52 protein-coding genes and 1 pseudogene (1 of these 53 cut by a window edge) are annotated in these 56266 nt (G+C 64.6%); 31 read left to right on the forward strand and 22 right to left on the reverse strand.

Translation table 11 applies throughout. The features are described 5' to 3' along the window. Together AC1DD3_RS06955 and AC1DD3_RS06960 are read right to left on the reverse strand one after the other, a co-directional pair. Nucleotides 1-472, reverse strand: the 5' portion of a protein-coding gene (locus tag AC1DD3_RS06955) for a glycosyltransferase family 2 protein (protein WP_476881287.1). Its footprint begins 518 nt before the window's first position; 472 of the gene's 990 nt are visible here — the first part of the coding sequence; its start codon is at nucleotides 470-472; the stop codon falls past the left edge of the window. 282 nt (nucleotides 473-754) lie between these two features. Beyond that, a complete protein-coding gene (locus AC1DD3_RS06960; RefSeq protein WP_476881354.1) occupies nucleotides 755-1621 on the reverse strand; it encodes a nucleotidyltransferase family protein in 867 nt (288 codons plus the stop codon). A 387-nt stretch (nucleotides 1622-2008) separates the two neighbouring features. Between AC1DD3_RS06960 and AC1DD3_RS06965 the strand changes: the two genes are divergently transcribed. The 10 genes from AC1DD3_RS06965 (at nucleotide 2009) to AC1DD3_RS07010 (ending at nucleotide 13824) form a co-directional block, all read left to right on the forward strand. After that, the gene (locus tag AC1DD3_RS06965) at nucleotides 2009-3277 is read left to right on the forward strand and encodes a nucleotide sugar dehydrogenase (protein ID WP_476881288.1); all 1269 of its coding nucleotides are present in this window, start codon (nucleotides 2009-2011) and stop codon (nucleotides 3275-3277) included. Between the two features lie 761 nt (nucleotides 3278-4038). Next, nucleotides 4039-4854, forward strand: coding sequence for an MBL fold metallo-hydrolase (locus AC1DD3_RS06970; protein ID WP_476881289.1), 816 nt, complete (start codon nucleotides 4039-4041; stop codon nucleotides 4852-4854). Nucleotides 4855-4965: 111 nt separating this feature from the next. Further along, nucleotides 4966-5274 (forward strand): hypothetical protein, encoded by a 309-nt coding sequence (locus AC1DD3_RS06975; protein ID WP_476881290.1) that lies wholly within the window; start codon nucleotides 4966-4968, stop codon nucleotides 5272-5274. Nucleotides 5275-5323: 49 nt separating this feature from the next. Next, a complete protein-coding gene (locus tag AC1DD3_RS06980; protein ID WP_476881291.1) occupies nucleotides 5324-5467 on the forward strand; it encodes a hypothetical protein in 144 nt (47 codons plus the stop codon). Nucleotides 5468-5646: 179 nt separating this feature from the next. Beyond that, nucleotides 5647-5781 carry a hypothetical protein gene (locus tag AC1DD3_RS06985; RefSeq protein WP_476881292.1) on the forward strand — a complete coding sequence of 45 codons (135 nt, stop codon included), beginning with the start codon at nucleotides 5647-5649 and terminating at the stop codon, nucleotides 5779-5781. A gap of 217 nt (nucleotides 5782-5998) precedes the next feature. Continuing rightward, nucleotides 5999-7237 carry a MinD/ParA family ATP-binding protein gene (locus AC1DD3_RS06990; RefSeq protein WP_476881293.1) on the forward strand — a complete coding sequence of 413 codons (1239 nt, stop codon included), beginning with the start codon at nucleotides 5999-6001 and terminating at the stop codon, nucleotides 7235-7237. Nucleotides 7238-7879: 642 nt separating this feature from the next. Then, the gene (locus AC1DD3_RS06995; RefSeq protein WP_476881294.1) at nucleotides 7880-8941 is read left to right on the forward strand and encodes an acyltransferase family protein; all 1062 of its coding nucleotides are present in this window, start codon (nucleotides 7880-7882) and stop codon (nucleotides 8939-8941) included. Between the two features lie 785 nt (nucleotides 8942-9726). Further along, the gene (locus AC1DD3_RS07000) at nucleotides 9727-11304 is read left to right on the forward strand and encodes a CAP domain-containing protein (protein WP_476881295.1); all 1578 of its coding nucleotides are present in this window, start codon (nucleotides 9727-9729) and stop codon (nucleotides 11302-11304) included. A gap of 45 nt (nucleotides 11305-11349) precedes the next feature. Then, nucleotides 11350-11529, forward strand: a complete 180-nt coding sequence (locus AC1DD3_RS07005) for a hypothetical protein (RefSeq protein WP_476881296.1) — start codon at nucleotides 11350-11352, stop codon at nucleotides 11527-11529. Nucleotides 11530-12723: 1194 nt separating this feature from the next. Continuing rightward, on the forward strand, nucleotides 12724-13824 hold the full coding sequence (locus AC1DD3_RS07010) for an acyltransferase family protein (protein ID WP_476881297.1): 1101 nt from the start codon (nucleotides 12724-12726) through the stop codon (nucleotides 13822-13824). A gap of 53 nt (nucleotides 13825-13877) precedes the next feature. On the opposite strand, the gene AC1DD3_RS07015 is transcribed toward AC1DD3_RS07010, so the two are convergent. Beyond that, nucleotides 13878-14027 (reverse strand): hypothetical protein, encoded by a 150-nt coding sequence (locus AC1DD3_RS07015; RefSeq protein ID WP_476881298.1) that lies wholly within the window; start codon nucleotides 14025-14027, stop codon nucleotides 13878-13880. Nucleotides 14028-14330: 303 nt separating this feature from the next. Here AC1DD3_RS07015 and AC1DD3_RS07020 point away from each other — a divergent pair, with 303 nt between their 5' ends. Further along, nucleotides 14331-15455, forward strand: coding sequence for an EAL domain-containing protein (locus AC1DD3_RS07020; RefSeq protein ID WP_476881299.1), 1125 nt, complete (start codon nucleotides 14331-14333; stop codon nucleotides 15453-15455). A gap of 157 nt (nucleotides 15456-15612) precedes the next feature. Here the strand turns inward: AC1DD3_RS07020 and AC1DD3_RS07025 are convergent, their stop codons facing one another. After that, nucleotides 15613-16422 carry a glycoside hydrolase family 25 domain-containing protein gene (locus AC1DD3_RS07025; protein ID WP_476881300.1) on the reverse strand — a complete coding sequence of 270 codons (810 nt, stop codon included), beginning with the start codon at nucleotides 16420-16422 and terminating at the stop codon, nucleotides 15613-15615. Between the two features lie 346 nt (nucleotides 16423-16768). On the opposite strand from AC1DD3_RS07025, the gene AC1DD3_RS07030 reads away from it, so the two are divergent. Genes AC1DD3_RS07030 through AC1DD3_RS07045 form a run of 4 tightly spaced genes read left to right on the forward strand, consistent with a single transcriptional unit; the run spans nucleotide 16769 to nucleotide 20435 of the window. Beyond that, nucleotides 16769-17464, forward strand: a complete 696-nt coding sequence (locus AC1DD3_RS07030; protein WP_476881301.1) for a SipW-dependent-type signal peptide-containing protein — start codon at nucleotides 16769-16771, stop codon at nucleotides 17462-17464. Between the two features lie 9 nt (nucleotides 17465-17473). Beyond that, entirely contained in the window at nucleotides 17474-18025 is a 552-nt protein-coding gene (locus AC1DD3_RS07035; RefSeq protein ID WP_476881302.1) for a signal peptidase I, read from the forward strand. A 5-nt stretch (nucleotides 18026-18030) separates the two neighbouring features. Further along, entirely contained in the window at nucleotides 18031-18711 is a 681-nt protein-coding gene (locus AC1DD3_RS07040; RefSeq protein WP_476881303.1) for a hypothetical protein, read from the forward strand. After that, a complete protein-coding gene (locus AC1DD3_RS07045) occupies nucleotides 18708-20435 on the forward strand; it encodes a choice-of-anchor G family protein (protein ID WP_476881304.1) in 1728 nt (575 codons plus the stop codon). The genes AC1DD3_RS07040 and AC1DD3_RS07045 overlap by 4 nt, the downstream gene beginning before the upstream one ends. A 64-nt stretch (nucleotides 20436-20499) precedes the next feature. On the opposite strand, the gene AC1DD3_RS07050 is transcribed toward AC1DD3_RS07045, so the two are convergent. The 4 genes from AC1DD3_RS07050 to AC1DD3_RS07065 all read right to left on the reverse strand — a co-directional run bounded on the left by AC1DD3_RS07050 (nucleotide 20500) and on the right by AC1DD3_RS07065 (nucleotide 22832). Next, complete coding sequence (locus AC1DD3_RS07050; RefSeq protein ID WP_476881305.1) at nucleotides 20500-20898, reverse strand: hypothetical protein; 399 nt, start codon at nucleotides 20896-20898, stop codon at nucleotides 20500-20502. Between the two features lie 68 nt (nucleotides 20899-20966). After that, nucleotides 20967-21542 (reverse strand): hypothetical protein, encoded by a 576-nt coding sequence (locus AC1DD3_RS07055; protein ID WP_476881306.1) that lies wholly within the window; start codon nucleotides 21540-21542, stop codon nucleotides 20967-20969. 5 nt (nucleotides 21543-21547) lie between these two features. Then, entirely contained in the window at nucleotides 21548-22204 is a 657-nt protein-coding gene (locus AC1DD3_RS07060; protein ID WP_476881307.1) for a TasA family protein, read from the reverse strand. A 34-nt stretch (nucleotides 22205-22238) separates the two neighbouring features. Then, nucleotides 22239-22832, reverse strand: coding sequence for a signal peptidase I (locus tag AC1DD3_RS07065; protein WP_476881308.1), 594 nt, complete (start codon nucleotides 22830-22832; stop codon nucleotides 22239-22241). Nucleotides 22833-23294: 462 nt separating this feature from the next. Here AC1DD3_RS07065 and AC1DD3_RS07070 point away from each other — a divergent pair. Then, nucleotides 23295-23396, forward strand: a pseudogene (locus AC1DD3_RS07070) (patatin-like phospholipase family protein); the annotation flags it as partial. Between the two features lie 211 nt (nucleotides 23397-23607). Here AC1DD3_RS07070 and AC1DD3_RS07075 read toward each other — a convergent pair. Next, a complete protein-coding gene (locus AC1DD3_RS07075) occupies nucleotides 23608-24057 on the reverse strand; it encodes a hypothetical protein (RefSeq protein WP_476881309.1) in 450 nt (149 codons plus the stop codon). A gap of 800 nt (nucleotides 24058-24857) precedes the next feature. Further along, complete coding sequence (locus AC1DD3_RS07080) at nucleotides 24858-25610, reverse strand: phosphatase PAP2 family protein (protein WP_476881310.1); 753 nt, start codon at nucleotides 25608-25610, stop codon at nucleotides 24858-24860. A 445-nt stretch (nucleotides 25611-26055) separates the two neighbouring features. On the opposite strand from AC1DD3_RS07080, the gene AC1DD3_RS07085 reads away from it, so the two are divergent. The 3 genes from AC1DD3_RS07085 to AC1DD3_RS07095 all read left to right on the forward strand — a co-directional run bounded on the left by AC1DD3_RS07085 (nucleotide 26056) and on the right by AC1DD3_RS07095 (nucleotide 28422). Further along, nucleotides 26056-27093, forward strand: coding sequence for an alkaline phosphatase family protein (locus AC1DD3_RS07085; RefSeq protein ID WP_476876910.1), 1038 nt, complete (start codon nucleotides 26056-26058; stop codon nucleotides 27091-27093). 17 nt (nucleotides 27094-27110) lie between these two features. Further along, nucleotides 27111-27647 (forward strand): hypothetical protein, encoded by a 537-nt coding sequence (locus AC1DD3_RS07090; RefSeq protein WP_476876909.1) that lies wholly within the window; start codon nucleotides 27111-27113, stop codon nucleotides 27645-27647. Nucleotides 27648-27753: 106 nt separating this feature from the next. Next, on the forward strand, nucleotides 27754-28422 hold the full coding sequence (locus tag AC1DD3_RS07095; protein WP_476881311.1) for a signal peptidase I: 669 nt from the start codon (nucleotides 27754-27756) through the stop codon (nucleotides 28420-28422). Nucleotides 28423-28442: 20 nt separating this feature from the next. Here the strand turns inward: AC1DD3_RS07095 and AC1DD3_RS07100 are convergent, their stop codons facing one another. Together AC1DD3_RS07100 and AC1DD3_RS07105 are read right to left on the reverse strand one after the other, a co-directional pair. Further along, entirely contained in the window at nucleotides 28443-28895 is a 453-nt protein-coding gene (locus AC1DD3_RS07100) for a hypothetical protein (RefSeq protein WP_476881312.1), read from the reverse strand. A gap of 44 nt (nucleotides 28896-28939) precedes the next feature. Beyond that, entirely contained in the window at nucleotides 28940-29497 is a 558-nt protein-coding gene (locus AC1DD3_RS07105) for an AAA family ATPase (RefSeq protein ID WP_476881313.1), read from the reverse strand. A 141-nt stretch (nucleotides 29498-29638) separates the two neighbouring features. Here AC1DD3_RS07105 and AC1DD3_RS07110 point away from each other — a divergent pair, with 141 nt between their 5' ends. Next, nucleotides 29639-30997 (forward strand): S1C family serine protease, encoded by a 1359-nt coding sequence (locus AC1DD3_RS07110; RefSeq protein WP_476881314.1) that lies wholly within the window; start codon nucleotides 29639-29641, stop codon nucleotides 30995-30997. Between the two features lie 33 nt (nucleotides 30998-31030). Here AC1DD3_RS07110 and AC1DD3_RS07115 read toward each other — a convergent pair whose 3' ends face one another. Further along, nucleotides 31031-31540, reverse strand: coding sequence for a GNAT family N-acetyltransferase (locus AC1DD3_RS07115; RefSeq protein ID WP_476881315.1), 510 nt, complete (start codon nucleotides 31538-31540; stop codon nucleotides 31031-31033). Nucleotides 31541-31813: 273 nt separating this feature from the next. On the opposite strand from AC1DD3_RS07115, the gene AC1DD3_RS07120 reads away from it, so the two are divergent. The 6 genes from AC1DD3_RS07120 (at nucleotide 31814) to AC1DD3_RS07145 (ending at nucleotide 37709) form a co-directional block, all read left to right on the forward strand. Then, nucleotides 31814-34036, forward strand: coding sequence for a S8 family serine peptidase (locus AC1DD3_RS07120; RefSeq protein WP_476881316.1), 2223 nt, complete (start codon nucleotides 31814-31816; stop codon nucleotides 34034-34036). 179 nt (nucleotides 34037-34215) lie between these two features. Beyond that, on the forward strand, nucleotides 34216-34422 hold the full coding sequence (locus AC1DD3_RS07125; protein ID WP_476881317.1) for a hypothetical protein: 207 nt from the start codon (nucleotides 34216-34218) through the stop codon (nucleotides 34420-34422). A gap of 99 nt (nucleotides 34423-34521) precedes the next feature. After that, complete coding sequence (locus AC1DD3_RS07130) at nucleotides 34522-35226, forward strand: DedA family protein (RefSeq protein WP_476881318.1); 705 nt, start codon at nucleotides 34522-34524, stop codon at nucleotides 35224-35226. After that, a complete protein-coding gene (locus AC1DD3_RS07135) occupies nucleotides 35223-36104 on the forward strand; it encodes a COG4705 family protein (protein ID WP_476881319.1) in 882 nt (293 codons plus the stop codon). The genes AC1DD3_RS07130 and AC1DD3_RS07135 overlap by 4 nt, the downstream gene beginning before the upstream one ends. A 2-nt stretch (nucleotides 36105-36106) precedes the next feature. Next, on the forward strand, nucleotides 36107-37027 hold the full coding sequence (locus AC1DD3_RS07140; protein ID WP_476881320.1) for a cytochrome c oxidase assembly protein: 921 nt from the start codon (nucleotides 36107-36109) through the stop codon (nucleotides 37025-37027). 7 nt (nucleotides 37028-37034) lie between these two features. Continuing rightward, nucleotides 37035-37709, forward strand: a complete 675-nt coding sequence (locus AC1DD3_RS07145) for a DUF1345 domain-containing protein (RefSeq protein WP_476881321.1) — start codon at nucleotides 37035-37037, stop codon at nucleotides 37707-37709. A 34-nt stretch (nucleotides 37710-37743) separates the two neighbouring features. Here AC1DD3_RS07145 and AC1DD3_RS07150 read toward each other — a convergent pair whose 3' ends face one another. After that, nucleotides 37744-38118, reverse strand: a complete 375-nt coding sequence (locus tag AC1DD3_RS07150) for a response regulator transcription factor (RefSeq protein WP_476881322.1) — start codon at nucleotides 38116-38118, stop codon at nucleotides 37744-37746. A 290-nt stretch (nucleotides 38119-38408) separates the two neighbouring features. Between AC1DD3_RS07150 and AC1DD3_RS07155 the strand changes: the two genes are divergently transcribed. Further along, nucleotides 38409-38798, forward strand: a complete 390-nt coding sequence (locus tag AC1DD3_RS07155) for an Hpt domain-containing protein (protein WP_230118942.1) — start codon at nucleotides 38409-38411, stop codon at nucleotides 38796-38798. Nucleotides 38799-38925: 127 nt separating this feature from the next. Here AC1DD3_RS07155 and AC1DD3_RS07160 read toward each other — a convergent pair whose 3' ends face one another. Next, nucleotides 38926-40125 carry a glycoside hydrolase family 3 N-terminal domain-containing protein gene (locus tag AC1DD3_RS07160; RefSeq protein ID WP_476881323.1) on the reverse strand — a complete coding sequence of 400 codons (1200 nt, stop codon included), beginning with the start codon at nucleotides 40123-40125 and terminating at the stop codon, nucleotides 38926-38928. Nucleotides 40126-40324: 199 nt separating this feature from the next. Between AC1DD3_RS07160 and AC1DD3_RS07165 the strand changes: the two genes are divergently transcribed. Continuing rightward, the gene (locus AC1DD3_RS07165; protein WP_476881324.1) at nucleotides 40325-41188 is read left to right on the forward strand and encodes a sulfurtransferase; all 864 of its coding nucleotides are present in this window, start codon (nucleotides 40325-40327) and stop codon (nucleotides 41186-41188) included. 33 nt (nucleotides 41189-41221) lie between these two features. Here AC1DD3_RS07165 and AC1DD3_RS07170 read toward each other — a convergent pair whose 3' ends face one another. From AC1DD3_RS07170 to AC1DD3_RS07190, 5 genes are all read right to left on the reverse strand, one after another. Further along, the gene (locus AC1DD3_RS07170; RefSeq protein ID WP_476881325.1) at nucleotides 41222-41953 is read right to left on the reverse strand and encodes a sortase domain-containing protein; all 732 of its coding nucleotides are present in this window, start codon (nucleotides 41951-41953) and stop codon (nucleotides 41222-41224) included. 3 nt (nucleotides 41954-41956) lie between these two features. Beyond that, nucleotides 41957-42595 (reverse strand): hypothetical protein, encoded by a 639-nt coding sequence (locus AC1DD3_RS07175; protein ID WP_476881326.1) that lies wholly within the window; start codon nucleotides 42593-42595, stop codon nucleotides 41957-41959. A gap of 146 nt (nucleotides 42596-42741) precedes the next feature. Next, nucleotides 42742-43551 carry a hypothetical protein gene (locus AC1DD3_RS07180; RefSeq protein WP_476876892.1) on the reverse strand — a complete coding sequence of 270 codons (810 nt, stop codon included), beginning with the start codon at nucleotides 43549-43551 and terminating at the stop codon, nucleotides 42742-42744. A 223-nt stretch (nucleotides 43552-43774) separates the two neighbouring features. After that, the gene (locus AC1DD3_RS07185; protein ID WP_476876891.1) at nucleotides 43775-43951 is read right to left on the reverse strand and encodes a CsbD family protein; all 177 of its coding nucleotides are present in this window, start codon (nucleotides 43949-43951) and stop codon (nucleotides 43775-43777) included. Between the two features lie 233 nt (nucleotides 43952-44184). Then, nucleotides 44185-48882, reverse strand: a complete 4698-nt coding sequence (locus AC1DD3_RS07190; RefSeq protein ID WP_476881327.1) for a beta strand repeat-containing protein — start codon at nucleotides 48880-48882, stop codon at nucleotides 44185-44187. Between the two features lie 232 nt (nucleotides 48883-49114). On the opposite strand from AC1DD3_RS07190, the gene AC1DD3_RS07195 reads away from it, so the two are divergent. After that, nucleotides 49115-51013, forward strand: coding sequence for an O-antigen ligase family protein (locus AC1DD3_RS07195; RefSeq protein WP_476881328.1), 1899 nt, complete (start codon nucleotides 49115-49117; stop codon nucleotides 51011-51013). Nucleotides 51014-51139: 126 nt separating this feature from the next. After that, nucleotides 51140-51700: a hypothetical protein gene (locus AC1DD3_RS07200; protein WP_476881329.1), complete on the forward strand. Its 561-nt coding sequence runs from the start codon at nucleotides 51140-51142 to the stop codon at nucleotides 51698-51700. 6 nt (nucleotides 51701-51706) lie between these two features. Here AC1DD3_RS07200 and AC1DD3_RS07205 read toward each other — a convergent pair whose 3' ends face one another. Together AC1DD3_RS07205 and AC1DD3_RS07210 are read right to left on the reverse strand one after the other, a co-directional pair. Further along, on the reverse strand, nucleotides 51707-52399 hold the full coding sequence (locus AC1DD3_RS07205) for a potassium channel family protein (protein ID WP_230118951.1): 693 nt from the start codon (nucleotides 52397-52399) through the stop codon (nucleotides 51707-51709). After that, nucleotides 52392-53822 (reverse strand): TrkH family potassium uptake protein, encoded by a 1431-nt coding sequence (locus AC1DD3_RS07210; protein WP_476881330.1) that lies wholly within the window; start codon nucleotides 53820-53822, stop codon nucleotides 52392-52394. The genes AC1DD3_RS07205 and AC1DD3_RS07210 overlap by 8 nt, the downstream gene beginning before the upstream one ends. A 354-nt stretch (nucleotides 53823-54176) precedes the next feature. Between AC1DD3_RS07210 and AC1DD3_RS07215 the strand changes: the two genes are divergently transcribed. Beyond that, on the forward strand, nucleotides 54177-56159 hold the full coding sequence (locus AC1DD3_RS07215; RefSeq protein ID WP_476881331.1) for an APC family permease: 1983 nt from the start codon (nucleotides 54177-54179) through the stop codon (nucleotides 56157-56159). Nucleotides 56160-56266 lie beyond the last annotated feature (107 nt).

Genomic DNA, 56266 nt, shown 5'->3' on the forward strand with positions numbered 1-56266 from the left:
GAGCAGACACATTTGCGGCCCATCCAATCCAAGCCAACGACGCGGGCCGAGCATAAGCTGCCGCAAGCGAGCGCTGATTTGCGGGGATGCCGTACACCCGCGCATATGCCGAGTCAGGGAAAACATCACGCGTCGGTCCGATTACACCAACGGCTTGTGGACCGTTATGGTGCCGCATGTGCAGGCCCACGAATTGTGGCACGGGCGTCAGGTCGTCGTCGCAGCGAACGACGATTCGCCCCTTCGCTTCCTCAATGCCGGTGTTAAGCGCCTTGACAACACCCGACTGGTTTCCCAAAACAATTGGCCTCAGAGGCAGTCGTCCCCTAAAGGATTCAAGCACCTCCATAGTTGCATCGAAGATACCGTCGACGACGACAATGAGTTCCCACTCGCCGTCGTAGTCCTGGGAAACAAACGCCTCGAGTAGCTCGGGCAGCCGATGGGCGCCACGGTGTGTGGGGACGACCACGGAACAATCAACCAAGTGCTGGCCTTCCTAATATTGGAGCCCAAACGCATTCGCCCGAAGGACCAAACTGCGGGGCCGTCCGGGCCAGAGAGGTCCCGAACTATTGCAATGATAATGTGCCCGCGTTGAATTCCAGCTCAGGTCTCGGGGAGGTCACTGCGGCACATCACGCCAAAACGCAAAATGCCGTCTAACTGTTGGCGGCGAACTCCTGGTCTCAACCGGGTGAGCGAACGGTTTGCCGCCGGAACTCAAACGTGTCCGCTTTAGGCCTACTGGCCTTCAAGAGGATCTGCGACAAAGAGCCGAGAGCAGTTCGCGCGCACGGTCAAAGACTTCTTTCGAAAAGTCTGCTGCAGTCGGTTCGCGCTGTAGCCTCATACGTAAATGGTCGCCATTGGCAGACAAGGCGGAAAACAGGACACCAATGCCACTGCGGCATGAACTGGCCGCTCGAAAACGGGCGAGCAACAACTCCGTACGCGAGCCGCCGCTTGACAAAATGGCCCAAATATCGTGTTGCGGATGGCCCTCAAATTTAGCTAGCGTCCCAGTGGCTGCGGCGAACGCAAGAAGAGCCCCGACACGTTCAGCCTCGCCCCGTAGATCTTCCCACTGCTCCTCGTCAAGGACCGAGCGGATGTGTTGCATATCGGTCTTGCCCCTGAACTGGTCCCGACCGGCGTGTAAGGCAATGACTAGCGCCTGATGCCCACGTGACGGGATCGTGCAGGGTGTGTCTGCGATGAGCCGAATACCTCTGCATTCCCACAAATCCGAAAAAAAGACTTCCGGAGACAGTTGGATACCGGGAAACGACCGATGGACATCTAGATGGCCCCACGAGTCGTGCCATAGGGTCGATGCATGTCGAAATAAGGAACCCGTCTCAAACTCGGTAACGGTCTTCCATCCGCGGGCGTGAAGGGCTGCGATGAACTCGTCGACCGCCTCCGGACGGACCAAGACATCAACGTCCGAGCTTGTCCTACCGGGAGCATATAGCCCGACGTCCACTGCATATCCTTTGATGTGCAATATAGGTATGCCTCGTTGGTTGGCAATTCTCTCAACGAGGGCATGCGCCAAGAGGATGCGCGTTTTGAGGGGTAGACAGACGGATTCCTGCGTGTCGATTCCGGGGAGCATGCTCAAGTCTAAATGTATAGGCGCGCCACGGGCTCCCAAAAGGCTGCCATAGGACAAAGTTTCCACCGGCGGTGCCCTATCTCCCTAGATTCATATCAACATGTGTCTAAACAAGGTCCTTCAATTGAACCCGAGGCCCACATCTCGACACACTTGCCTCTACCCGCGGCGGAACTTCACCAATAATCCATTACGGGCTGTTGGACGCTACACTCTGGAGGGCACTGATCTCGAGACGTCCAATTTGGTATTGCTCTGCAGTTTCTACCCCCTTGTGGCGGCGGACCAGATGCGTCTCGCCTCTCGTGCCAATGTGGACGTGAAGTCGACGGCTTTCGAGCAGGTCTCGAGGACCGGCTTGGTTTGAATCTGCTTTGAAAATCAGGAATGGACAATCGATTGAAAAACCTTGTAGTAATCGGTCAAGGGTATGTCGGGCTGCCGCTCGCCCGAGAAGCTGTCACAGCCGGGCTGGACGTTGTGGGACTCGAAGTTAATCCAAGTGTCGTGGACAAGCTGAACAGCGGAATCTCGCACGTTGATGATGTGACCGATTCCGACATTCAAACGATGAACGATGCTGGCTATAGGGCGACTCATGACGCGTCGGTCATCCGCAATGCGGACGTGGTTGTTATCTGTGTGCCTACTCCTCTTGGCGACGGGGGCAGCCCGGATTTGGCGGCTGTGACTGCGTCGACTGAGGTTATCGCGGCCAATATGTCACCAGATACCCTCGTGATCCTTGAATCGACAACGTACCCGGGAACTACCGACGAATTGTGCCTGCCCATCCTCGAGCGCAGCGGCCGTCAGCTCGATGTCGACTTCTCCCTTGCATTTTCACCCGAGCGGATTGACCCGGGAAATCCGATCTACGGACTCAAGAACACACCGAAGATCGTGGGCGGCGTTTCCACAAAATCCACGGACCTGGCTGTCAGGTTCTACCGTCAGTTCGTCGACACTGTCGTTCCTGTAAAGGGAGCCAAGGAGGCAGAGACGGCAAAACTGCTGGAAAACACCTACCGGCATATCAACATTGCTCTCGTCAATGAGATGTCCAAGTTTTGCCACGAGCTAGACATTGATCTTTGGAACGTGATTGATGCGGCGAAGACGAAGCCCTTTGGATTTCAGGCCTTCTACCCAGGCCCCGGTGTAGGCGGCCACTGCATCCCCATCGATCCGAACTACCTCAGCTTTCAAGTTCGGAAGTCACTGGGCTATCCATTCCGCTTCGTCGAACTAGCGGAGGAAATCAATAACTCGATGCCCCGATATGTTGTGGATCGCATTCAATCCCTTTTGAATAATGTTTCTAAGCCGCTGCGCGGTTCGAGGGTCCTGCTTCTCGGTATTACTTACAAACCAAATATCGCTGATCAACGCGAATCGCCCGCCGTGCCGGTGGCTGAGATCCTGGCCGAACGCGGCGCCATTATCAGCTTCCACGATCCCAAGGTTAAGTCGTGGCGTGCCGCTGATCGGGATTTTACAGTCGTACCGGATCTCTACGCTGCCGCCGCCGAGGTGGACGTCGTGGTCCTGCTCCAGAACCATGCGAGCTATGATGCTGAAGACCTGAGTCAGCATGCGTCGATGTTCTTCGACTTAAGGGGTGCTACAAAGGGCGAAACTGCATTCCGGTTGTGATTTAGGTCGAGAATCCCGGAATTGCGCTGGTAGTCACAGACTCCCGTTGGCGCACATCTCCGGATATCCGCCGATCCACCCCGCGTAACGCCACGTAACGTAGCTTGCTAGAAATGGTGCACAGGTAAAGTCGGCCCATGGGGAGTAGATCATCAAAATTCAGTCGTGGGCGCCGAACCAGAAAGCTAATGCTCATGGCGGGTAACGTCACGTTGGGAATAGGGGTTGCACTAGTCATTGCGATACTAGCCTGGGTGTTTTTGATCCGCTGAACACAGCAAGCTCTGAAACGCGTTGTTTTTCATGCCTCAGGCGCGGATTCGTCTCGGGGCCCGTGGGTCCCATAATGGCGGTCTTTGGTGCGGTGAATTCTTCCATGTGTCCCGGCTCTGGCGAAGATGGTCAGCATTTCGCTAAGGCGGCTAGCTCGGTGGGGATGTTACGGGCACATTAGGGATGCATCGACGGCATGGTCGCCCCGTGGGCGTACAAACGTGGTTTACGCGTCAACAACGGGTGAAAAAACTCTCGCTCGTGCCGATGAGACGGGACATTTCACTCATCGGGCGCATCCCTGGCTGGCCTCCAACAGAGTCACTCGTCAAGACACTTGGGATCCTAGGGCAGCCGGAACCCTAAACCTCCGCAGTCCTGGAACTTGGTGCCTGCTCCGGCCTATCAACGCTCATTGAACAGGCAACAACCATGGGTAGAATCGAGGCCTCAAGACCGCAGATGCTCCCCAGATATACGGAGAAACAATGTCACGATGGCTCGACGTCGGCACGGACAACTACGTGCTCGTAACTGAAGGTTCCCACCTCAATACCGGCCTCATCATAGGGACGGAACGGGCAATGGTCATCGACACGGGATGCGGACCTAGGCAGGGACGGGAAATCCTGGATGCGGTCCGGGAGAGGACCCCGCTGCCCTTGGTCGTAGTTAACACGCACGCGCACTACGACCACTTCTTCGGCAACGCAGTGTTCGCAGAGGAAGGATCCACCGAGTTCTGGGCGCACGAAAACTGCGCCGAGGAAATCCGCGAAAACGGGGATGCACAGCGCGCCGCAGTGACCGGTCTGGAGCCCGAGATGGGTGCCGGCGAAGGCGAGAACGTGGAACTCGTGGTACCCAACGCCATCGTCCGGGACCAGCCGGTCCTGGTGGACCTCGGTGGCCAGACCGTGACGCTCTTCTACCTGGGCCGCGGCCACACCGACGGCGACCTCCTGGTCGGCACGACCTCCACGCTTTACGCCGGCGACCTCGTGGAGCAGGGGTCCCACCCGTCCTTCGAAGACTCCTACCCGGAGGAATGGGCGGATGCCCTGCGTCACCTCTCCGCCCTGCGCCACCGCTACGAGTTCCTGGTCCCAGGCCACGGGGAGCCGTGCAGCGACCGCTTCGTCAAGACGATGGCTGACACCATGACCACCGCGGTCCGGCAGGCCAGGCAGTCCATCCGGGACACACCCAGTGACGCGACGAAGGCCATCCCGGTCCTGCCCTACGGGCCCGAGCAATCCCGCTGGTTCATCAAGCGCCTGCAGGAGACCCGGCCGCAGCACTGAATCCAAGTAGTCCTGCGGTATCACTGAATCCAAGTAGTCCTGCGGTATGCCGTACAAAAACAGGTAGTGACTACTCTGGGGAGGCAGATGGCTCACCCCTAGATTTGGGTCATGAAGACCGGTATCAGCGCAGCTATCCGCCGTTTCATCGAGAAGCACATCGTCGCCGACGACCCCTACCCGGAGCGGTCCTGGCTGGATGCGCAGGACATGCCCCGGGTGGCGCTGGCGGTTCCCGAGACGGTGTCAGGCCTGCCCGTGGCTCCTCTGCTTCCTCTGCCCGGCAGGCACTTCGGGCACCGCCGAGCCCACCCCTTTAACCGGCTTCGCGGCCGACACATGATGCCTGCGCATCACGACGACGGTGAGCTTGCCGACCGTCGCACGGATGAGCTGTTCAGGGGACGCTGGCCGTCATAAAGCACATGACTTGATCCTGCTCCAAGTTTGTGTGTGTAGCATCACCGCCATGGGGAACTATTCAGGTAGTCAAGTCGCCAGGGAGTCGCGCCGGGAACTTCGGCGCCGCAGACTTCGGATCGTGGCCTATGCGGGGCTGGCTGCGCTGGCCGTCGCCACGGCATTGGTGGTGGTGATGGCCCTCCGGCGTTGAGTTGATTGAACCAAGGGGCGGACACGCCGTGCTTTGACAGCATTTGTCGAATGCGTGACGTCTGGATAGTGTCGTGGGAATTCCGAATGGGGGATTTTACCGCTAGATACTGACGACGTGGCCAAGCCTTAAAGCTCCGCATCGCGCCGACAGTGTCGCCGCTTCCTGGAGGTTCAATCGTGGCTCTCACCGACTTTGTGCTTTCGCTGTCCGGCCTGCTGGGCAGCCTGCTCATTCCCTTCGCCGGGCTCTACTGGATGCTCCGCCTCAAGCGCCGCGCCGTCACTCCGGCCGCTGCGGTCCGCGTGAAATAGCCGTGCCCTACGTTGACATTAACCCCCACCGCAACCGCCCCAAATGGTGGAGCTACGCTCTATTGGCTGCGATGTTGGTGGTCACGACAGCAGTGGTAGCCGCTGCGCTCTTCTGGGGCTGAAATCGGCCGAAGTATCCGCAGCGCCTAGAATGGCTGTTTGAACCAATCCAATCGAGAAGCGCAGCTCACCTGCTGTGAGTCCTGGGGGACCAAACATGCCCAAACCAGCGGATAACCAATTGGCTGAAGCAGACACCGGTACGGAGCAGCCCGAGCTCCGGCGCCGCCGCTCCCGCCGTCGCGACGGCGGTTCCTCCGACGACTGGACAGGATCCTTCGACGCCGTGACTCCCGACACCACCACCGCGCCCGCGCTCCCGGTCCGCAGCTCGTCCTGGGCCGAAGCGGCAGCCGTTGCGGACTCCCTCGCCGACACAACCCCTGCTCCGCCAGCCCCGGCCCGCAAACCGGCGGGCGCACCGCCGTCGTACGCTCCGGAACCTGCGCAGAAAACCGAGGCACCGGCGTCGGACGTCACTGCCATGCCGACGTCGTTTGTCCGCGAGCAGAAGCCCCGCCCCAAAGTAGGGTTCCGCGGTTTCCTGTACCGGGTGACCGGCGGCTCCTGGAACATGGGCCCCAGCGCGCAGGAACGCGAGGAGGACGAGCTGGCCCGGCGTATCTCCCGCCAGCTGCAGGGCAGCTTCAACACCGCCGTGCTCAGCCTGAAGGGCGGCATCGGCAAGACCTCCACCACCGTCGGCGTGGGTCTCACCCTCGCCGAATTCCGTGGCGACCCGCCCTGCGCCATCGACGCGAACCCGGACTCCGGAGACCTCGTGGAACGCGCCCTGGGGGAGGGCATCTACCAGCAGGCCACCCCGCGGACCATCACGGACCTGCTCAAGAACATCGACTCGATCGATTCGCTGACCGGACTGTCCCGCTACATGCACCACTCCGGACGGCTGCACCTCATCGCGGGCGAGCAGGACCCCGAGGTCTCCGACTCGCTTACCGCCGAGGAGTACCTGCGGATCCGCAAGCTGATCTCCAGCTACTACTCTGTGGCGCTGACCGACTGCGGCACCGGCGTCACGCACAACGCGATGAAGGGGATCCTGCAGTCGGCGGACAACCTGATCATTGCCGCCGGTTACGCGGTGAGCGGCGCCAAGCGCGCCCGCAGCACGCTGCAGTGGCTGGCCAGCCACGGCTACGAGGACCTGGCCCGCAACGCGATCGTGGTGATAACGGACAAGGACGAGGTATCCACACGCGTGGACAAGGACGCGATCGAGGAGCACCTCGCCGGCATGTGCCGCCAGCTCATCGCCGTGCCGCACGACAGGGGAGTGGCCGACGGTGACCTGGTGACACTGGACCATCTGAAGCCAGAGACACGCCGGGCCTACAAGGAGATTGCTGCGGCGATTGTGGACGGGTACCGGTAGGTTCTTCATATGCATGGGTGGCAGGCTTGAACGCCTTCTAGTTGTCCGGAGCCAGTAGTCCCCCGGTCCGGCATAACTACGAGCCTATGTCGCTGTGGCGGCTCAAACTTCAACCTCTCCTGTTCGCAAGGCATTGTGCCGGTCTCATGGAGCACTTGCCCCCAACAGGCGGGACCCGCACACAGGATCTTGAGCTAATCTTGATCGAACTTAAGGGGCGGGTTCACACTGCATGTGTATCGTCTGCAGCATGGGGAACGATCTAGATAGCTTTCAGCGAGACATCAGAGCGGCCAAGCGCCGTAGGGTCGCCGGCAACGTTGGACTAGCAATGCTGGGGGTAGCTGCGGCCGTAGCCCTGCTCTGGACCTTCGTGCTCGGTTCGCCCCTGTAACCGGACTAATGCCGCCGTGGGTAGCTGTTCTTTCTAGGATTTTCTCAAGGATCAGCGCGTAGCTTGTGCCGTATGGGGAATAAGTTGGACAGCTATCAATTACAAGCAGAGCGACTAAGCGCCCGCGGAATGCCGGGAACATAGGGCTGGGCGCGCTCACGATGGCTACGGCAGCCATCATAAATTGGGTCTGCTTGCTCGGCTCGCCCGTGTAGCACGTGTTCTTAGGGACCCTCTATGCTTGGGGAATGTCTCTGGGGGAAAACACACTCGCATCTGTTTTGGACCGCAAGCGGAACGGGCTCAATGCAATTCGGCTAGTTCTGGCACTTGGCGTTATCGTCTGGCATTCATTCCCCCTTACAGGTCGAACCATCGAATGGAGCCCAGCCAGGCACTTCATGGAGCTCGCGTTTGTCGACGGGTTCTTCGCTATCTCAGGTTTCCTGATCGTCGGCAGCTGGGTGAACAACCCCAGCGTCTTCCGCTTCTTAAGTGCACGGACGCTTCGCATATTTCCGGCCTTCTGGGTTTGCCTGCTGGTGACCGCAGGTGTTCTGGCCCCACTGGGTATCGTCTTGTCCGGCTCAGGGGCGCCGCTGTGGGCAGCAGAGTCTGTCTCGTACGTCATCAAAAACTCCCTGCTATGGATCTTCCAGGGGGACATAGCTGGCGTAACCTCGGGAAACCCATTCCCGAACTCCTTGAATGGCTCGCTGTGGACGCTGCCATGGGAGTTCCTCTGCTATCTGTCCGTCTTGGCGCTTGGTTTGGTGGGGCTACTTAAGTTCAAGGTAACGATTCCCTTATGCTTTGCCACAGCGTGGGTCGTTCTCTTGGCCACGGACCTAGGCGTCTTCGATACGAATTTCATCCACTACGCGGCACGGCTGGGCATAGCCTTTACCTCGGGTGCCTTGGTCTACGTTTTCGCTGATCGGCTGCCAGTCTCTAGACGGAACGTCTGCATCGCTGCTGCGGTGGTAGTCGTCTGCATGGCACTGCCCGAGTACATCCTGTTCGGTGGCCCTTTTCTTGCCTACGCTGTTATAGCGTCCGGTGCGTTGATCAAGGATGAACGGATTGTTCTCGGGAACGATTTGTCGTATGGAACGTACATATACGCGTTTCCGGTGCAGCAGTTGCTGGTACTGGGTGGGCTTGCAACGCTACCGGCAGTAGTCTTCGCGGCGGTTTCGGTCGCACTCACGCTTCCGTTGGCGGCGTTGAGCTGGTTCTTGGTTGAGAAGCCAGCTCAACGCCTCAAGCCTGGACGAAAACGGCGTGCAGTTGTTCTGGCTAGGCCGTGATACTCGCTGTCCAGGTCCGAACCGGACCGACGTTGCCGCATAGCCAGTGGTGATTGAGGGCCGTCATCGGCCGCTATACCGACCGTCCATTTGCCGCGGTTGGTTTCCTTATTTCGACCGTAGCGGCGGTGTCCACAGTGCCGCTCAGCGGATGCCGAACGCACAGGCCCCGGATCCGACTGTTGGTGATGGTGCCGAACGGCCGTGGTTGGGCCCTTATCATCGCCGGAGGCCACACGTTGAGCGGCGCCGAGGGCCTGCAGCACTCTGCAGTGGCTGGCCGGCCAAGGCTCCCAGGATCTGCCCCGCACTGCGTAGTGGTGATCACGGACAAGGACGAGGTGTCTCGAGGAGCACCTCGGCGGGATGTGCCGCCAGCTCATCGCAGTGCCGCACGACAGGGAGTGGCCGCCGGTGACCTGGTGACCCTGGATGTGCTGAAGCCGGAGACGCGGCGCGCTTACAAGGAGATTGCTGCGGCAATTGTGGACGGGTACCGGTAGTAAAGGAACAATTTGGCGTCGAACACCGACCAGTCATCCTTTACCATCTAAAGGGTGCCGTTGAAAGTCTGGCACCACGTCTGCTGAACCTCGATGACAGCGGACCCAATTCTCTCCGGGGGGACAGAATGAGCAAATCGGTTACAGCCAGGACTCTGGCGGCGCTTGTTATCTCAATGTGGATGGTCTCAGGCTTGATTGTTCCTGCACACTCAGCAGAGACGACCAATCCAATCAATACGCAATCCCGCGACGCAGTCGTCAATGCCTACAAAACGATGTATGCGCCGGCAACGACTGTCAAGGCCAACTGGACGGGCGCCGTCGCAGGGTGCAAAGCCCGGGACGCAATCTGCCGATTCCCTAGCCAAGGGCACATCGGCGATCAATTTCTTTCGTGGACTGGCTGGCCTGGACAGTATTGCGCTGTCCTCCGGCCAGAACTCAACGGCGCAGGCGACGGCTCTGATGATGGAGGCTAACCGAACCCTCAGTCACAATCCGACGAACGGATGGCCCTGCTACACCGAGCTGGGCAGAGTCGGTGCAGCATCATCCAATTTGTACTACTCCGATCCGCAAATTGAAACTGTTTCCGAACCGGTTTTGGCTTACATGACGGAAAAAACCTCCGGTAGCACTGAAGTGGGCCACCGTCGATGGCTGCTCAACCCAGAAACTACCACGATGGGATTTGGAACCACGAAAATGGCAAATGCCATCCACGTTATCGGTGGAGGTACAAGTTCGACCCGAGCCAATCCGGATCTCATTGCCTTTCCCAATGCGGGTTATTTCCCGCACCAGCTGGAACCATCCGGGTTGTGGTCTCTGTCCTCCGACCGCGGGATTGACTTCACGAATGCGACGGTCAAAGTCACAGATGCAAGTGGCGCAGACATGGCAGCCGTTGTGAAGCCTTCGTCATCTGGCTACGGTCCCAACAGCGTGGTATTCGCCGTACCTGGCCTGAAGTTCTCCCAAAGCGGAGGCGAATTCAATTACACAGTCAAGGTTGCTGGCATGGTCAAGGCAGGACAACTGCTGGATCACTCCTACACTGTCAGGTTCGTTGACGGTCTAGTGAGTGGACCAAGCACGCCCGATCCAACGCCCCCCGCACCTCCGGCAAGCCCTTCAATCAAGTCGCCCGGCAGTGTGGTATGCATTGACGCAGCCGGCAATCTCTGGAATTACGGGACGATGAAGTCCGCCCGCGTGAAGATTGGTACGGGGTGGGGAAACTTCGACGATATCCACGTGATCGACTGGAACAGAGATGGCTACTTCGACGTCGTGGGCAAGACCCGCGCTGGTCAGCTGTATCTGTATAAGGGTGTTCGCACGGGAGGCTTTTCCAGGGAATTGATAGGTGCTGGCGGTTGGCAGAACTTCACTGTTGACATTGGCGTCTGGAAGAACACCGACAAATACCCGTCCATCATTGCCAAACACAAGACGACCGGCCAGCTTTACCGCTATGCAAACACGTCCGTTGGCGCCCCGACTGCTGGGGTCCAGATCGGCAGTGGCTGGCAGCAACTTGAAATCAACCTGCTTGATTGGAATCGTGACGGCAACATGGACGTGGTGGGAAGGCACGCCGGTGGCCAGCTACTTCTCTACCGCACGAACGGCAACGGCTCGTTCCTGAATGAAAAGCGAGCCACCATAGGAAGCGGATGGCAGAATTTCACATCGGTTACTGTGGCGCGCGAATTCAATGGTCTAGGAACACGCGGACTTCTGGCCAGGTCAAAGGCAGGGGCATTGCTCTACTATCAGGCCAACAATTCCGCATGGGCCGCGCCGCGGACTATCGGCAGCGGTTGGAACTCTTATGTGATCGCGAACCACTGAGATTAGCCGCAACTGGAGCCCCCGGCGGTACGCATCCGGGGCTTCATGGCTTATGGAAGAGAGCAGTGCCCGAGATGCCGTGGCCCGCCAGCCCTGGCTACGAGCCTTGGCCCGAACGCGATCGTGGTGATCACGGACAAGGGCGCGGTGTCCACCCGGGTGGAAAAGAACGCCATCGAGGAGCACCTCGCCGGAATGTGCCGCCAACATCGCCGTGCCGCATGACAGGGGAGTGGCCGACGGGACCTTTTGACGCTGGAGGTGCGGAAGCTGGAAACGCGGCGGGCGTACAAGGAGATTGCCGTTGATCCGATTACGAACCCCTACTCTTTGCGTCCTCCAGGTCCTGCCAGCCCTGAAGGAATTGCTCGAGGCCCGGGTTAGCGGCAGGCAGTCCTTGGCCACCTCTCCGGCGGACCGGGCTGCGGCCTCGAAATCTCCACTGCATAAATTCTCTTCCAGGGCGCGGCAGGCCCTTTCCATCGCTACGCCGCCCACCATGTTGGCCCGGACTATAAGGCTCAGCACCGCAGCGAGCCGAAGCAGCCGGGAGGCGGAGAACACGGCTCCGCTGCCTTGAAGTGCCATTGTCTTTCCGTTCAATGTGTCTTGTAGCTTCGGGTCCCTTAAACGGGGTGAGTGCGGCCGGCCTGCGAGGTCAGCTTCCTGTGACGGTGGCCGCGCGGACCTGGGCCCGGCTGACCGTCAAGCCGATGGTCAGCGTGGTGTTCTTAGGGGCTGAACTGGAGAGGCGAGCCCGATGGCGTATGGTCCCGCCGGGAAGTGACGGCACGATGGTAGAGCTCGCAGAGGCGCTGGTAGTCACCACGGTGAGCGTCCCGGGGCACGAGTCGGCCAACTCATCCCACTGGTTGGTGTACGCGTCAATACTAAGAGCCCCGGAGTTAGACGCAGCCACGCGAACGTGGCTGAACTAATGACCAGCGCTCCTGTGTTTATGTTTTGCGAAAGTGAAGAACTGGGCCGGTTCTTCAGCCCGTTACCGTGGCCCGTTGCTCCACCGTCCGCATACGTCAAGACCAGTGGGGCCAAGGTATACGGTGACGCGGCGTTTGTGGTCGCCACGGCCCCCAGCTGGTGCTGCTGACGGTTCTGGTGGGCGACGCCGCCTATGCGGCGTCCGCTGCATCTGCCGGTGCAAGTGAGGTGCACAGCAGCAGGGCGGTGACCGCCGCAGCGGCCCCCACTCTGCCGTCAGGAGTGGGCACGCTCACTGCACTCAGCTTCCGGCGGTGGGGGCAGTGCCCTGGGTTTCGCCGAAGGTCCAGGTCAGTGCGGAGGACAGGCCCTGGACCGTGCCGGCCGGGCGGACACCGTTCACCGTTGGACGCGTACCGGTAGGTGAAATCCACTGACATTGTATGATGGGCGTTCGTCGCCGCCTCACGTGGAGCAAGCATGATCGATACGCGCACTCGGCTGGATTCGCTGACAGGATTGCGGTTTCTGGCCGCCATGCTGGTGGTCTTGTATCACGCGTCTGTGACGCTGGTGCCGGAGATGTTCCCGCTCGTGTCCATGGGACAGACCGGCGTCACTTTCTTTTTCGTACTCTCCGGATTCGTGCTCGCCTGGTCCATGAAGTCAACCACTCCCAAAGGGCAGTTCTACTGGCGCCGGTTCGCCAGGGTCTGGCCGCTGCATGCGCTCACCACGGCTGCTGCGTTCGTGCTGATCCTGGCCACCCAGCGGGAGCCGTCCGTTCCCCAGCTCATCGCCTCGGTTCTCCTCGTGCAGTCCTGGCACGCGGATCAGAGCTGGGTCTATGCCTACAACGGGGTGTCGTGGTCGCTTTCCTGCGAAGCGTTCTTCTATGCGGTTTTCCCGTTCCTGGCCGTATGGCTTTCGCGTTTGCGGGCGAAACGACTCCTTCCTATTGGCGTGCTAGTTTTCGCTGCCGCGGCTCTCTTGTCGGCACTGCTCGGGTTGGTCCCGGGCTTCGATTGGGGAGCCCTGCTATACACATACCCGGCGTACCGGGTGTCAGAGTTCGTCGTGGGTGTCTGCCTGGCCATCGCGTTCAGGAAAGGCTGGAAGCCCAAGTTGGGTGTGGGCGTCGGAGCAGCCGCAGCCGTCGGTTCTGTCCTCCTGCTCGAAGTCGTCGCCGCCAACGTCCCGTGGCACATCACCCCGGCGCTGGCGAGCACGCTCTGCATCCCCGGCTTCGCCCTCCTGATCTCGGCCTTCGCCAACCGCGACTGCGCCGGTGGCCGCCCCACCTTCATCAGTTCTCCCGCGATGGTGAGGCTGGGCGAATGGTCATTCGCCCTGTACCTGGTTCACGAGCTCGTTCTGCGGACAGCCCTGGAACTCGGCCCGGTGACCCTTGCTCAACGCGCCGTTTTTGCCGCCGTCGGCATTGCAGTAGCGATCCCGATTTCCGCGGCCCTCTTCACGCTGTTTGAACGCCCCGTGGAGGCGCGGTTGAGGAGCATGTTCGTCCGTAGTGGTCCCGTGGCGGACAGCCGTGAGCCCGAGGAAAGTCTCGCCGCGAAGTAGCGCAGACAGGGCCTGCTTCGGGACTACCGTTGCGGGCCTTCGGCGTTCGTGCCTTATGCGACAGGGGCGTTGCGGTGGCTGATCGAAACGCAGCCGTCCCCCTCGCCGTCATCAATGGAAATGTATGCGGTGAAGTCCGCCAGTGACATAAAGCAGTAAAAGTCACCGTAGCGGTAGTTGGATTTTTCTGCCCTCGTTGCCATTTTGACTGCCTTCACTTTCACTGTCGATTGGTGTGTCGGTGTTTGCTGAGTCAAGGATGCGCGGCTTTGATCAAGAGTCGCGACGGATGACTGCACAGTTTCCGCAGGACTCCGGCAAGCTCTGCGCACGATATAGCCCCGGGCCATTACCGAGCACGTTACCGGGAATGTAATTTAGTCGGAACGGCCACGATGCGGACTTCGCGTTGTAGTCTTTTCGCAGGTCAGAGCCCTATACAGCAAAGAAAGGTGTTCTTGGCCAGCACCGGGCTCAGCCGGTGCGCCGACATAAAGGAATAGCCGATGTCCAAGGACGAGTCCTCTCTTCCGGCAGTCACCGGCGCAGAACAAAGTTCGGAGCCGGGGGGCACGGACTCACCGCCACAGGACGTGGACGGGATGACGCTGCGCCGCCAAGTGCTGGAGCTTATCAACGACGTCCTGACGGATACGGCGCCGGAAGGGGAGTGGGCCAGGACGCAGCTGCGGGATCTGTTGGCTGCGAACCCGGACGAGCCCGAGCGCGCGCTGCTGCAGCACCTCATCACGGTCACGACCGCGGATCACACAGATCCCCCAGCTGAGAGCCCAACACCCCACCAGCGGCTGGAACCGGGTCAGCACGGGTCGGTGCCCCGGGTCGTGCCCGGGCCCCTCGACCGGAGGGGCAGAAAACGAATCAGGGCCGTCTTGGGGAACAGGATGCTGCTGACTGCTTTCCAACCCATCCGGGAATTGCCGGCAGGAAACGTGGCCGGCTTCGAGGCGCTGGCACGCTTCGTCAGCCGTGACGGGGCCAGCGCCGACACCTGGTTCCGGGAAGCCGCCGCCCTCGGGTTGGGCCCGGACCTGGAAATCGCCGCCCTGCATTGTGCCCTGTCGGCTGCGCGGGAGATTCCCGCTCACCTGTTCGTTGCCTTCAACCTCAGCCCGGCATCCTGCACGGACCCGCGGGTCCTGGCGCTGCTGGAGAGCGGAGATGTGGCCCTGGACAGAGTCGTCATCGATTTGGTGGGTCAGCTTGCGAGCCAGGAGCTGGATGATCTGATGCGTGTGTTGGGCAGGCTGCGGCAGCTGGGTGTTCGCATTGCGGTTGACGGCTCCGGCCCCGATGCTGCCTCCCCGGACCAAATCCTGCAGCTGGTCCCCGACATCATCAAACTCGACCGCAGCTTTATTGAAGGAATTATTCATCCCAACCTGGCACAGTCCCTGGGGGCGGACATGGTCGAGCTCGCGAAGCAAACAGGAGCAGTGCTGTCCGCCAAAGCCATCGAAAGCCAGGAGGAACTTGCCGCGGTCACGAGGGCCGGTATGACCGCCGCGCAAGGCTACTTACTGGGACGGCCTTCCGTGCACCCCCTGGATTGGTCCGCCTGGATCATCGAGGCAGCAACCGCCGACGCCGCCGCTGCCGAAGAAGGGTAACCCGCGCCAGGTTCAGGTGTGTTCCTGACTGGGTGAGCGGGGCGGAGTCAAACAGAGTTGACACTTCAGCACGGCCAGCAGCCCGGCCTCCGGCGCCTTACTGCGGAAGGCCGGCTGCCGCCGTCGGACTCCCAAGGCGGGCGGCCGCCGTTACCATCTAGATGCAGGAGTGGTCGTAGTCGAATCCGCCTGAGACGTACTGGGTGAGCGTGACCTTGCCGCCGGCGGTCAGCGGGGCGTCGGCGCACTTGCGCTTGGCCACGGCGAGGGAGTTGGCGCCGGCGAGCCAGCTGGGCAGTCTGTAGAGGTTGCTGGACGACGGCACCGTACCGGCAATTTGTCGCCACTGCGTAGGGGTGGAGTAGATGCCTGTCCGCGCTCCGATGCTGGCGTAATAGGCGGTCATGCCCTCCAGATCGGCACGGTTCGCCGTGGCGTCCGCTGACCAGCTGTTCCCGGTCTCCACGTCAAGCCACCACATGTAGGAAGACGGGTTGCTGACTCCCCGGATGTTCGCATTGTCGTAGGCCTTGGCGTATCCGTACATGTAGGAGCAGGCAGCTCCGTAGGAGCCCTGGGTGCATTGGCCGTAGGGGTTACTCACGGTGGTGCCGCCGTAGGTGTTGCTGGTGGGCCACCATGACCCCGCTGCACCGGGATTTGCGGTGTTGGCGTACAGGGCCACCAACGGCTGGCCGGTTCCGCCCGCCGATGTGCCCGCCCACGTCAGCTGCGTGCTGAGGCACGGGTTCGTGGTGTTGGCCAGGCCGTTGTTCACGCCGACGATGCCGAAGGTCTGGCCTTTCGGCAAGGCTTTGCCGCACTGGGGCCACGACACGTCGTTGCCGGGCCCGGGAGCTGCGGCCGCCTGGGCGGGTAGGGCAGCAAACGTAAGAAGGGCTGCTGCGGCGGCAGCCAGGACCAATCGGAAGCGGCGTGTGGGGGCAGCTGGGCTTTGAGGTGACATCGTCGTCCTTACGGTCGTGACTCGGCAAAACAGAAACCCAGCATGAGCGGCACCGACGTTCAAGGTCAAGGATGTGACGGCCGCCGAGCGGAACGCTACTCTTCCGGCCGATTCGGTCCTGAACAGCGGGTCCCTTCGTTATCCCCGTAATTCCTGCGCAAATCCTTCGCCTACGTTGATCAAAAGCGCCTCAAGTCGCAAATAGGAAGTAATAGGCTAATTACAGTTTCTGCACTGGAAATTCAAAGTCGTCTATCCGCTGCCCTGCGTGGGCGGACCTGCCTGAGCGCGGTGTCCCACGCACCGCGCGCTGGCGCCCGGGCAGCGGACTGTCCTTGGGGGATAAATGTCTGCTCGCAATACCTCTGTCAAAAAATCAGCCCAGCGTCCCGGGAAGGTCCGCGCCGTTTTGGCGGCAGGCCTGGTTCTGGGAGTTGGCGCCGCCTTCACGCTCGCTGCGTGGACGGACAACGAATGGGTGTTCGGCGGCGCCGGGCCTACGAACAACCCGGGTACCAAAACCTACGCCATGGAACAGAACACCGTGGCCCCGTTCGCTGACGGCTCCTGGACTGACCAGCCGAACGCGAACGGCGGCCGGCTGGATTTCACCATGGAGGCAGCTGACCTGCTGCCGGGGGAAACGGTCTACGCACCCTTCCAACTCCGTGCCAAGGCCGGGTCGGAAGGTCTTGACGTGTCGCTGGCCGAGGCAGGGCAGGCCACGAATCCTGCCGTCGGCAATGCCAATAGCACGGACCTCTACGCCGCCATGCGCTACCAGGCCTGGGTCGGTCTGGACGCCGCGGACTGCAGTGCTTTGGGAGACAAAACCGCGGGAACGGTTCTGGTCCCGGCAGGGTCCGAGCTGGATACCCTCGGCCTGAACGAATTCTCGCTCGCCGCCGGCGCATCGGGCGCAGCCGGTGCCCCGGTGAACATCTGCTTCGCCATGACCCTGCCGGCCACCACCGTCGACGTCTCGCTGCAGGGTAAGAACGTGGTTCCACTCTGGCGCTTCACCAGCATCAACGGGTCCTAGCGCGTTCCGGTGAACCGCTTCTTCGGCAGGGTGTCCTCCTGGGGACTGACGCTGCTGGCGGTGCTGGGTGCCGGTTGCATCGCCAGCATCGCTGCCGCGGCGATCTTCAGCGTCACCTTCGTGGTTTTCCGTACCGGTTCGATGGAACCTGTGTATCCCGTTGGTGCGATGGCAGCGGTGCAGGAGGTCCCGGCGTCGTCCTTAAAGCCTGGGGACGTCGCAACCGTGCAGCGGACGGCGGGCTCCATGCCGGTCACGCACCGCGTCGTGTCGGTGACGCCTGACCCGGCGTCGAAAGACGGCGCAGTCCTGATCCTGAAGGGCGACGCCAACAGCTCCGAGGACCCGGTGGAATACCGGGTCCAGTCAGCACGGAGGGTGCTCTTTTCCCTTCCGTCGGTCGGTTCCTGGGTCATGGGACTGCGCTCACCCTGGGCCATCGGGGCCAGCACAGTGCTGCTGGCCGCGCTGGTGGGCTGGGTTTTTTGGCCGCGGCAGGAGGCCGCGGACTACGACGTCGATCCGCCCCTTGAGAGTCAAGCGGCACCACGGGAAGGGTGAAGGTGATGGGACGGGCACCCTGTCGCAGTGCGGTGCTGGCCGCCGCGGTCCTGCTCCTGCTCCAAGTCCTGCTTCAGGCAGGGGCGGGCACGGCCACCGCCGACTCCGTGGTGCCCGTGCCCGAGACGGGCGGGGAGGGCATGCTGCGGCTCACGTCGTCGGTCTACCCGCTGGACATTCCGCCCCTTTCGGCCGGCGAATCATTCAGCTGGCAGGTGGGCGTGATGCTGGACGGTCCAACGAGCGCCTCCGCCACCATCCAGGTGCAGGCTGCCGGCTCCCTGGCGGACGGGCCCGGCGCCTACCGGATCACGGCCCGCTCCTGCCCCCTACAATGGCTGGGAACCAGCGGCAGGAACGCCGCCATGAGCTGTCCCGCTGCCGAACGCCGGATCCTGGCGGCCGAGAACTTTTCGGCGGCCGGCACGTTGAGCTATCCCCTCGGCAACTTCACCGCCCGCGACGCGCCCTGGGTGCTGTTCAGCCTGGAACGCCCGCCTACCGCCGCCCCGGAGACCGGCACACTGAGCTTCGGCATCGGGGTGGTGGCCGGCGGCGGGGACGAGCCTGCGGGTAAGCCACTCGCCTACACAGGCGCCGATCTCCTCGGTTACGTCGCGGGCGGCCTCGCGCTGGTTGCCGCCGGCGCAGGCACACTCTTGGTCCGCCGTCGGAGGCCGACGTGAAACGCTTCGGGCCGCGGCTCCGGATACTGGCACCGGTGGCTGCGCTCACCGCCGCATCAATAGCCTTGCTCACCTCAACCGCAGGCACGCTCGCCGCATGGACCGACGATGAATACGTCAGCGCGTCCGCCGGGGTGATGGTGGCCGGCGACTGCAGCACCTCCACCCTGTTCCAGACAGAGTCTGCTGCGCGGCAGGTGTCCGGCTCCGTGAGCGGGCAGGACCTGGACACCCTGGCGGCCGTTCAGGGCCTGACTGTCCGCAATACCGGCGGCACCGTGGCGGTGGAACCGGCAACCGCCACGCAGGTGGACCCGGTAACCTACACGGCGGCTGTGGAGGCAGGAGCCCTCGGCAGCCCGCTGCTCTCGGCGGCGTTGGGCCTGAACCAACCGGCCGGAACCGCCGGTGCCTACACCCAGTGGGCGCGGGCAACGGCCAGCGGCCAGGCCAAAGGGGCGGCCGGCCTGGTCAGTGACCAGTCCGGCGCCATCGACGGCACGGGGACGGCCAATGGGTCCACTACCTCGCCGACTGCAGCCAGCATCAACCTGGCCTCTGTTGTGCCTTCCTCGAATGCTGCGATGACCCTGGACGTCGGAGCTGTGGCCAGCTCCTCCGCGGTGGACGCCTGCACGCTCCGCAACGGCTGGCCGACGCTGAGCGCAAGCCCTGTTGTGGCCCGAAGCTACGGGATTGCCGGGCTGCGGCTGAACATGTCCGCGGACTCGGTGCGGACCATGACATCCGGTGTGGGTGCCACAGTGGACGGCATCACTGGGGACCTGGCCGCGATCGTCACGCCGGCAGGTTCACTCACCACAGCGGTCACCGGCGGGGTCACCGATCTGGTCTCGAAAGCGACTACCGGCCTGCTCGTCGGTCCGGTCACCACCACAATCACCCTCGGCACGCCCGACCTTTCCGCAGTGAAGCCGCTGCTCACCGCACCCCTGACGGACGGCGTGGTCACGGTTGACCTTGCCAACGCACGGATCCTGTTCGACCTGGCCAAGCTCACCTCCGGACCTGCGGGCCTTAACAACCTGCCCCCGAACACCCCCGTTATCCTCGACGCCGGAACGGTTCAAAGTCTCACGCAACGGACGGCGGCCCTGCTGGATACCTGGCGCAACGCCGTCATCGCCGAGGTCGACAAGGCGCTCGCCGCCACGTCCTTCACCATGGAGACGAAGGTGACGCTGCAGGCTGTTGTCCCTCTCCTCGGAAAAATCGATGTGGCTGAAGTAGCCGTCAGCTACGACACCACCGTCGGAGCCTTCCGGTCGACGACGCCGCCGTCGCCGTCGGTCTCCCCCTCGGTGCTGGGCAACGGGCTTCCCGGCCTGCAGGCACTGCTCAGTCCCATCACCGGAGCCCTGCTCTCTGGAACAGGAAAGATTGTGGCTGGTGCGCTCGATGGCGCACTCTTTGGCCCCGGGGCGTTGTTGCCCACAGCGTCCACCTCCATCCAGTCCGCTGTCCTTCCGGTGGTGGGCGCCGCGACGGCGTCGCTGACTCCTTTGGCGGACACCTTATCGCTGACCGTCAACGTTCAACCCGATCAGCCCGGCGCGCCCGTCAGTGCTGCAGTTGCGGGGAGCTCGGCTGCCGGGCAATTCAAGGTATCAGCCCTGCGGGTGGCCGCAGTCGGCAGCACAGCGGAAATCTACCTCGCGACATCGTCGGCCGGTCCGGTCGTGTTCCGGCCCCGTACAGGGTAAGGACAGATCCACCGAGCCGAAATGGCGGTCTTCCCGTGAAGGACTCGGACAGCGCAGCCTGCAGTCACGGCTGCTTGCTCTTGGAGTCCTCCAGGTCCTGCCAGCCCTGCAGGAATTGCTCCAGGGCCCGGGTCAGCGGCAGGCAGTCCTTGGCCACCTCGCCGGCGGACCGGGCGGCGGCCTCGAAATCTCCGCTGCGCAAATTCCCTTCCAGGGTGCGGCAATCCCGTTCCATCGCCATCCCGCCTACCATGTGGGCTCTGACTTTGAGGCTGAGCGCTGCGTCAAGGGCCGCGGGGATGTCCTCCTCGCGGACTGTGGAAAGGATGCTCCCGACCCGTCCCGGCAGCATGCGCAGGAACATGGCGGCGTAGCTGATGGCGACGGCATCGCTCTCGACGTCCTCGGCGAGCCGGAGCAGCCGGGCGGCGGAGAACACGGCTTCATTGCCTTGGAGTGCCATTGTCTTTCCGTTCGATGAGAATGGTGCGTCCGGTTCCTTGGAGTGTGCGAAGTCCGGCAGGCATGGGATCAGCTTCCAGTGACGGTGGCCGCGCGGACCTGGGTCCGGGGAACGTACACGTCCACGGTCAGTGTCGGGTCGGGCTGGTGTTTCGTAATGGCTATAGCGCCGGCCCGTAGCCGGATGCTGGAGTCGGCGGCCGCGGGGACCGTGGAGGAAAGAAGAAGATTTGCCGGAGTGTCCAGGACGGTGGTGCGGCCCGCCGCGCAGGTGTCGGCTGCCTCGTTCCATCCGCCGGCGCAGGCCTCAATCCTGAACGTGAAACCGGTTGGCGCCGTTGCCGAGTAGCTCGCACCCGTGATGCCCAGGGTGCCCGTGTTCGCGACCGTGAAGTACTTGGCCGGGTAAACCGGGTTTCCGTTGTTGCCGGTGTTAGAGAATGTCAGCACCAGCTGGCCGGTGCCGAAGGGAGCCGCCACACTGCTTGTAGCCACCGCTCCCCAGTGGGCGCTGCTGACGGTCCTGGCGGGCGACGCCGCGTGTGCGGCGCCCGCCGCCTCTGCCGGTGCAAGTGAGGTGCACAGCAGCAGGGCGGTGGCCGCCGCAGCGGCCCCCGCTCTGCCGCCTGGAGCGTGCACGCTCACTGCACTCAGCTTCCGGTGGTGGTGGCGGTGCGCTGGGTTTCGCCGAAGGTCCAGGTCAGGGACGAAGACAGGCCCTGGACAGTACCGACTGGCGCTGCCCCGTTGACCGTGGTCTCAGCTTGGTCCGGCAGGCTCAGGGAAATCTGCAGGTTCACGGTGCTGTTCACCGCGTTGGCGCCTGCCTTGACCGATACCGGCGCCGTGCTGAGTGCGCTCAGTGTCGTGTTGGTGAGCAGCGGGGTGGCGGTGCCGCTGCAGGAGCCGGCTCCGGTTCCGGGCGTCCAGGCGCCAGAGCACTGGGTGACCGTAACGCGCAGTCCCTTGGTGGCGCTGGTGGTGAGGAGCGTCGGCGTCGCGTCGGCGACGGCGAGGGTCAGGTCCTTGCCGTCCAGGTCCGCTCCCTGGGTCAGGTTGACGTACCGGTTCACCACGTCGCCGGGGGCGAGGTTGGAAACCGCCTGGCTGAAGCCGGTTCCGTTGTTGGCCATGGTCAGACTGAGGATGCCGCTGGTGGCGTTCTGGGCAGTGGTGTTGGAAGCCGTCGCGTTCAGTGCGGCGAACACGCCGCCGCCGGTGATGGCCAGGCCCGCGGCGCCCACTGCGAAGGCAGCGAGCAGGCGCGGGTTGGGGCGGCGGACGGAGCGGGCTGGGGTTTCAGACATGACAGATCCTTACTTGGAGGGGTGGGGAAAAGGTTTAAGCAGTGGGGGACGGGCTGGTCATTGCTGGTGGTGCCGCTGGTGGTGCCCGGAGGATCCAGCGGACGCTGGCCCCGGTGACGGCCAGCCCGAACAGGGCGGTGAAGATGGCCCGCTGGGCCGGATTCTGCGTCCAGAGAAGTAAGTTGCCGGCATAAGGGACTGTGGTGACCACCACCGGCACCTGGTCTTGGTGCAGCGTGGCCCGCCAGTGGTCGGGAGCAGGGTTCGCGTCACCCTTGGTGGTGATCACCGGATGGTCAGGATTTCCGACGACGGCGGTGATGCGGTGTGCGAAGGGAGTGCTTTCACCAGGCGGCGTGAAGACCGCGATCTGTCCCGGCCGCAGGCTGCTCACGGCCGCCGGGGCGGTGATGAGCAGGTCACCCGGGGCGAAGGCGGGCCGCATGCTCCCGGTCAGCACGGGGGAAAACCCGAGATGAAGCAGCGGGGCCGCGGTGCACGCGCCCACGAACAGCAGCGTGGCTGCCGTGCCGAGGACGATGTTTGCCGCTCGGCGCACCGCAGCAAACCGGCCCGTGACCGGCTTGGTGGTGCCGGTGGCGGTGGCTGAGCTGGATGCATTGCCCATGGGGACGTTTTCCGTTTCCTTCGAGACCGTTGGGTGGAACAGGACCAACGATGCCCGGGGCTGCTCAGGAAAAGGGCTGCTTCGGGTCAAAAACGGATCAGCACTTGATCAAGATCTGATCAAGACGAGGCGCCCACGCAGACGTTCATCAAGAAGGTGCCCGCGACAGCCCGCCGTGCGGAAAACGGTGAGAGGCGGCTGGGAGTAGTGGCCGCCGTCGTGCCTCCCGGGAGAATCACGGGAGTTGCCGGACGGCCCGGCCTCATTGGTGCGCCGGGTCCGGCAGTTCTGGGGGGAATGCGGCCGGACCCGACAGTCCTGCAGCGAAAATGTGTGAGGATTTTCTGGCTGCCGGACACTCAACTTTTACATTCCATGCTTGGAAAAAGCTGGGGTCCAACCCCCAGAATGTCGGCACTGCGGGGGCGCTCGCAACACAGGTCGACGAAGTGCGCGCACATGTTCGCCAATGCGATGGATCTGTCGCTGCGTCCGCCCGCTGCGCGGGCTGGTTACACCCAAGGCAGAGCCCTTGCCGGGCAGCTCACTGAATTCTGGCGCTGACGGCCACGAAACCAGTCGACTCGACCTGACGAACTGCCCTCTTAGATAAAACTGCTCCCCGAAAGTCAGAACTAAATTCTTAGTCCAACTTTCGGGGAGCAGTTGATCTCGGCGGCGCCCGCTTCTCTTTATTTGATTCGGCGGGAACGGTGGTGCGAACAGGCCTGCCGGTCTAAAACCTGCCGTGCCATGCCCAATTCGCTACGAGGGACTAGGGACGGCGGGGATGGACCGGCTTGCTGTGATCGTGGCCCTTGCCCTTGTTGTGGTCGTCGCCCCAGCCATGGCCGTGACCGTGCCGGTCCTTGCCGTGGCAGTCGTAGCCCCGGTGGTCGTAGCCGTGGCGGTCATAGCCATGCCGGTCGTAGCCGTGGCGGTCATAGCCATGCCGGTCGTAGCCGTGGCGGTCATAGCCATGACGGTCGTAACCCCGGCGGTCGCAGCCGTGGCGGTCGTAACCGTGGCGGTCGTAACCGTGGCGGTCGTAACCCTGGCGGTCGTAGCCGTCCCTGTCGTACCCGCTGTGTTGCGTGGACGAATAGCTCTGGGTCGTCTTCGACCCTGTGTCCGCAGAAGCGGCTCCGGCAGTGAGTGCCGCGCCGCCGAAGGTCAAGCCTGCGGCGAGAACAGTGGTGCTGATAACGCGAGATGCTGTATTCATGGGAATTTTTCCTAGGGAGTGGTTATACAAAAGGAGGCGCAGAGCAGAAGGGTGCATCATTGCGGCGTGCGTCATCTGGGCGCACTTCACCCTGTAGGTGCTGTCTGCCTTTGTTAATCCAAGCCTGATCACGGCGCTCAATTTATCGCGCTCTATTACGGTGCACTTCAACACCGCACTTGGATAGTTTTCCCATGCCCCCATCAAACGTCGGGCAACAACTTGATGCCTGTTGTTTTGAAGAGCAATGGTTTCGAGTGAGCACAATCGCGTGCCCGACGGGATATCTGATCAAGAGCAGTGGAGTGGTCAATGCTGACCTAAGCCAATGGGTTGAACAGCACCCCCGCCACCTTCGGTTTTTTTCGGTGAAAGCGGCGTAGTAAAGGAGGCAAGTATCCGAACGTCGTAGGTTCGGAACGTTCATGCTTTTGCTTTTATTGTGACTGCACCTGAGCGTGCAGATGTACGTCTAAGAGGGAGAAGGCGCGGAATCGGCACTCGATCCACGCAAAGGCTCCAGCCAGCCTTGCCGCGATTTTGCCCCCGTAACTAGAGGACTTGAGATCTACCTACCATATGGGACATACAACATGAGCGCACCCTCAATGAATACTCGAATTTCGGCCTCGCCCACTACTTGGTTACGCGGACACCCCAGCCACCAGCTTGTTTGCCGCCGGCGGTGCACCTAAAACCCCGATTTTTCATGGGCGGTCTGTTCCCGGCGTTAAGGCAGGAGGCGCTTGTTGGGCGGGTGATGGGTGATTGAGCGTTGGGTGCTCCATGAAATCTCCGGGTCAGCGCCTCGTAGGGACGGTCAGCCGGTGCTCCAGAGGTCCGAGAGCCGTCAGTTTCCGGATCAGGGCGTTGCCGCGGAGCTGGGGTTCGATGACGTTGTTCCAGAGCGGCAGCCAGAGCAGAACGCCCGCGGTGCTGATCAGCACGGAGCCGATGACGTCGCTGGGGTAGTGCACGCCCAGGTAAAGGCGGGAGAGCCCGACGATCGCGGTCAGGACTATCCCGCCGATGGCGGCGAAGATGCGCCGCGTCCGGGTCCGCGCGAGCACGAGGAGTACGGCCCAGGCCAGGGACGCGGCAAACGCGGTATGCCCGCTGGGAAAGCTGGTGTGGCCGGACTCGAGGAGCAGCGCATGAGTAGCTCCGGAGGGAGGCCTGAGCCGCGAAACGGTGAGCTTCCCGATTTCCGAGGACAGCCAGCCGACGCTGGTGAGGTACCCGAAGGCCAACGCGGCCAGGGGCCGGCGGAAGACAAACGCCAAAATGGCGCAGCCGAGTAACAGGATGGTGATGTTGCCCGCCGGTGAGAACAGGGTATTCAGGGCCAGCGACAGGCCGGTCCGTGCGGTGGTCCGCTCCCTCGCCATGCCTTCGTCCCAGAGGAGGTCCGGGCCGGGCGAGCCGTACAGTTTCGCCACGATCCCGAGAGCGATCGCTGCGGCGAACAGGAACGCAGATCCGGCGAGGAGCCACCAGGAGCGTCCGGGCAGGTGCAGGTGCAGGGGTGTCACGGCGGCTGGGGGCTGCTTCATGTCATTCCTTACTGGGCGGTGCGCCAGGCACAGGCTAGGCGGGCGCGGGCACGGCAGCTTCACGGAGGTGGCGCCGGCCAGCAGTCTCTCACCGGATATTGAAAGGACGCTGGGAACAAGGCTCAGGGAGGCCTATGCTGGTGCCAGCCGTCGGGGCCTCTGAACTCCGAAGATTCCCGATGCGTTGTTTGCCGACGGCTGCCGGGCAGGTCCATGAGAGAAGGACACGATGGGCTGGAAGGTCAGGCGGAGGCCGGGCAGAGGTCCCCAGCGGGGTGCACAGTGGCTGGCCCTTGCCGTTGCCATCATCATGTCGGGGGCGGCCAGCAAGCCGGCGCCGTCCCCGCGAAATGTGCCACTTCCCGTCAGCGCCGCTGCAACGACGGTCCCAACCTCGACGGCGGTCCCAGCCCCGACGGTGGTGCGCGTCCCAGCTGCAGTGTCGATGCCGGCGCCGACTGCGGCGCCCGTCCCGGTACCGGCCGCCGCGGCGGCGCCGGATGCATCTGCGGTGCTCCGGGCCGCGAGGCCCGGCCACGTCTTTGTGATCAACCTTGAGAACAGGGGCTATGGCACGGTCTGGGGTCCGGCGTCGAAAGCCCCTTATCTGTCCAAATTTCTGCGCGCCCGCGGTGTCCTGCTGTCGCAGTACTACGCGATTGCGCACAATTCCCAACCTAACTATCTGGCGCAGATTTCCGGGCAGCCACCGAACGCCATGACCCGTTCCGACTGCGGGACCTATTCGCGGTTCAGGCCGTCCGGTCCTCCGTACCGCGGCGTCTTCAGTGGCAACGGCTGCCTCTACCCGAGGTCCGTTCCCACAGTTGCCGGGCAGCTGACCGCGGCCAGGAAGAGCTGGAAGGGATACATGGAGGACATGCGCATTCCGTGCCGGCATCCGCAGCCCGGCGCCAGCGACGGGAGCCGGAGTGCCAGGCGCGGTGACCAGTACGCGACGCGGCACAACCCCTTCGTGTACTTCGAGGCGATCACGTCCTCACCGGACTGCAGGCGGCGGGTAGTTGATTTCAGGGCGCTCGCCGGCGATCTGAGGTCGGCCGCGACGACGCCCAACCTTTCCTACATCACCCCCAACCTGTGCCACGACGGCCACGACAGCCCGTGCGTGGACGGGCGACCCGGCGGTCTGGTGACCGCAAACGCCTGGCTCCTGCGGCAGGTGCCGCCCATCCTGCGTTCCCCGGCGTTCCAGCGCGACGGGGTCCTGATCATCACCTTCGACGAAGCCGAAGGGCGATCCGTGGGCCCTCCGGGGAGACCAGGCGGGACGGCCGGCGGGCGCGTGGGTGCCCTGGTGCTCTCACCCTTCGTCCGGGGCGGCACCACCTCTAACCGCTTCTACAACCACTACAGCCTGCTGGCCACCATCGAGGACATCTTCTCGCTGCCCCGTCTTGGTATTGCCCGCGGCGTAGGGGTCAACAGCTTCGGGCCCGACGTCTTCAATGCCCGGCGCTGACGTGGTTGGTTGAGCCGATGGGAAGAATTCTCGGATGGATGGCGGCGGCCGTGGTGGTCACGCTGATCTTCGGCAGCGTCTACGGCGCGTTTCAGCAGGTAGGCCGCCGGTCGGCTAATGATGCTCCCGCGGCTGCCGCCGCGGCCTTGGTGCAGCTTCCTGCCGGAACTGAACCAGGGCCGAGGGTGGAGCTGACCCCCGAAAGCGGACTGTTCGTCGTCGTGTACGGGTCCGACGACAAACCCGAGTCGGGGACTGCGACCCTTCACGGATCCCTCCCGGTGGTGCCGTCCGGCGTGCTCCAGACGGCACGCGATTCCGGCGTTGACACCGTGACGTGGCAGCCGGAGCCAGGCCTTCGGATGGCCATTGTGGCCCGGTCATCGGCAGGAAGGGTGGTGGTGGCAGGGCAGTCGCTGGCTCCGTACGAGGACAGGGACCGGACCACGATGATCTTCCTGGCGCTCGGATGGCTGGGCAGCATGGTTGTCCTCGGTGCGGGGTATACCGGGTCCGCTTTTCTGGGCCGGCGCGGCCGGGGCGGGGGTATTTAGAAATTCTTGAGGCAACCTTGACGGATTCCAGCATGCAGTCCTGAGGGCGCCCCGGCATTGTTCTGTGCAGCAGGTAAACAGCCAGAACAGAACGTGAGGCGCCGTCATGAAGAGCAGCCCATTGCCAGAGGGACGGCCAGGGATGCGGGCGCAGTTTGGCATGGACGCCGGCGGTAGACGCGGCGGAGGACGGTCCGCCTGGGCCTCCGAAACTCGTCGCGACCCGTCCACCGGGCCCGGAAGCTTCGCCAGCATTCTGCTGATGGTCCTAGGCTTCGCCGTGCTTGCCCTGTTCTTCGTGCCATGGGCTACCGGCTCCCAGACCTACACTGTGACCAGCAACTCCATGGCGCCGAAGTACTCCCCGGGAACGTTCCTGGTGGTGAAACCGGCGGCGTTCAGCGAGCTGAAATACGGCGACATCGTCACCTTTCAGCTCAGTCCGGGACGGCCTGAAGTCGAGACACAGCGGATTGTCGGATTCGGCGCCACCCAGGACGGCCAACGAACCCTGATCACCAAAGGCGACAACAACAGCGCCAGCAGCCCAACGCCCGTCCGGGCCCGCCAGGTCAAGGGGAAGCTCTACTACGCGGTGCCTTTTGTCGGCTACGCCGCCGACGCCCTGGGCAACGCCGACCGCCAGCTCTGGATGACCGTGGCCGCCGTCGGACTTATCGGCGTCGGTGAGCTGCTGATCTTCCGGACCGTCCGCCGTCGACGGGCCGCAGGCCACAGCGGGGCTAGGCGGCGCGCCGGGCGAACGTACGGCTGAAGTCCGCGGGCCACTGCATTTTAATCCGACCAGCGTTCCCAGTAGTCGTCGGCGGCCTGGAGGACCGGCCGCCGGTGGGTTCGTTCTCCGACGAGGGGATAGCCAACCGGCCGACCCAAGGGACCGGAAGCGCTGTTAACCGGAGTCAAGCTGACGGCGATCAAAAGCGCAACCGCAGGCACGGACGCGAAGGTAAGCAGTGCGAGGATCAGTCCATAGCTCAGCCCTGGCTGCTGCTGGTGCCGCGTCCTCAGCCGGAAGCCGCAAAGGTATGTGCCGATCGTTGTGCCACCGGCATAGAGCGCACAGTTGGCTGCCAAGGCTGTCAGCACCAGGCCCAGGGCTAGAGGGACCTGATGCCCGGGCGCAAGAAAGAACAACGAAGCCGCTGGTGCCCAGACGAGCAGCGAATCGATAAGAAGCGCCAAGAGAAGTGAAGGCCAGTCAACGGTCACGGGTTCGGCGGTATCCACGCAGTGATTCTCCCATGCGACAACCGGCAGCACTGCCTGGCAGGCTACCACCCAACGAGCGTGCGAACGACATGGGCAGCCTCTTGGGGGCTCTGGCTGCCGATTGCCACCACATGGGCGTCCAGGCGGGCTTCATTCAGGATCCGATGCAGCTCCACACTGCGTTCCAGGTGCCAGGCCAGCTCCACACTGCGTTCCAGGTGCCAGGCCAGCTCCGGGCTGTTGGGCTCGTGCCGATTCCTGAGCCTGTCCTGAATAGTTTCGAGAGACGGATCTAACCGGACCACTGTCAGGTCTCCTCCGCCCAGGGCAGTACGGTAGCGATCCACCTCGGCAGAATGCTCAACGACCCCTGCAAGGATGAACCGCCGAACTCCAACCTCGCGATAGTTCAATGCCAGGGACTGGAGGTTCCGGAGCTCGAGTTCATGGTTAAACCGATCCGTTGCGGGCACGGGCCAGCTCCGCCGCAGCCCATCCAGATCGATGACGGCGTTGCTGATTCCGTCGTCGGCGAGCAGCCGGTGCAGGGCCTCGCCCGTGGTGGTCTTTCCGGAACCAACTGTCCCGTTGAGGAAAACGCTCTCAATAAGAGTGGCCATCACAGGAGTCTAGGCGTGCCTCCCAAATAGGTTGACCGTCTTCCGGGAAATGCTCACAGCTTCGTCACAGGAGCCGGACAGACGGTCGATAGGACCGGCGTCGAGTATGAGGTCATAGCCTTCGAGAAGTCAGGATGACCGATGAACGAGTATGAACGTCCCACGCAGGATGACGACACACAGGTTGAGTTCACGCAGGGTGACTACATGGAACGCGGTGCCGGCGATGGCGCCGGGGCGACCACAGCGGCTCCCGGCCCGGCGGCTGCCAGCACAGTGACTGCCAGCGCAATCCCCGTCTGGGCGGCAGGGCCCACGGCGGCCGGGACCACCACGGCAGACATGACGGCAACCCGCCGGAAGGACCGGAAAAGGGTGGGTCCTGCGGTCTTTGTCACCTGTCTGGTGGCCGCGGGTCTGCTGGGCGGAGGTACCGCCGTTGGAACTACCGCTCTGTTGAACCCGCCAACCGAGGCGTCAGCCACGGCGCAGGCCCAGTACACGCCGGTGATCGTCAACAATACTTCCAGCGTCAACGCGGTGACTGCCGCCGCCCAGAAGGCCTCGCCCAGTGTGGTGACCATCAGCGCGAGCTCCGGCAGCTCCGGCGGCACCGGCTCGGGCATCATTCTGGATACGGACGGCCACATCCTGACCAACACGCACGTGGTCACCCTGGACGGGCAGGCCGCGAACGCAGCCATCGAGGTCCGCACCAGCGACGGGAAGGTCTACACGGCGAAAATCGTGGGCACCGACCCGCTCTCGGATCTGGCCGTCATCCAAATCACCGCCCAGGGCCTGGTCCCGGCGACGCTGGGGGACTCCGGCGCGGTCAAGGTCGGTGACGCCGCCATCGCCATCGGAGCGCCCCTCGGACTCAGCGGCACCGTGACGGACGGCATTGTCTCGGCGGTGAACCGCACCATCGAAACGGACTCCTCCGCCACTTCGCAGACCGACTCCTCCACGTCGGCGCAGGGCTCCATCAGCATCAACGTCATCCAAACTGACGCGGCCATCAACCCCGGAAATTCCGGCGGCGCCCTGACCAACACGCAGGGTGAGATCATCGGCGTCAACGTGGCCATCGCCTCGGCCGGATCGTCCTCCTCATCCTCCCAGTCCGGCAACATCGGCGTCGGTTTCTCGATCCCGATCAATGTGGCCAAGCGTGTGGCCCAGGAAATCATCGCCACGGGCGCCGCGACGCACGGCCAGCTGGGCCTTTCGGTCCAGGACAAGGCCTCCGGAGCCTCGTCTGACTTTACGACCGGGGCCGAAGTGGCCGCCGTAACCGCAGGGTCCGCGGCGGACAAAGCCGGGCTGAAGGCCGGCGACGTGATCACAGGACTGGCCGGACGGACCGTGACTGATGCTTCCGAGCTGACGGCGGCCGCACGGGAACAGGCAGCCGGAGCCACCGTTAAGGTCACGTTCCTGCGCGGAGGCCAGGCCCAGGCCGCAGACGTCACCCTCGGAGCGGCCACCGCAGGGTGACGCCGCAAAGTCGGGTGACGCCGCAGAGTCGGCTCAGTCGCTCGCGGCCCGCTGGCTCAGGCGGCGGAAGTCCCGGGAGAGATACAGGGCCATGGCAGCGGCGTTGCCGCTGTGGACGCTGACTGCGAGGATGTTGTGTCCCAGGGTGTGCAGCACGTGCATGGCATGGCGCAGGAGATCTTCGGCGAGGCCTTGCCTGCGGTGGTCCGGGTGGGTGAAGAGTTCGGCGATGAAAGCGGTCCCCGGGCCGGGGCTTCCGACGTGCCGGTCGGTGATGATGATGGCCCCCGTGATTCGGCCGTCCTGGTCAACCGTCAGGAGTGAGGCCTCAGGAATCGGGGTTCCGTGCGCGCCGTCGAAGATTGTGCCGATCCTGTCGACGGAGTGAAAGCCATCGGAATGCTCCTTCTCCGGGTCGTAGGCGCGCAGATAAAGGTCTTTCAGCTCCGGCAGGTCGCTCGCGTCAAGTGGCCGGGGAATGCGGGCGTCGGGCTTGTGTTCCTGCGGCCCGACGAGAGCCGCGAGGGAGATAAGAGGGACCATGGGTGACCTGCCTTTGGCCAGTGCGGAAAAGACTCTTGCACACAGTGTGGGGCATTCGGGGCTCCGGGGGAAGACGCGGGGTTGGCCCCCCGGTAACCGCAGGCTTAACAACGAGGTTCAGGGAAGCTGCTCCCTTCATACAGCCAGGTACCGGCCGGGCCAACAAAAAGTCCGACCCAACAGCTACACTCATTTTGGGTGCGGCAGGGGGTCGCACCCTAACTTCCGCGCCCGGACCAGTTGTGGTTGACGCGCCGAACAGGAATGGTCTCGATGTCTCACGCGCGCCGGTCGTATTTCTCCTCCCTCTTGGCCTCGGCCGGCGTTGCGGCGCTGGCCGCGGGTGCGCTGATCGGCCCGCCGGCATCGGCTGACGATGCGCCGGCCCCGCTGCCGGCAGTGCCGCCCGCAGCGTCGATTGCGCGGCCCTCCTCCGGTGCAGCAGCGGCGACCAACCAGTTCATTGTGAAGTTCACGGACGGGGCGGATGCCGTCCCCGCGGTGCGGGCAAAGACTTACGGGCGGGCCGCCGTCAAACTCGGCTCCGCCGTCAAGGACCTCCGCGCCACGTCCGGCGGCGCCCGCGTGCTGCGAACCGCCAAGAAACTCGGCGCCGGCGATTCGGCAAAACTCCTCGCCTCACTGCGCGCTGATCCCGCCGTGGCCTATGCAGAGCCCGACGCCCTGATGCACCCCAAGGTCGCCGATCCGAACGACCCCTACTTCCCGTTCCAATGGAACCTGTCCCAGCAAACCGGCGGTATCAAGGTGACCCGGGCCTGGGACGTCACCCAGGGCACGGGCCAGGTGGTGGCCGTGGTGGACACTGGCATCACCCGCCACGACGACGTCAACGCCAATGTGCTGCAGGGCTACGACATGATCACCGACCCGACCGAAGCCCGCGACGGCAACGGCCGTGACTCCGACCCCACGGACGAGGGGGACTGGACCGACCCCGGATTCTGCGCAGCCGATGCGGCGGCCACCGAGTCGTCCTGGCACGGCACCTTCGTGGCCGGCATCATCGGTGCCGTCACCGAAAACGCCAACGGCATCGCCGGAGTGGCCCCCAAAGCCAAAATCCTGCCGGTCAGGGCCATGGGACCCTGCGGCGGCTTTACCTCGGACATCACGGACGCCGTGATCTGGGCTTCGGGAGCTCCCGTTGCCGATGCGCCCCTGAACCCCACCCCGGCACGCGTCATCAACCTCAGCCTTGGCGGCACAGAAGCATGTTCACAGACCTGGCAGGATGCCATTGACATCGCCACCGGCCGGGGTGCCGCCGTGGTGGTCGCTGCCGGCAACGAGAGCCTGTCCGCCGCGACCTCCGAGCCCGCGAACTGTCAGAACGTCATCACTGTTGCCGCCAGCGGACCCAGCGGTTCGTTTGCCCCGTACTCAAACTTCGGCCCCAACGTGGACGTCACCGCCCCCGGCGGCGACATGACACCGCCTCCCGGCGGGAACCCGGACGACAGTGTTTCGGGCGGCATCCTGTCCATCCGCAACGACGGCGCGACCACCGCCCAGACGGACTCGTCCTACTACTTCGCCGAGGGCACGTCCGCGGCCGCTCCGCACGTTGCCGGCGTGGCCGCGCTGCTGATGGCGCAGATGGGGCCGGCCGCGACGCCCGCCGCGGTCGAGGCCCGACTAAAGCGGACAGCACGTCCCGTTGCCGGCGGCTGCCCGTCAGGCTGCGGGGCCGGCCTGGTGGACGCCGCCGCCGCGGTTCTGCACATCACCACCGTGGTGGCCGCCGGTGATCTGAACGGCGACCGGAAGTCCGACGTGCTGGCCCGGGACAACTCCGGCGCGCTGTGGCTCTACCCCGGCAACGGCAGCGGCAGCTGGCTGGCACGGGTGAAGTCCGGCACGGGCTGGAACGGCATGACAGCCATTGTCGCTCCCGGCGATTTCAACGGCGACGGCAGGGCCGATGTCCTGGCCCGCGACAGTTCCGGTGCTCTGTGGCTATTCCCGGGCAACGGGCGTAGCGGCTTCCTCGCACGGGTGAAGGTGGGCTCCGGCTGGAACGCCTTCACGAGCATCGTCGGTCCGGGTGACATTAATGGTGATGCTAAACCGGACGTCCTGGCCCGCGACGCCGCCGGTGTGCTCTGGCTGTACCCGGGCAACGGGCGGGGCGGCTGGCTGGCACGCGTCAAGGTGGGCTCCGGCTGGAACTCGATGACCGCCGTCGTGGGTCCCGGTGACATGAACGGCGACCGGAAGGCCGACGTGCTGGCCCGCGACACCGCCGGTGCGCTCTGGCTGTACACGGGGAACGGCCGCAGCGGCTTCTCCGGAAGGGTGAAGGCCGGCGTCGGCTGGAACGCCATGACGGCCATCACCGCCCGCGGCGACTTCAACGGCGACGCCAGGAACGACGTCCTCGCCGTGGATACGGCCGGCGCACTCTGGCTGTACAAGGGCAACGGCACGGGCGGCTTCCTGGGGCGGTCTGCTGCCGGCTCGGGCTGGAACTGACGCCCCTGCTCAGGAGCGTCTCGGAACTTTGGGACGGCCGCTGCGTCTGCTGACGCGGCGGCCGTCTCCCGTTTTACGCCGGTATCTCGACGCCGGCGCCGACTCGTGCTTTGCTGTTCCTTGGGCGCACCGCCTGCCCGGCACGCGTCCGGGCTTCACTTGAGCAAAGGAGCTTCACAGTGGCTGGCCTCAGCAATAAGTTCGATTCCGAATACGAAAGCAAGAGCATCGAGGAACTGGCCAAGGCACCCGTGGGTGCACTCCAGGGCCTGTCCGAGTCCGACGCCCAGAAGCTCCAGGAGGCCCTCGGGATTAAGACGATCAAGGACCTGGGTACCAACAAGTTCTTCCTGTGGGCCCAGGCTGTGGCAAAACTGGCCGAATAGTCCACACAGCACCGGGAACGCCGGCCCGCCGTCCACGACGGCGGGCCGGCGTCCGTATTTCTTAGGGTTTTCTTTGAGACCGCGGGCGAGAGTGGTTTCATGCATACTCTTCATGCCCTTGCGCTGGCCCCGGCCGTGGCGTCGTCCGCCGGGATCCCCTCCCTGCTGGACCCGGCGGCCCTGCTTTCGGGTCTGGGGCCGGCCACCTTCTCGGTCATCGCACTCATGGTGTTCATCGAATCCGGTGTCCTTTTCCCGTTCCTGCCCGGCGACTCCCTGCTCTTCACCGCGGGTCTCCTTCACCAGCAGCTGAACCTGGCGCTGCCGGTGCTGATCGGCGTCATCACGGCGGCGGCGGTGGCCGGGGACCAGGTGGGGTACATGCTCGGACGGAAATTTGGCCGCCGGTGGTTCAAGGACGATGCGAAAATCCTGAAGACCTCCCACCTGGACAAGACCGAGGACTTCTTCCGCCGCCACGGCGGACCCGCCATTGTGCTGGCGCGCTTCGTTCCGATCGTGCGGACCTATGCGCCGCTGAGCGCGGGGATCGCCCGGTACGGCTACAGGTCCTTCTCGCTGTGGAACATCGTGGGCGCCCTCGCGTGGGCCACGTCCGTGACGCTGCTGGGGACCTGGCTGGGACACTTCGAGATCGTTGCCAAGAACATCGACGTCATCGCCGTGGTCATGGTCCTGGTCTCCGTGGTGCCGTGGGGCATCGAATACCTCAAGCACCGCCGGAGCAGGAAGGCCGACGGCGGCGCTGACGCCGACGTGGCCGCGGAGGAACGACGCGCATGACGCAGCACGAATCCCGCTCATCAGCGGACGGCGCCGCAGCCGGAGTTCTGGACGTTCAGGCTCCGGTCGGTGCCGCGGGGTCCGCCCGCGGAATCGCGTCCAAAGTCCCGGAAATCACGGGCTGGTTCTGGGCAGCAAAAGTGCTCACCACCGGGATGGGCGAGACCACCTCGGACTTCATGCTCCATTCCCTTGCCCCGGAAGTGGCGCTTGCCCTCGGCGGTACTGGCCTGGCCGCGTCACTGATCCTCCAGTTCAGGGTCCGCCGCTACATTCCCTGGGTCTACTGGCTGGCCGTGGTGATGGTCAGCGTCTTCGGAACCATGGCCGCCGACGCGGTGCACGTGGTGCTCGGCATCCCCTATCTGGCGTCTACGGCGTTCTTCCTCGCCGCCCTGGCAGCCTGCTTCTTCCTCTGGCACCGCAGCGAGGGGACCCTGTCGATCCACAGCATCCTCACGCGGCGCCGCGAAACCTACTATTGGACGGCGGTTCTGACGACGTTCGCCCTCGGCACGGCCGCCGGCGACATGACCGCCTACAGCCTCAATCTGGGCTACCTGGCATCCGGTGCCGTGTTTGCCCTGGCCATCGCAGCGCCGGCCATTGCATATTGGCGGACGCTGCTCCCCGCCATCCCGGCGTTTTGGTCCGCTTACATCCTCACCCGGCCGCTCGGGGCATCCTTCGCCGACTGGTCCGCCGCGTCCCCGGCCCGTGGCGGGCTCGGCTGGGGGACAGGCCCGGTGAGCCTGGGCCTGGCGCTGCTGATCGCCGTCGTGGTCGGCGTCAGCGCCGCCCGACGCCGGCCCGCAAGAATAGCGGCAGGGAAGGCTGCCGCCGGCACCCGTCCGCAGAGCCCCGTAAGAAGGAGCTGACCATGCCACCGTGGGAAGTCGTCTGGACTTCATGGACGCTTAACTGGCCGGCCCTTGTGCTGCTGCTTCTGGCCGCTGCGTTCTACGCTCGCGGCGTCCGGGCCGCCGGGAGCCGCGGCATCACTTGGCCGTGGTGGCGGACGGCGACGTTCTACGTGCTGGGCCTGGGCAGCTTCGCCGTGCTCAGCTTCGGCTTTACCGGCGTCTACAGCGACGATCTCCGCTGGGTCTTCACGCTGAAGGTCACCTCTTACCTCTTCATCGTCCCGTTGCTCGTGGCGGCGGGAAGGCCGCTTACCCTGGCCCGGAACTCCCTGGGCGCTGCCGGCGCTTCGCGGCTGGAGAAGATCCTGAACCACGGCGTGGTGCGCTCCCTGAGCAACACAGTGGTCGCTGCGCTGCTGGGGCTGGGCATGTTCAGCCTGTTCCTCACCCCGCTTTTCTATCCGCTGCGGACCAGCCCGGTGTGGGACGTGGTCCTGACCGTATTCGTGCCGCTGCTCGGGATGCTGATGGCGGTGCCGATCATCGAGGACGGATCAACCAAGGCCGTCAGTTCGCTGATCGTTGTCGAGTTCATCTACGTGTTTATCGAGCTCCTTGCCGATGCCGTGCCCGGAATCCTGATGCGGCTGAGCCCCGGGATCCTGGACGGGGCCGGGCGGATCGCGGCCGGACACCCCAACTGGCAGCCGGGTCCTCTCCGGGACCAGCAGATAGCCGGAGACCTGCTGTGGTTCCTCGCCGAAATTGTCGATCTGCCGCTGATCATCCTGATGTTCGTCCGCTTCGCCCGCAGTGACCGCCACGAAGCCCGGTCCTTCGACGACCTCACGGATGACGAGCTGGACGCCCTCAACCGGCAACATCTAAGCGGCCACGGCCAGCCCGCCGCCGGGCTTCCCGCCGCGGAACTGGAATGATCAGACCATGAGCACAACGGACAGGGCAGGGCACCAGGCCACGCGATACGACAGGCCGGCCCATCACTCCCGGCTTCGCCTTCTGGTGATGGCCGTGGTGGGTATCGGCGCGGCCGTTGCTGTCGGGCTCCTGAAATCGTGGTCGTACGCACCCGCGCTGGGCTGGGCGGCCGCATGTGCCACCTACCTCATCTGGGTCTGGACCATCATCGGGGGACTGGACGCGGGAGCCACGGCGGCGCACGCCCGGCGCGACGATCCCGGCAGGGCCGCTTCGGATGCCCTGGTGCTCGCCGCCACGATAGCCAGCTTCGGCGGGGTGGCCCTCATCCTGCTGGACGCCTCCACCACTGAAGGCGGAGGGAAGGCAGCCATCATTGCCCTGGCGCTGGGAAGCGTGGCGCTGTCCTGGTTCCTGGTGCATACGCTCTTTGCCCTGCGCTACGCCTCGATTTACTACCGGGACAAGGCCGGTGTGGACTTCAACGAGGACAGGCCGCCGCGGTACCTGGACTTCGCCTACCTGTCCTTCACTGTCGGCATGTGTTTCCAGGTCTCCGACACCGACCTGAAAACCGACGCCATCCGCGGCACCGTGCTGCGACACGCCCTGCTCTCGTATCTGCTGGGGGCCATCGTGCTGGCCACCACCATCAACCTCGTTTCCGGCCTGGTCCGCTGAGGGGAGAGTCCGCTGAGGCCGCGAACACGCACTCCTAAGGTTGAGGGAGTTGCAGCCCGAGTGCCTCGTCGATTTGGGCTCTCAGTGCACGCGGGCGGAATGGCTTAGTCATGACGGCGTTGGCTCCTGCGGAGATCAGGGCATCCATCATTTCTTCGTGTCCCGTGAGCATGAGGATGTAGACGTGGCTGAAGCTCCTGATTCGGCGGATGACTTCCAGGCCTGTGATGTCCGGTAGCCCGAAGTCCAGGATTACGATGTCGGGGGAGTGCATGCGTACGGCGTCAACACCTGCAGTGCCTGTTTCCGCAAGTCGGGCAGTAACGCCGGCGGCTCCCAGGATTGCATGAATAAGACCGCCGACGTCCGCATCGTCTTCAACCACAACAGCCGTCCGGCTACCCGCCATCAAAATTCTCCTTGGGCCGCCCCAGTATTGCCCTTGACGAAACCCTACCAAGAGGAAGCCCGAAGCGCCCCGGGGGGCAGGCGCCAGTGCGGGTCCGGCCGTAACTTGGGGAAAGCTGAGCCGATCTTGGGGATAGGCTGCATAGACTTTGAGCCTTCTGGAGAACACTTAACAGTGCGCCGTACAGCGGCGTCGTGGTGCCTATGACGGATCGGAATGAGTGTGAACATCTCGCAACAGCGCAGCCGTCCCAAGGCAGTTCTTGGGCAGCGCCTGACCCGTAGTCCCAAATGAGGACAGGTCAGCAGGCGGCGGGGACAAGGGCAGGACAACGGCCGCCCGTCCTCGACACCGTTGCTCTACGCATTCTCGCCGAGCAGGCCGGTCAGTGCGTGGCGGACAGATTCTTTAGCGAGTACTTGGATTTGTTGCCGGCACGCTCGGCCAACATCGTTGCCGGTGTCGCGGCCGAGGACCTGGAAAAAACGTTGGATGCCGTGGTGAGCCTCAAAGTTACGTCCGCAATGGTCGGCGCCCTGCAGATGGAAGACTGCGCCCGTACCCTGGAACGTCGGTTACAGATCGGTCACTGGCCAAGTTCAGAGACTGCCAGTTCCGTTCTTTCCAAGGAGCTGTCCCGCATCGTTTCCGAGGCCCGAAACCAGCAAAGAGTCCGCTGAGGGGCCAGGCCGAGGGTGTCTTGGGCGTCAATTTCGTAAGACGGCGTCCGGGGCCATAGGTGCGTCTAAATATTGCGGATTCTGGCGGCTCGGTGCCCAGCGCGTCACCGGCCTCTTGGGGCCGCCCCTAGTGCCCGGCCTTCACCGTCAACACTTTCAGGGCGGCGGCATTGACCTCGGCCGCGAACGCGGGGTTGTGCTGCGCGAGCTGCAGCACCGCGGAGGTCATGACCGGAATGTCCCGCGGGTTTGCGCACAGCAGCATGGTTCCGCCGGCGTGGATGAAGCCGGTGGCCCGGGCGCCCTTGGCCCACGGAGCCAACTGCGCGGCATTGCACAGGTCATCGGACAGGATGACCCCGGTGAAGTGCAGGTCACCCCGCAGCATGGTGCGCATGATCACCGCCGACAGCGGGGCGATGTGGCCGGCGTCGATGCGGTTGTAATAGGCGCTGGACACCATGACCCAGCGGGCGCCCGCCTGGATGGCCGTCCGGAACGGCAGCAGGTAGGGATCGCTGCGGGTGGTGACGGTGTCGTGGACGTTGCGGCTGGTGTCCGTGTTGAGGGTGACGCGGCCAAGCCCCGGGAAATGCTTGACCACAGGTGCGACGCCGGCCTGGCGCATGCCCGCAGCAAAGGCTCCGCCGCGGCTGGAGACTGTCTGCGGCGTGAACCCGTATTCGCGGCCGAAGAAGCCGATGGGCGCGTTGTGCGGAGCGAACTGCGCACTCGGGACGGTATCCAGTACTGGCGCCAGATTCAGGTTGAGCCCGGCTGCGCGCAGCTGGTTCCCCCAGACGTGGGCATTGGCCTGCAGCACCGCCGGCGCCTGCCTGCCCTGGGCCACCGCCGTCGGAATCACCGAGAAGCCCGGACCGCTGAGGACCTGGACGAAGCCGCCCTCCTGGTCGGTCGCCACAGCGAGCCGGATGCTCCCGGTGGTGGCCGCCGACACGGTTGCGGTCATCCGGCGGACGACGGCGGCCGTGGCTGCGGTTCCCGCGCGGCTGCGCCCCGCCAGGTACACACTGCCCACGTGGTATTTGGTGATATCGGACATGGTGTTGATGTCGGCGCCGGTGGCCGCAGAAGCAATCATGAACAACTGGCCCACACGCTGCGCCATGGTGAGCTTGGCCAGCTGCTGGGCCGGGGTCAGCGGCGCCGGTGCCAGCGCATGGGGTGCCAAGGCCGCCGGTGCAGCGGTGGTGATGTGGGCGGGAGCGGCAATGTGGGTGCCGGCGGCCCGGCTCGCCTGCTTGCCGGGTGCGGGCGACGGCGGCGGGGCGCACGACGCCAAGGCGAGCAGGAGGGAGACTCCCAAGACCGAAATATTACTTAGTTCACGCATGGTCACACGGCTTGGCTGGGGGACTCATATATCCACCAGCGTACGCCGGTTCCGCTCTGTCCGTGGGCCGTTTCCGGGCCGGGTCCGTCCCGCCGTACGAGCAGGGTCTGCCGTGGCCCTCGACGTTGCGGGCAGCGAAATGCGCCAGCACCCGCTTTGTCCGCATGTTGATATGGCTGTCTCGCAGTACGAGACGGAGGATTACGCTGGAGCCATGCCGGAAGTCAGCAATATTCAGCCATTCGTGGACCTCCAATGGTGCGCAGGCCAGCGGCGGCGGGTGGTCGTCGCGGACACGCGCTGGTACCTGGACGGATCGTCCGGGCGGGACGCCTACAGCCGCGGCCACCTCCCCGGCGCCGTGTTCGTCGACCTGAACCGCTGGCTTTCCGCGCCGGCGTCGAAGGAATCCGGGCGCAATCCGCTGCCGGATCCGGAGGTTTTCGCCGAAGGCATGCGGCAGAGCGGTATCAACGGCTCGGATGTGGTGGTGGCTTACGACGATGCCGGCGGTGTCATTGCGGCGCGTCTGGTCTGGATGCTGCGGGTCACCGGACACGATGCCGCTGTACTGGACGGCGGCATGACGTACTATGCCGGCGCGCTGGAGACGGCGGTTCCGGCAGCCGTGCCCGGGGACTTCACCGCCCGTCCCTGGCCGACCGGACTGCTGGCCGACATCGCGGAAGCGTCAGCTGCAGCCACAATCATCGACGCCCGGAACCGTGACCGCTACCTTGGGCTGCAGGACCCTGTCGATCCCCGTCCCGGGCACATTCCCGGTGCGGTGAACGTGCCGTGCAGGGAGAACCTGGGGCCCTCGGGGAAGCTGGTCCCGCGGGCCCAGCTGCTGGAGAATTTCGGCCGGGCCGGGATTGGCTCCGCTCGTGACACGGTCAACTACTGCGGCTCCGGGGTGACAGCCTGCCACAACCTGCTGGTGCTGGAGTACCTCGGCATGGGCCGGGGCAAGCTGTTCGTCGGCGGCTGGTCGCAGTATTCGCGTTCGTCAGAGCTGCCCGTCGGGACCGTCTGAGCGATGGAAAACTGCGCAGTGTGTTCAGCCCGCTTATTTGGCCTTGAGCTTGGCGTACACCACGTAGTTGTCGTTGAACAGGCCGGTCGAGGGGTCGTACCCGTCGCAGGTGATGAGCCGCACCTCGGGGCCCTTGGTGTTGCCGTACACCTGCAGCGTGGGGAAGCTGTTCTTGCTGTAGGCGGCAGCCTTTGCAACCGTGAAGGCCACCGTGCTGTGGTCGGCCCGCTGCACCGCGATCTCGTCGCCGGGCTTCAGGCTGCGGAGGTTCGCGAAGACCCCGGGGCCGCCGCTTGTCGAGTTCACGTGGCCCAGGAACACGGCCGGACCGGTGTCGCCCGGCGCGGGGGAGCCGCTGTACCAGCCAGCGGGTGCACCAGGGCCGTCCGGCGGCACCTCCAGCGACTTGTTGGGCCGGAGCGCCAGCTTCACGAGCGGTGACTGCACGCCGATGGCTGGAACACTCAGCGCCACGGGCGCCGGAGCCGGCCGGGCAAGGGAGGGGACCTTGGCCGCCTTGGCGGCTGCCGCCGTCGGGCTTTTAATCTGCGGTGCCTCATTGGACGGAACGGCCGACGGCGATGCGGCACCCGACGCTGCGGCTCCGGTCTGCGGTCCGCCGGTTGCCGATGGGGCGGCCGTTTGACCGGCTGCCCCGCAGCCGCCAAGGGCCAGCCCGCAAAGGACCAGGAGGGAGACCGCGGCGGACGGGAGGGTGCCTCTGCGCGGGATGCCTCTGTGTGGCCGCATCGATGGGGGTGCCATGGCTTAGTGGTGTTCCTTCCAGCACGCCAGGATGGTGGTGGACACCTGGTAGGCGAACGCGGTGGGGGTTGCGCCGTGGGGGCCGACGGCGGCCGGCAGCTTTGTGGCGTTGACGTACAGGGTGTTGTTGTCCTTGAGGAAGACGACCGATCCGTCGTCCGTCTGGTAGGCGGGGAAACCCAGGTTTGCCAGACCCTTGATCGGCTCTGTTCCGCCGATCTTGCCTGCCTGGGCGTCGAAGTACTTACGCGCCGAGGCCGGGTCTGCTGATTCCTTTACGGAGATCACCAGGGGCCCTTCGGCGAGGTGGTAGGTGCAGGTAAAGGTCTTGTCGGCCCAAGTGGAGACGCTGTGCGGTGCGGACTTCAGCTGCAATATCTCGGAGACGTTGTCCTGGGTCTCGGGCCCGCAGACCATTTTGGCGGCCTCGGACGGACCGTCCTGGGACTCGGTAGCGGGGGTGGCGGAGGACGCCGCTGCTGCGGAGTGGTCGACGGAGTGCTGCGTTGCCGGGGACTCCGAGGCCGGTGCAGTGGATGCTGATCCGGGCGCTCCGGCCGCTGCCGCGCATCCGGACAGCAGCAGGGACGCCACCGCCAGGGATCCCAGCAGGTGGTTACGTTTTCTGTTTGCCTTGCTCATGGTGGCGTGTTGTCCTTCACAATGTGTCCTGCACGGGAACCTGCAGGAGCCGGTGGCACGGGCAGAGTGTCGGCTGCTGCGGAAGCGTCGGGCCCGCAGCAGCCGGCACTCACGCCCGTGTTGATGCCGGCGTGGCCAGTCCTGGCTTAGGCTGCCTGTGCGGCCTTGCGGCGACGGATCACGTAGGTGCCGCCGGCCGCGGCGGCGAGAACGAGGCCGCCGCCCAGGGCGAGGGTCCCGGCGTCGGTACCGGCTGCGGTACCGGCGGTCTGCTGGGCGACGCCGGTGTCAGCGCCGCCGACCGGCATGTTCATCTGGCCCATGGCCAGCGTGCCGCACAGTGCCGGCGACGTCGCGGCGAGCGGCAGGGACGGGACGAGGTCGCTCTTGGCTGCCTGGCCGGCCGCGCTCAGCGTGGCGGGGTCCAGGCCGTGGACTACCACCACGGCGGTGCCGGAATCGAGCGCAGCCTTGGTTTCGGCGTTGAGGTCGAAGGTGCGGTCAATGGTGTAGCTGCCGCCCTGGCCGGCGACCTTGAGGTCCAGGCCTGCGGCCGGGCTGGTGTCGCCCTTGGTGGAGAGCGTGGTGCCGATCTTGCCGTAGGACGGTGCGCCTTCGGTGGTGGAGATGACGCCGTCGCCATTGGCATCCGCGGCCGGGCCGGGGCACTGGCCCGCGGCGCCGACGTGGATGTGCTGGACGTGCGGGTATGGCGCGTCCATGAAGGTAGGGGCGAGGCCGGAGACGTTGAGCACGGCGTGGGCCTGGTTGCCGGTGACGTCGACGGTGACGGTGCCAGACGCGGAGCTGCCGTTGAGCTGGCCGAGCGTGGCCTGGTAGGAGTGCGTGGTGCCGGTTTGAGCCGGGGCTTCATGGGCCATGGCTGGAGCGCCGGAGAGGGCGAGTGCACCCAGGGCAAGCGTGGGAACTGCCATGAAGCGAAGTGTCTTGTTCATCGGAAAGCATTCTCCTCGTGCAAGTGGTGGTGGTTCTCCCCTGACAGGGACACATGCAGTTCGGAGCGATGGTGGAGCCGGATGGGTGGAAAGGTGATCCGGTGCACTTATGTGGTGGGGAACGCCGTCGCGAGGCGCGCCTGTGGCGAGGTTCGCCGTCCCGGCACACAATGAGACCCCGTCCAGGATCGGCTGAATGGGGCCTCACGTCTCAAGCTGGGACCTAGTGCCGCCTGAAGGCGTCCTTGATCTTTTCGCCCGCCTGCTTGAGGTCGGCGCGGAGATGGTGCCCTCGGCCTTCAGCCCTAAGCCGTTCGTTACCGGTGGTGCGTCCGGCTGCTTCCTTGCTTCTGCCGTGGAGTTTCTCGGCGGCATTGTGGATCTTGTCTCCCAAACCCATCGTGACCTCCTTCTCGAGTGGCCAGTGCGACCCTACTGGCGCGTAGGCCACGTCTATATTTTACGGGCGGACTACCCAGAAAGATCCTGCGCGGGGCGCCAGCTTTCCTGGGGAAGGCGGTTCCACGCCACGGCCGGATTCCCTGTTTAAGCGGCCACGGCCGCCGCAACGCCTGGTGTGTTCAGGTGCTGCGACGGCCGTGGCCTTTATCTGTGCCCGGGTGTGCGGTTTGCCTAGCTCACCGCGGCCGTGGCCGCGGAGGTTTTGGCCGCCGTCGTGTAGCCGGTCTTGGCACCGGTGACCGTGACGGTCAGGGTCTTGCCGCTGACGGCCAATACCGGTTTGTAGGTGCTGCCGGTGGCGCCAGTGATCGCGACCCCGTTCGCATTCCACTGGTATTTCAACGTGACCGGCGCGGGACCCCATACGCCGGGCGTTGCCGTCAGGATGGACCCGACCTTGGCCGTGCCTGTGATCGTGGGCACCGGTGCGGTCAGGGTTCCCGGTGCCACCTTTGCCGTGATCGCGGAGGTCTTGGCCGCCGCGGTGTAGCCGGCCTTGGAGCCGGTGACGGTGACGGTCAGGGTCTTGCCCAGCACGGTGGTTGCCGGTTTGTAGGTGCCGGCGGTGGCGCCGGTGATGGCGATGCCGTTGGCCTTCCACTGGTACTTCAAGGTGACCGGTGCCGGTCCCCAGGTGCCTGTTGCGGTGAGGGTGGAGCCGACCTTGGCCGCGCCGGTGATGACCGGTAGGGGCGCGGTCAGCGTTCCGGCGGCGACCTTTGCTGTGATCGCCGAGGTCTTGGCCAGGGAGGTGTAGCCGGCCTTGCTCCCGGTGACCGTGACGGTCAGCGCCTTGCCTATCACTGCAGCGGCCGGCTTGTAGGTGCTTGCGGTGGCGCCGGTGATGGCGATGCCGTTGGCCTTCCACTGGTACTTCAGCGTGACCGGTGCCGGACCCCACACGCCCGTTGCGGTCAGGGTGGACCCGACCTTGGCGGTGCCCGTGATCTTCGGTGCGGGCACGGTCAGCGTCCCGGCCGCGACCTTGGCCGTTGCCGTGCTCGCTTTGGCCGCGGTGGTGTAGCCGGCCTTGGACCCGGTGACGGTAACGGTGACGGTCTTGCCCAGGTCCGTTGCCGTGGGCTTGTAGGTGCCTGCGGTGGCGCCGGTGATGGCGACGCCGTTTGCCTTCCACTGGTACTTCAGCGTGACCGGTGCGGGACCCCAGGTGCCCGGGGTTGCGGTCAGGGTGGAGCCCACCTTGGCCGTGCCGGTGACCTTCGGGACCGGTGCGGTCAGGACCGGGTTGAGGGCCATGACAGTACCTGTTGCCACTGAGGTCTTGGCCGCGGTGGTGTACCCGGTCTTGGTCCCCGTGACGGTGACAGTGATGGTCTTGCCAACATCCGCCGTCGTGAGTTTGTAGGTGCTGGCGGTGGCGCCGGCGATGGCGAGCCCGCTGGCAGTCCCGTTGGCTTTCCACTGGTAGGTCAGCGCGACCGGTGACGGTCCCCACGAGCCGGGGGCCGCGGTCAGGGTGGACCCGGCCTTTGCTGTGCCCGTGACGGTGGGCACCGGTGCGGTCAGCGGCTGGTTCGCGGCCGCGTACGACAGGTCGTGCGTGGTGGCGCTGCCACCGACAACGGCTACGGGAGTGGCCGTTGCTTCGGTGGTCGCGTTGCCCGAGTAGAGGTCACCGGCAGCCAGGCCGCCATGCACGCGGATAACGTACTTGCCCGTCGTGAGACCGCTGATGCTGTACTTTCCCGCTGCTGTGGTGCTGCCGTCCCGGGTCACCAGCGAGCCGTCCGGTGTGTAGGCCTGGACGAACGCGTTGACCACTGGCTGCCCGGCCTTGTCCAGGACGGTTCCGGTGACGGACCCGCCTGCTGTCAGGGCGGCATCGATGTTCTGCACGGCCTGGCCCGTGGTCACCGGGATGGCTTGGGCCTGAGAAGCGCCGGCCGACTCGGGCTTGTTCTGGTAGAACTGCGCTTCTTCCTGTGAATAGCCGCTGGAGCGGTTAAAGGCCACCTTGTAGGAACCGGCCGCGAGGCCGACCACGCTGTAGTTGCCCGTGGCGTCCGTGTAGCCGTTCTTGACGGTCTTGCCGGCAGGGTCGAGCACGGAGAGCGGGTAGCCATTCGTGCCGGTGCCGGTGATCTTGCCCTTGATGGACGCGCCGGTTGTCACCGTCATATCGACGCCCGGCATGGTCTGCTCGACGGCGATAGTCAGCGCCTTCGCGGTGGCGGCGCTGGTGCCGCCGTACCAAAGGTCTTCAGCCCCGCTTTGGCCGCCGGAAAAATGCAGCTTGTAGGTGCCGGCATCCAGTCCGATAACGGAGTATGTGCCGTCCGGACTCACGTAGCCGGGGCTGGAGGATCCGTCGATGACGCCGGTCTTGGTGGCGTATACCTGCGCCGCGTTGAGGTTCGTTCCCGCCGGAGCGGTGATCTTGCCGCTGATCACGCCGCCCTTGACCAAAGTGGTGTCGGCCACCGCCAGGGTCTGGCCCTCGGTCACTGTTACGGGCGTTGCCGCGGCCATGCTGGACGCCTTGTTGTACCACTGCGGCAGCGTTCCGGAGCCGTAGGAGCTGAACTGGATTTTGTAGCTGCCCGGCCTCAGCCCGCGGATGGAGTACGTGCCGTCGAAATTCGAGTAGGTGGAGCCGGCCATGGCGTTGTCGCTGGTGTTGAAGGCAGTGACGGAGACGTTCGAGGAGTAGTCGGCTGCCGGCAGCGTGACTTTGCCGCTGATGGTGGCACCCTTGGCAAGGGTGGCGTCAATTGCCGCGCGGTCCTGGCCCGCGGTGAGCGTGATCGGCGTGGCCTCCGCCTGGGTCTGGACGTTGTTGTACCACTCGTCCAGGGCCCCGGAGTTGTAGTTTGAGAAGTTGACTTTGTAGGTTCCCGCGAGAAGTCCCTTGACGGCGAAAGTACCGTCTGCGTTTACGCGCCCGTAGCTGCCGTAGGCGCTTCCCTCAGCGGTGGCCGACACGTTGACCATCGACAGGTCGACGCCGGCAGGAGACGTGAGCTTGCCGCTGATGGACGCGCCCTTGATCAGGGTGGCGTTGATGCCCGTGAGATCCTGGCCGGCCGTGACGGGCAGTGCCGTGGCCGTATCAATGGTGGTGCCGTTCGCGTACCACTGGTTCAGGGCCCCAGAGTCATACCCCGAAAACTGGACCTTGTAGTTTCCGGCGCGGAGGCCGGTGACCTTGAATCCGCCGTCGGCCTGCACCTGGACACTGATCGGATACGCCCTGAAGTTGTCAGCGTTGTAGACGGAGGCTTCTACCCGGGCCAGATCGACTCCGGCAGGAGCTGTGACCTTGCCGCTGATTGATGCGCCCTTGATAAGGACCGTGTCATCGAGAGCCAGTTGCTGGCTGGCCGTGACGGGGACGGGCGTCGACTCGGTGAACGTCAATGCGCCGCCGTACCACTGCTCGAGTGCCCCCGAGGTTCCTGCGCTGAACTGGACCCTGTAGGACCCGGCTGCAAGGCCGGCGAAGTTGTAGGAGCCGTCGGCCGTGACCTGCACGGATCCCGCGTAGGAGTAGCTGTCCGACGTGAAGAGATAGGCCTGCACTGCGGACAGGTTGACGCCGGCAGGGGCCGTGACCTTGCCGGAAATTGACGCGCCCTTGACCAGAGTGGCATTGATGCCGCCATGGTCCTGGCCCTCTGTGAGAGTGAGGGGGGTTGCGGTTTCGAAGGTTGACGCTCCCGCATACCACTGCTGCAGCGTGGCGGTGTTGTAGCCGGCGAACTGCACTTTATAGCTGCCTGACGGGAGACCGGCCACCTTGTACGTGCCGTCGTCGTTGACCGAGGAGGAAGCCACGTAGTTGGGGTTCGTTCCGCCGGCCTGGTAGACCGTGGCCTGAATTGAGCTGACGTCGACGCCGGCAGGGGCGGTGACTGTTCCGCTGACGGACGCGCCCATGACCAGGGCCGCGTCGATCCCGGTACGGTCCTGGCCCGCGGCGAGTGTCACGGGCGTGGCCGTCGCTTCGGAGGAGGCGCCGGCGTACCACTGCTGCAGAAGGCTGCTGTTGTACCCCGAGAACCGGACCTTGTAGCTGCCTGCCGGCAGGCCGTTGACCTTGTACGTGCCGTCGTCGTTGATCTGGGAGGATCCCGCGTAGCCTCCGCTTGCCGAGGTGACGTCGGCCTGCAAGGAGCCAGCCTCCGCACCGGCAGGAACCGTAACTTTGCCGCTGATGGAGGCGCCCATGACGAGCGTCGCGTTGATTCCGCTAAGATCCTGACCTGCGGTGAGCGCCACCGGCGTGGCGGTCTCGGAGGACGACGCTCCCGAATGCCACTGGGTAATGACGCCCGAGTTGTTTCCGGAGAACTGGATTTTGTAGCTGCCTGCCGGTATGCCGCGGACCGTGTAGCTGCCGTCCTGGCCAACCTGTCCGTAACCGGAATACCAGTCGGCGCCAGTGCTGCTGACTGAAACGCCGACAGAGCTGGGGTCGATGCCAGCGGGGACGGTGACGCGGCCGCTGATGGAGGCGCCCTTGACGAGGGTTGCGTTGATGCCGGGCAGGCTTTGGCCGGCCGTGAGGGTGACGGGTGTGGCTGACTGGAAGGACGTTGCGCCTGAGTACCATTGGCCCATTGCTCCGGAGTCACCACCGAATTGGACCTTGTAGGACCCTGCCGGAAGGCCGCTGACCGTATAGCTGCCGTCCGCGGCGACCTGTCCGTAACCGGAATACCAGTCCATGCCGGTGCTGCTGACCGAAACGCCGACGGAGGTGAGCACCACTCCTGCAGGTGCCGTCACTTTTCCGCTGATGGATGCATCTGACAGGTCGGCTGCGTTGGCAGGCGTTATGCCGAGCAGCACCAGCGCTGACAGAACCGATAATAAAACGGCGATCCGAAAACGGAATCGCCTGCTCAAAGCGAGCATTTTTACCCCCCATGGGTCATGCAGCGGCTGGGCCGCATCATTTAATTGTCAAAGAACGCTTCAGTGTAACCGCCAAAAAGGAATTCAAAGCAGTGTTTCCCAAAACCAGCTCTGTATGTCCAAATGAGTTAGTAACCATGTCTTCCTGCCCGGTTTAAATGGACCTGGGTCAGGAGACGACCGTTATATTGGAGTCCTCTCCCTGAAAGGTCGCCACCCGAGCATGAAGCAAGCGATGACCCGGCTGCCCGGCCTCTGCATCATCCTGATGGCAGGATCAATCCTGGTGTTCCAGCCCGGAGGGCTCTTCAGGTTCGTCTGGATCAAGCTGCTCTTGGTGATCATCGCTGTCCTCGCAGGCCTGCTGTCTCCGCTGCGGGCCCGGATTCCCCTGGCAGTGCAGGCGGCGACGGCCGCGTGCGTGGTATGGATCGGCGTCGCTATTCTCTTGTCTGATACGCCGCTGGCCAGCATGGCCGGACGCTGGCCGCGTTATGAGGGATTGCTGACGCTTGGCGTCTATGTGGCAGTCTTCGCGGTGGGCGCGAAAGTCCTTGGCGGTGAGTCGGCCGTCCGGAGACGCAGGCTCCTCAGTCTCTCCCTAGCCGCCGTCTCCTTGATTCTGTTCGTCATCGCTGTGCTGGAAAGCGCTGGGCTGCGGCCGCTGGGCGGGGCCTCCGACGTGCGGCCGGGCGCAACCTTGGGGAACGCCACTGACCAGGGCCTGGTCGGCTTCGTCATCGCCGGAGTGCTGTCCGCCGGTGCTGGCTCTGAGCGGGGCTGGCAGCTTTGGCTGCGGCGGGCAGGTCTGTTTGCCGCTGCCGGGGTGGCGGTCCTTTCTGGCTCCCGGGCCGCCCTCGCGGGGCTCCTGATCGCGGCGTTGTTTGGCAGCTATATGTGGATGCGGAGCCGGTCCTGGTCGCGGCCAAGTATCGCGGCCGGTGCCGTGCTGGCTGCCGCGGGAGTGGTCATCGGAGTCCTGCTGGTCCCCGCTGCGCGTGACCGCCTGCTGTCGGCAGGAACCGTGGACGGGCGCTGGCTGCTGTGGGACCGGACCTTGGGCCTGATCGGCGCCGATCCGGTCTTTGGTGTTGGGCCCAGCGGCTTTGTCGACGCGCTGCCGGCGTATCTGAACGAGGAGTGGGCGCGATCAGTGGGCGACAGTTTCCCTGCTGATTCGCCCCACAGTTGGCCGCTGCAGGCATTGGCCGCCGGCGGCGTTCCGTTGCTGTTGTTGGTCCTCGTTCTCGGGGCGGTTGCCGTGCTGGCCGTGGCCAGGCGCATGAAGGAAGCCCCGTGCGGTACAGACCGCCGCTACCTTGCTGTGGTGGTGGTGACCGTGGCCGCATACGGTCTGGCGCTGCTGACGCACTTTACGTCGATCGGCACTACGGCTCTGGTGGCCTTCCTGTGCGGCGGGCTGGTGGGGCGCGATGGACCAGGCTTCTCTGTCTTCGGTGCGCGGGCGATGGCCGGCGAGATTCCGGCCAAGCTGACGGCAATGGCAGCGGGCATGTTCCGGCCCGCGGTATTGACGGCGGCCGGCTTGGTTCTCGCCGCGGCGGCCCTGGCCATTGCCGTCCCCGCTACTCTTGCAGAATGGCCGATGGGCGCTGGCGCCAAGGCTGCCGCGGCAGGCGACGTTGCCCTCGCCGAGCAGGAGTTCCAGCAGGCGCATCAACTCAGGCCGTGGGACAGCGACACCGCGCTGCTGGCCGCCCAGGCGTTTGCCGGTCCGGCGACGGCGGGGGACCAGCAGTCGGCCCGGTACGCAGTCGAATGGGGGAGCCTCGCGCGGGAACGTACGCCGCGCTCGCAGGAGGCAGGAACGGCCCTGGCAATCGGATACCTCTACAGCGGGGATCTTGGCGCGGCCAAGAATCTGTTGGACGACCTGGTCCGGGAGGCGCCCTATTCCACAGGGCTCTACGTTCACCGCGGCGTGGCCCGGTTCGGCCTGGGGCAGGCTGCCGGGGGGATAGCGGACCTGGAGCACGCGGCAGCCCTCGATCCTGGGCTGGACACGCCCTGGCGCATCCTCGCCAACATCTATGTGCGGATGGGCAACGCCGAAGCCGCGCAGGCCGCCAGTCAGCATGCAGATACGTTGTCCGGCCGCTAGGCATAATTACCAGCCGTCGATCTCCGGTACATATTGCTCTGTCCAGGGGGAAATTAGTGGTCCGTAAATTGAACTCGCTATAAACATTTCGAAGCGAGTAGTTCTTAAGCTAAGAACTACGCAGGATTGGATCAAGAAAAGCGCAGTTTTTGGAAAATGATCCTTAATTTGATCTTCCGGTGCTATTGTCCGGCCCGCGAAACCTGCGTCGGGTTTGCAAAAGAGTGGTGCGGTTTGATGCCCCACCAGGAAACAGCGCCGACACAGAAGGAGCACCATTTCGAAACCCTGCAGAAAACTTCGTGGTGCAGGCTGGGCATGCAGAACCGGATCGGTGAAAGGAGCCCAGTGATGATGACGGATGAGGACCTTGAGGTGCGTTCGTGCGCGGAGCTTTCGGCGGGGGAGGAGATCGAGGCCTGGCATCGCGGACGACTGGCACACCGGGGGACAGTGGCCAGCACGCTCGAAGAGATCGACCTGATCTGGATCATCGATGCCCGGACCGGTGCGCGCCGGCTGCTGGATCTCGAGCAGCTCAGCGTCAGGCGGATTCCGATGGGAAAGCCAGCCGCCGCCGTCGGGAGTCTCAAGCCGGCCGCCGCCGCAAAACGGAAGCCGTCAGCCGCCCCGAAACCGAAGCCTGCCGCCAGCCTGAGGCAGATCGCCTTCATCGAGGCGGGGTGACGTCCGTCAGGTGAGGTTGCTGAAGCGCTCGGCCTGGGTCTTGCTGCCCTGGACAATGACCTGGTCCTCCTCGTAGAGGACGGTCTGCGCGGTGGTGTGGCCCCAGATGCCGCCTGGGCGCTTGACCGCCACGATGGTGATTCCGTACTTGTCTCGCAGGCCCAGCACGCCAAGCGGGCGGTCGCGTGCCTCGGTCGGCGGGCTGGTGCGGATCATCACGAAGTCGTCCTCGAACTCGACGTAGTCCAGCAGGGAGCCGCGGACCAGGTGGGCCACGCGCTTGCCCATGTCGTGCTCCGGCCGGATCACGTGGTCAACGCCGAGCTGATTCAGGATCTCGGCATGGGGCTCGCTGATGGCCTTGGCCCAGATCTGTGGCTTCTTGAAGGTGAGCAGGCGCGACGTGGTGAGGATGCTGGCCTCGATGTCGCTGCCGATGCCCACCACGGCGCGGTCGAACTCGTGGACGGAGAGTTGGCGCAGCACTTCTTCCCTGGTGGAGTCTGCTCGGACCACGTGCGTCAGCCGCCCGTTGTAGGACTGGACGGTCTCCTCGTTGGAGTCGATGCCGAGCACCTCGGTGCCCTGTGCCTCCAGTTCCAGGGCCAGTGAACCGCCGAAGCGGCCCAGGCCGATCACCACCACGGAGTCTGCCTGGGCAACACTGTTGGCGGAGCGGGAGAAGATGTTCTTAGCCAATGAGGGGCCTTTCCTTGGGGTACTCGTAGAGCGGTTGGCGTTCGCGCAGCGCCAGCGCGGCGCCGAGGGTGACCGGGCCGAGGCGTCCGACGAACATCAGCAGGATCAGGACGAGCTGGCCGGCGGGCGGCATGGCCGCCGTGATCCCGGTGGTGAGCCCCACGGTGGCGAACGCCGAGATGACCTCGAACAGGATCCGTTCCTGCCCGAAGTCCGTGATGAGCATGAGGAACACGGTGGAGCCCACCACCAGTGCCATGGCCAGCAGCACCAGCGTGATGGCCTGGCGGTGAACGGCGCGGGAAAGGCGCTTGCCGAAGATGTTGACGGTGGTTCCGCCCCGCAGTTCGGTGGAGAGGATGAAGAACAGCACGCCGAACGTGGTGATTTTCAGGCCGCCGGCGGTTCCGGCCGGGCCGCCGCCGATGAGCATCAGGATGTCCATCCCTAGCCAGGACACCGGCTGCATCTGGCCGATGTCGATGCTGTTGAACCCCGCCGTGCGTGTCATGACCGACTGGAAGAACCCGGCCAGGACGCGCTCGCCGGGCCGGAGTCCGCCCAGCGTTGCCGGGTTGGACCATTCGACGGCGGTGACGAAGACGGTGCCGGCGACCAGAAGGACGGCCGTGCCCACCAGGACCAGCTTGGTGTTCATGCTCCAGTGGATGGGCCGGCGGTACTGCCGGCGGAGTTCGAACAGCACCGGGAAGCCGAGGCCGCCGATGATCACCGCCGCGGCGATGGGCAGGCAGATCCAAGGGTCACCGGCAAACCCGATGAGCTTATCCGTGTATAGGGCGAATCCGGCGTTGTTGAACGCGGACACGGAGTGGAAGACGCCGTGCCAGAGCGCGCGGGCGGGGGCGTAGCCGTAGCCGGTCACGAACCGGGCCGCCAGGATCCCGGCGAGCAGGACCTCCACTGTCAGGCTGATCGCCAGGACGCCGAGCAGCACCCGGCGGACATCGCCGAAGCCGGTGGTTTTCGTTTCGGCGGCCGCTGAGAGGCGCGAACGAAAGCCCAGCCTGCGGGCCATGAGCACGCCCAGGAGGGTGCCGAAGGACATCACGCTGAACCCGCCCGCCTGGATCAGGGCCAGGATGACTACCTTGCCGAATCCGGTCCAGTACACCGGGGTGTCAACGGTGATGAGCCCGGTCAGACAGACCGACGACGTGGACGTGAACAGGGCATCCAGGAAGGGCGCAGGCTCGGTGCCGTTCCTGGACATGGGGAGCATCAGCAGGAGAGTCCCCACCGCCACCGCCGCCGCGAATCCGAGGACGATCACCTGCGCCTGATGCTGGGGTGCGAAAACGTCCAGAATGCGGGGGAAAACCTTCGATCCCCCGTACCGGCGGCCACGCTTGGCCCCGCCGGAAGCGGCAGGCCGGGCCTTGGAACCGCGAACGTCGTGCATACGCGTCACGCTACCACCGGAGAATCCGCTGGGGGCCGCTGGGGGACGCCCTGAAGCAGGCGTTAAGAAAGCGTTAAGATCCCGGGTTCAGGCCTGCGCCGGGAAGGTGCCGGTGCTACGCTCCCAAGGTTCATCAGCAAACTTTCTAATTGAATCGAAGGAACCCGTGGCCACCCGAAGCGCGCAAAGCTGTGTCCGGCCATGCTGACAGAGAGCTTCCCCCTGCTCCTGCTGATCCTCGGCTGTGGTGTCACCGGCTACATGATCTACCGGCTTATCAAGGCAACCAAGTAGCCCCCGCCGTCGGCCGTAACGCCGGAACTGAACCGCAGCCCCGAACTCCAGAAAGACATCATGACCGCAGCCGACCAGTATTCGATTCCCGCGAGCGTGCCGAACCCGGAGCCGGCATCCAAGCCTGGCAGCCCGCTGGTCAGGTGGCTGCTGGAGCACAAGGTGCACCAGCCGGTGGGACCCGAATCAGCCGAGGCCGGGGCGCACCAGCAGCCCTGGTGGAAGGTCATGTGCCTGACGGGTGTGGACTACTTCTCCACGCTGTCCTACCTTCCCGGCATCGCGGCCCTCGCCGCCGGTGCGCTGTCTCCCTTGGCGACACTGCTGATTGTGGCCCTGACCCTGCTGGGCATGCTGCCGATGTACCGGCGGGTGGCGCACGAAAGCCCGCACGGCCAGGGTTCGGTGGCCATGCTGGAGAACCTGCTGCCGTTCTGGCGGGGCAAGATCTTCGTGCTGGTCCTGCTCGGGTTCGTGGCGACGTCCTGGATCATCACCATCACCCTGTCCGCCGCCGACGCCACGGTGCACATGCTGGAGAACCCCTACCTTCCGCCGTTCCTGCACGGCCAGGCCGTGTCCATCACGGTGGTGATGCTGCTGATCCTCGGCGGGGTGTTCCTGCTGGGCTTCTCCGAGGCGGTGGCGGTGGCGATTCCGCTGGTGGGGGTCTTCCTGCTGCTGAACGCCGTGATCATCGGGGTGGGACTGTTCGACGCCGTGACACGGCCGGGTGCCCTGTCCGACTGGACCGCTGCAATCACGTCGGCCGGCACTGGCCTGGGCAACATCGCCGGGCCCGCCATTCTGGCGTTCCCGCTACTGGTCCTGGGGCTCTCCGGTTTCGAGACCGGCGTCAGCATGATGCCCCTGGTTGCGGCCTCGGGGGCCACGCCTGAGGACATGCTGCAGGACCGGATCCGGAACACCCGCAAGCTGCTGACCATGGCGGCGCTGATCATGAGCGTGTACCTGATCGGCAGCAGCTTCGTCACCACCGTGCTGATCCCTGCCGACGCGTTCCAGGAGGGCGGCGAAGCCAACGGCCGCGCCCTGGCATATCTGGCGCACGAACTGCTCGGCAACGGCTTCGGCTCCGTCTACGACATCAGCAGCGTCCTCATCCTGTGGTTCGCCGGCGCCTCCGCCATGGCCGGACTGATCAACATCGTTCCGCGGTACCTGCCCTCCTACGGCATGGCCCCGGACTGGACCCGGGCGGTGCGGCCTGTGGTCCTGGTCTACACGGTCATCAGCGTCCTGATCACCATCGCCTTCCGGGCCGACGTCAACGCCCAGGCCGGAGCCTACGCCACCGGGATCCTGGCCATGATGGTCTCCGGGGCCGTGGCGGTCAGCATCTCGGCCTTGCGCCGCAAACGCCGTCTGGCCGCCGTCGGCTTTTCGATTCTGACCCTGGTCCTGCTCTACGCGCTTGTGGAGAACGTGATCAAAAAACCGGACGGCATCGCCATCTCCGGCTTATTCATCCTGGGAATCGTCGTGGTGTCGCTGGTTTCGCGGGTCACCCGGACCACCGAGCTGCGCGTGGACCGGATCGAGTTCGACGACGCTGCGCGCCGGTTCATCAAGGACTCCCTGGACTACGACGGGCAGCTGGACCTCGTTGCCAACAGGCCCGAGGCCCGGGACGCGGCAGAATACTCCGACAAGGAAGCCGCCCAGCGGAAAACCAACCCCGTGCCCGGCTCCAACGATGTGATCTTCCTGGAAATCGAAGTGACCGACCCCTCCGGATTCAGCGAGGTCCTCGAGGTGCGCGGCGTCGAAGTGGGCGGGCACCGTGTTCTCCGCGCGGAAAGCCCGGCCGCGCCCAACGCCATTGCCGCCATCCTCCTCGCCCTGCGGGATGCCACGGGAGTCCGGCCGCACGCGTACTTCGAGTGGGCCGAGGGCAATCCGCTGGCGCACCTCATGAGGTACCTGCTGCTGGGCCGGGGCGACACCGCACCCGTGGTCCGCGAGATCATCCGCGAGAACGAGCCCGACCCCGAACGCCGCCCGGGCATCCACGTGGGCTGACGCCTTTTTTTGGGGACGCTCTCGCAGTTCCTGTCGCTTTTTCCGGGACGCTCTCGCAGGTCCTGTCGGGTTTTTGGCGACGCTCTCGCGGGTCCTGTCGGGTTTTT

Source organism: Arthrobacter sp. 05T444 (assembly GCF_056395905.1).

Coding starts and splice junctions, on each gene's coding strand:
- AC1DD3_RS06960 (WP_476881354.1), bottom strand. CDS start 1,621: ATGCTCCCCGGAATCGACACGCAGGAATCCGTCTGTCTACCCCTCAAA.
- AC1DD3_RS06965 (WP_476881288.1), top strand. CDS start 2,009: ATGGACAATCGATTGAAAAACCTTGTAGTAATCGGTCAAGGGTATGTC.
- AC1DD3_RS06970 (WP_476881289.1), top strand. CDS start 4,039: ATGTCACGATGGCTCGACGTCGGCACGGACAACTACGTGCTCGTAACT.
- AC1DD3_RS06975 (WP_476881290.1), top strand. CDS start 4,966: ATGAAGACCGGTATCAGCGCAGCTATCCGCCGTTTCATCGAGAAGCAC.
- AC1DD3_RS06980 (WP_476881291.1), top strand. CDS start 5,324: ATGGGGAACTATTCAGGTAGTCAAGTCGCCAGGGAGTCGCGCCGGGAA.
- AC1DD3_RS06990 (WP_476881293.1), top strand. CDS start 5,999: ATGCCCAAACCAGCGGATAACCAATTGGCTGAAGCAGACACCGGTACG.
- AC1DD3_RS06995 (WP_476881294.1), top strand. CDS start 7,880: ATGTCTCTGGGGGAAAACACACTCGCATCTGTTTTGGACCGCAAGCGG.
- AC1DD3_RS07000 (WP_476881295.1), top strand. CDS start 9,727: ATGCGCCGGCAACGACTGTCAAGGCCAACTGGACGGGCGCCGTCGCAG.
- AC1DD3_RS07005 (WP_476881296.1), top strand. CDS start 11,350: ATGGCTTATGGAAGAGAGCAGTGCCCGAGATGCCGTGGCCCGCCAGCC.
- AC1DD3_RS07010 (WP_476881297.1), top strand. CDS start 12,724: ATGATCGATACGCGCACTCGGCTGGATTCGCTGACAGGATTGCGGTTT.
- AC1DD3_RS07015 (WP_476881298.1), bottom strand. CDS start 14,027: ATGGCAACGAGGGCAGAAAAATCCAACTACCGCTACGGTGACTTTTAC.
- AC1DD3_RS07020 (WP_476881299.1), top strand. CDS start 14,331: ATGTCCAAGGACGAGTCCTCTCTTCCGGCAGTCACCGGCGCAGAACAA.
- AC1DD3_RS07025 (WP_476881300.1), bottom strand. CDS start 16,422: ATGTCACCTCAAAGCCCAGCTGCCCCCACACGCCGCTTCCGATTGGTC.
- AC1DD3_RS07030 (WP_476881301.1), top strand. CDS start 16,769: ATGTCTGCTCGCAATACCTCTGTCAAAAAATCAGCCCAGCGTCCCGGG.
- AC1DD3_RS07040 (WP_476881303.1), top strand. CDS start 18,031: ATGGGACGGGCACCCTGTCGCAGTGCGGTGCTGGCCGCCGCGGTCCTG.
- AC1DD3_RS07050 (WP_476881305.1), bottom strand. CDS start 20,898: ATGGCACTCCAAGGCAATGAAGCCGTGTTCTCCGCCGCCCGGCTGCTC.
- AC1DD3_RS07060 (WP_476881307.1), bottom strand. CDS start 22,204: ATGTCTGAAACCCCAGCCCGCTCCGTCCGCCGCCCCAACCCGCGCCTG.
- AC1DD3_RS07065 (WP_476881308.1), bottom strand. CDS start 22,832: ATGGGCAATGCATCCAGCTCAGCCACCGCCACCGGCACCACCAAGCCG.
- AC1DD3_RS07075 (WP_476881309.1), bottom strand. CDS start 24,057: ATGAATACAGCATCTCGCGTTATCAGCACCACTGTTCTCGCCGCAGGC.
- AC1DD3_RS07080 (WP_476881310.1), bottom strand. CDS start 25,610: ATGAAGCAGCCCCCAGCCGCCGTGACACCCCTGCACCTGCACCTGCCC.
- AC1DD3_RS07085 (WP_476876910.1), top strand. CDS start 26,056: ATGCCGGCGCCGACTGCGGCGCCCGTCCCGGTACCGGCCGCCGCGGCG.
- AC1DD3_RS07090 (WP_476876909.1), top strand. CDS start 27,111: ATGGGAAGAATTCTCGGATGGATGGCGGCGGCCGTGGTGGTCACGCTG.
- AC1DD3_RS07095 (WP_476881311.1), top strand. CDS start 27,754: ATGAAGAGCAGCCCATTGCCAGAGGGACGGCCAGGGATGCGGGCGCAG.
- AC1DD3_RS07105 (WP_476881313.1), bottom strand. CDS start 29,497: ATGGCCACTCTTATTGAGAGCGTTTTCCTCAACGGGACAGTTGGTTCC.
- AC1DD3_RS07110 (WP_476881314.1), top strand. CDS start 29,639: ATGAACGAGTATGAACGTCCCACGCAGGATGACGACACACAGGTTGAG.
- AC1DD3_RS07115 (WP_476881315.1), bottom strand. CDS start 31,540: ATGGTCCCTCTTATCTCCCTCGCGGCTCTCGTCGGGCCGCAGGAACAC.
- AC1DD3_RS07120 (WP_476881316.1), top strand. CDS start 31,814: ATGTCTCACGCGCGCCGGTCGTATTTCTCCTCCCTCTTGGCCTCGGCC.
- AC1DD3_RS07130 (WP_476881318.1), top strand. CDS start 34,522: ATGCATACTCTTCATGCCCTTGCGCTGGCCCCGGCCGTGGCGTCGTCC.
- AC1DD3_RS07135 (WP_476881319.1), top strand. CDS start 35,223: ATGACGCAGCACGAATCCCGCTCATCAGCGGACGGCGCCGCAGCCGGA.
- AC1DD3_RS07140 (WP_476881320.1), top strand. CDS start 36,107: ATGCCACCGTGGGAAGTCGTCTGGACTTCATGGACGCTTAACTGGCCG.
- AC1DD3_RS07145 (WP_476881321.1), top strand. CDS start 37,035: ATGAGCACAACGGACAGGGCAGGGCACCAGGCCACGCGATACGACAGG.
- AC1DD3_RS07150 (WP_476881322.1), bottom strand. CDS start 38,118: ATGGCGGGTAGCCGGACGGCTGTTGTGGTTGAAGACGATGCGGACGTC.
- AC1DD3_RS07155 (WP_230118942.1), top strand. CDS start 38,409: ATGAGGACAGGTCAGCAGGCGGCGGGGACAAGGGCAGGACAACGGCCG.
- AC1DD3_RS07165 (WP_476881324.1), top strand. CDS start 40,325: ATGGCTGTCTCGCAGTACGAGACGGAGGATTACGCTGGAGCCATGCCG.
- AC1DD3_RS07170 (WP_476881325.1), bottom strand. CDS start 41,953: ATGGCACCCCCATCGATGCGGCCACACAGAGGCATCCCGCGCAGAGGC.
- AC1DD3_RS07175 (WP_476881326.1), bottom strand. CDS start 42,595: ATGAGCAAGGCAAACAGAAAACGTAACCACCTGCTGGGATCCCTGGCG.
- AC1DD3_RS07180 (WP_476876892.1), bottom strand. CDS start 43,551: ATGAACAAGACACTTCGCTTCATGGCAGTTCCCACGCTTGCCCTGGGT.
- AC1DD3_RS07185 (WP_476876891.1), bottom strand. CDS start 43,951: ATGGGTTTGGGAGACAAGATCCACAATGCCGCCGAGAAACTCCACGGC.
- AC1DD3_RS07195 (WP_476881328.1), top strand. CDS start 49,115: ATGAAGCAAGCGATGACCCGGCTGCCCGGCCTCTGCATCATCCTGATG.
- AC1DD3_RS07210 (WP_476881330.1), bottom strand. CDS start 53,822: ATGCACGACGTTCGCGGTTCCAAGGCCCGGCCTGCCGCTTCCGGCGGG.
- AC1DD3_RS07215 (WP_476881331.1), top strand. CDS start 54,177: ATGACCGCAGCCGACCAGTATTCGATTCCCGCGAGCGTGCCGAACCCG.